The sequence below is a fragment of the Terrimonas ginsenosidimutans genome (assembly GCF_022012415.1).
GTDB classification, from domain to species: domain Bacteria; phylum Bacteroidota; class Bacteroidia; order Chitinophagales; family Chitinophagaceae; genus Terrimonas_A; species Terrimonas_A ginsenosidimutans.
Genome location: NZ_JAKLTR010000009.1, coordinates 1 through 57,671, shown reverse-complemented (window position 1 = coordinate 57,671; position 57,671 = coordinate 1). Strand labels below are relative to the sequence as shown.

The following is a 57,671-nucleotide window of genomic DNA, read 5'->3' as shown; positions in this document are numbered from 1 at the left end:
TTGGCGCTCCATCGTCGAGCGTACTGAGCAATGTTGTAGGAGCATTGCAGCTTAAAGCCGGAACAGTGAGTGTATTTGCAAAACAAACAGGTCCGATCACAAACCCGGTGGGGCCGTTGCAAACATTGACTTCTCCACGTCAGTCATCCGTTCTGAGCCTTCTGACAGGACAACCGTTAAACCTTTCCCTCATGTTCGGCGCCAGCATGGATAATATGAGAGATATCAATTGTGATACATATCCTGACATTATCGTCGGAGAGCCTCTTACAACCAATGTACCGCTTATAGGTGCGAATGTGACCGGTGGTGCCGCATATATATTGCTTGGCCGGCCCGACGGAACCTACCAGCAAACCCCGGTGCACTGGACTTTGACTACAACCGTGTCTCCGTTGTTAGGTATCAATGAAACAGCATTATTGGGCTTTAGCGTGGCAGGTGCGAAAACCTGGGGTACAGGGGTCGCGCCGGCACAGGCAACACGGGCTATAGTCGGCGGACCAGCCAACTCCCTTGACTTTGGTGTTGGATTGCTCAACCTCGGCAATACCGTTGGTACGCTGTTGGGTTTTGCGGCGGATGCAAACGGCCTCGGTAAAGCATACTCATTCAACGGCAATCTCTGCGGTATTGTGCTGCCTGCAACAATGGTCAGCTTCAACGGGAAAAAAGAGGGTGCGAGAGTATTGCTCGACTGGTTGACCGTCGATGAACAACGCCTCAGCCATTATGAAGTGGAACGCAGCTTTGATGGTGTTACATTCACAAAGATTGCGGAGGTAACGGCAAAAGATCAGCAACGCAACAATTACCTGTTCCCCGACGAGAAGCCGGTTTTTGGAAACAACTATTACCGGTTGAAAGTAATGGATGACGATGGTAAATATGTTTATTCCAACACAGTTGTGGTGAAGTTCGATCAGAAGAGTATGGGTCTTGTAACAATAGCTCCAAACCCTGCTCAGCAACAGGTAAGTATCAGGTTGACAGGTTTCGAAAAAGGAGAGTATACTTTACGTTTGTTCAATACAGCTGGTATTTTGTTTGAAACAAGAAAAATAAATCTCCGGGAGCATCAGCAAACGGAAGTGATGAACCGAAACCGGAACATTGTGCCTGGCGTGTATATGGTCACCCTGCACGATGAGAATAACAACAAACTCAGTACGGTTCGGTTGATCTTCAATGAGCAATGATGAGTGAGTTCCAGGGTTAAAACGGGGTCGCCTTAAGGCGACCCTTTTTTTTGCATACCTGTCAATGCGAAAATGCCAGACCTCAATACGCGTCAACTTAAAGATGCCTGGTGTATAAGTAACGCGGCGGAGCGATACGCGGCGGACGCAGCGAAAACAGCCATAGAGCATCTTGTATTTTCGCCGCGCTCTCCGCGTATCTCCGCGTATCTCCGCCGCGTTCCTTCGGGGCCGCTAACTAGACGACATTGAATTTCAATCGTGGGCTACAGTATGAGACAGTAAATTCCTCGACTCCTCCCAAAGTTTGGGTAACGATTAGGCGTCGTTGGGGAGTGTTGTAGTTTGGGACTTTTCATTCTTTACCTGACCGGCAGCTGAAGTGCATGAGCATAAAAAAAGGGCTGGATAGAAATCCTGCCCCGTTTAAAATCCAATATCCTATGAAAAACCAGTACAAGGATACGAAGCTGTTTTGGTTTGCACAACAGTTACTGAGCCGATGGGGTATAAAATTGAGTGAAAAGGTTAAAAAACGGGATGAACCGGTGTTTTTTAACTGTGTTTTGTTAGCCGGTTTGCCCCGTGGATAACCGGGTGTTTCCCGGTTATTTCTTTTTCTCAAGGATACTAAGCAGTTTAGGTCTGAGCAAACTTAACCCTCTCGCTTTTTGTGCTCTTACTGTATACGGCGAAATAAGGAGGGAGGAGGCCACCTCATCGATATTTTTATCTTCTATATACAGCAATTCAAATACCTGCCGGCATCTGTTTGGCAGGGTTTGTATCGCATTGTGAATGGTTGTCCGGATCTCCTCGTGGATCATTGGCAATAATTCCGTTGTTGCGGCGGTCAATTCCTGCAATGTTTCCAGTCTTGGCGCTTTTTGTTTTTGTTGTGTCCATTTAAATGCGTCTCTGCGTGCAATGGTGAAGAGATACGCTCTGATATCCTCAGATGAGTGAAACTGCAAACGGTATTTCCAGGTTTTTAAGAACGCTTCTGATGCGATCTCTTCGGCTGTAACAGGATCGTTGATCAGCGAGCAGATATACTGGCATAGTGGTACATACCACGCATTGAAGAGATAGGTCATGCCGGCAGGCATACCCTGACGGAAAGCTGACGCAGATCTTTCTATCTCCTGCTGAAGGGAAACAGGTTTCATGGGGATTATTTTATGAAATGATAAATGACAGGATGGAAAGGCGTAGACTCGTTGTTAGGTTCGTGGGGATTCCTGCCGGGGACTTTCTGTTTTGTCGGAGTAAGATGTTATGATGACCCTGTGTGAAGGTAATCATTTTTACATCTGGTATCTGATCGCATATCAGTTAATTTTAAAAATCCTTGTTCTTTTCCGGTTCAATGGAGATCAAGGAAAAACAATACATATTACTGAAGTGGGGATTGGCTTTAAAACTGATTGTTGAGAAGAATAAAACGCTGGTGTTGCATAAAAAAGAGCAGGGGATCAAGGATAAAAACATCATCAATAGTTTTGGGCGTCTTGAGGCTGCTTCCGGTATTCCCAAAGCGACACTGGTAAATATTTCTCTTGGAAGAAAGAATGCAGCGTCGAGTACCTGGACTGCTATTCTTGAAGCATTGGATTTGTCAATGGTCGACTTTGGTCATGTATTCGATTCCATTAACGATAAAGATATTCTACGGTATAAAGAAGGATTGGAGTCTGCCCGCAAAGAGCGCGCCCGCGCAAAAAATGCAAAAAAGAAGAGAACGTCGGGATAAACCTCAACAGATGCTGCATTTAGTCAGCAGGATCTCCATCAGCATCTTGTCTGGTGCTGATAAATGAAACGCTATTCAGTTTTAAGACTTCGTACAGGGTTAGCAATGGCTGCTTTGACAGTCTGATAGCTGACGGTTGCAATAGCGATGAGGATCACCAGCAATGCAGCCGTTGCAATTACCCACCAGTTGATAGATGTGCGATATGCATAATTGCTCAACCAGTGATCCATTCCCCACCAGGCCAGCGGTGATGCAATAAGAATAGCCAGCACGATCGGCTGAAAAAAGTCTTTCGATAGGAGTGCCGTAATTCTTGTTACGGATGCTCCGAGTACTTTGCGTACACCTATTTCTTTTATGCGACTTTCTGCCAGGCAGGCAGCCAGCGCAAACAGTCCAAGACAGGAAATGAACACCGTCAGCCCCGCAAAGAAAGCGGCAAGTGTGCCAATGACCTTTTCTGTTGCGAACTTGGCTTCGTATGCTTCATCCGCAAAAAAATGTTCGAATGGATAGTCCGGGTTATATTTCCTGAATATGCCTGCGATCGAAGCAAGGTTTTCATCTGTTCCCCGTTCTTCATTCAACCGGAAAGAGATCGCTCCGAAATTATCTGTATCTCCATGGATCACGGCCGGCATAAATGCCTGGTATGGCATATCAGGAATGAAATTTTGTACAACCCCAACCACTTCAAGTTCCTTCTTTCCCTGTCTGATCTTTTTCCCTACCGCATTTGCGCTGATGCCCATCATTTTGGCGGCAGCCTGGTTTATCAATACCGATGATGTATCTGCCGGGTGTTTTTCAGTGTCGAGATCGCGACCCTGTAATAACTGAAGTCCCATTGCTGAAACATAGTTGCGGTCGGCCGTGAACCGCATTACCACGTGCCGTTCTCCGGGCGGGTTCCCATCCCAATCGTAATCGTCACCATTGGACCATACATCGGTGATGGGACAATTCGATCTGGTAATATCGGTGATCGCATTGCTGGCAAGCAATTCTTCCCGGATAGCCGGATAGTTCTGTTTCATCCTGCCTTTCATGTACATATAAGCGAGGTTATTGCCACGATAACCCCTGTCTCTTTCCTGTGTATGTTTGATCTGCCTGTAAATAACGATCGTACAGATGATCATCACAATGGCGAAAGTGAACTGCAGTGTCACCAGCATTTTTCTTGGTGTGACAAATACGCGGATCCTTTTAAAATGTCCTTTTAATACTTTGACCGGTTGATAAGAGGAAAGATAAAAAGCCGGATAGATACCCGCGAGGATCCCTGTAACGATCATGAACAGGATAGCGGCGATCCAGAATTGATAGTTGCCAAAAGGGACAGAGAGCCGGTCATCTATCAGGTAATTGAACGCAAGCAGGGCGGGGTAGAGCAGGATCAGCGCGATAGCTCCTGCAAAGAAAGATACAAGTACAGACTCTCCAAGGAACTGTGTGATCAGCGATCCTCTGCCAGCGCCCACTACTTTCCGGATGCCCACTTCACGCGCCCGTTTCTGACTGCGCGCTGTCGACATATTGACGTAATTGATGCATGCGATCAATAGAATGAATCCGGCAATAATGCAGAACATGCGGACGAGAATGATCTCCCCTCCATCGTTGATGCCATTATGAAAACCGGAACGCAGGTGCCATTTTGTAAGCGGGTGAACGAATAATTCATTTTCAGAATCACTCACCTGTTTCTTTACGACGTTTGCAAATAGTTTGTTAGCAGTGGCTTCATCAATGCCGGGTTTCATCAGCACGACGGTACGGACATTGTTATTTTTCCAGTTGTTATCGTCCCACCCAACCCTTTTCATATAACTCCACGGTATCACATAGTTAAAGTCAAGTGATGAGTTGATCGGCGGATCTTTCATGACACCGGTAACGGTGAAGAAGTCGGTACTGTCAATTCTTACCGTATGGCCAAGCACATTTGTATTTCCGAAAAGTTTTTTTGCCATCGTTTCTGTGAGGACGATGGAGTATTCAGATTGCAGGGCGGTTTTGGGATCACCTTTCAAAAAGGGGAAATCGAAGACATTGAAAAATCCAGGGTCGGTCAGATAGCCGGGTTCCTGGTACTGCTGGCTTCCGGCATGTAACACGAACAAGGCCACCCAGTTCAATCTCACAGCCGTTTCCACCTGGGGGTAGTTTTGTTCCAGTACAGCGGCCAGTGGTTTGGGCGTCGCACCCCACACTACTACATTCTCTTCAAATTTAGCCCGGTTCATTATGTGATAGACCCGTTCTTTTTTAGAATGGAACTGGTCAAAGCTAAGCTCCTTGAAACTCCATAGCAATATTACCACAGCACTGACCATGCCCAGTGCGAGGCCGGCTATATTGATGGCGGAGAAACTTTTGCTGCGCACAAGGTTCCGCCAGGCTACCACCGCATAATTGCGGATAATGCTTTTATTGAAGCCTGGTGCCGGATGTTTATGCGGATGAACAGGTACTGATGGACGGGCAGGTGCTTTTGCTGAAGCGATCTCGTTCTGCTCTTCAGTGGCCTGCTCCAGGATCCGGTTGAACGCGTCATCATTCTTCAACTCTCTGACGGGAGAAGAGTTGTTCCAGAACTCCGTCATCAATTGTAGTTGCATATCCATTGATGGATCATTCGCAACCAGGTCATGCAATTCCTGCAATTCTGCTTCAGAAGCTTCACGCGCCATTTTACGGGCGTATAATTGCCATATCCTGTCCTGGTTATCCATCAATCAAAATCTGCGTCTGTTAAGTAGGGTAAAAATAAGTAAAACACCTTTCGGATTTCCAACCGTTTATGGATTATGCCAATCTGTGGAAAAAATGCAGGTTATGCTGGTTTTTCTTGAAAATTTTAAAAACCAATGGGTCAGGTGTCAGTCATGCGCGGATGGTGATTACCCGCACTGCCTGGCAATGAGCAGCTGCCTGCATCATGATCTTTCATAGAAACATCTCTTCTTATTTTCAATGAAGGTTTCACGGAGTGCGATGAGATGTTTATGCTGTGATCCTGCGGGAGTGTGGGTAAGCTCATTACATTGCGATGAATCTGATCAAGTTTAGTGTATGAGCATCTTGGTTTTTTCGTTTTCTCATGTGAAGCACCGGGGGAAGTTTCCACTTCCCCTTTTTATATGAAACGACGAATGGATCAGAAATGCGGAGAGTTGTTTTTGTTCGTGCCTTCAGAATACTATTTCACGTCGCCAATAGTACGGTTGCTGTTTAGTTGATTGAAATTACAATACCATTCTGTTATCTTGTTTTATCAATGCGCCCCGATTATCCAGGTAAATATTTTAATGATCAACGTAGCTGCTACGTATGCCTGCTGCTGGCACTGACCTGTAGTAACCTGCTTTTTGCATAATCCGGATCGCCTCCCTGTAATAGCCGCATACCTTATTACTTATCCTAAACTATTCATCATGCAACAAAGTTTTTTTATTCATTTAAAGAAGAAATATGTCCGTATAAGTATTGATGAGATACGATATGTGCTTTCGCTGGATCATCATGTGAAGATTGTAACAGATCATGGTATTTACATTCCTTTCCTTACCATCAAACAGTTGGAGAAAATATTACGCCCGGATCAGTTCTGCCGTGTTAACCGTTCAACACTCGTAGCGTTGAACAGGATCATTTCATTTGACAGGCAAACGGTTACTTTGCGTGATGGTGTATTCTCCTTCAGCGATAAATACAGGAAGCTGATGGAAGCCAGGATCCGGATGTTATGGAATGCCGATCATACGGTGACCAGTGATGCGGATGAGCCGGTTGCCGGTAATGCCGGCGGGTTTATCGATTTCAGTGGAACCAGTACAGTATGTAAAATAGCCTGACGATCGCGTCAGGCTATTTTACATACTGTCAGGAATGTCTTTTATCAGAAACGTATGCCAACGGTAAGTCCGGCACGCAGGCCTAACCATCCGCCGGTGACTTTTACATCCGCTCCCCTTGAGGTCACGGTGATCTGTTTATCCGCAATGGGTACTTCAACATCTTCCAACGCCTGGCGCAGGCTATTCTGCTCCTGCTGTGACAATACCCGGTCTGTTATGCCTGAAAAATTTCCATTCACCGTACCATAATGAGGGCCCAGTATCCACCAGTCCAGCGCTACACTTTTCCCGAGAAACCACTGAGCACCAAGTTGAATGCCCCCTGTATGAGATGACTGGTCTCCGCTTATAACAATGGACTCGGTGGTGTTGCCATGATCATATTCGAACACAAGGTCCTCCGATTTGAATTTTGCATAACGATAGAACGGCGCGATATAGAAGCCTTTTCCATAACCCTCGCCCAGGTAGAACCGGAACTCCGGCGTTATGGCAATATTGCTTAACCTGAGGTTGTCTATAACCTGGTTGGTATACGGATCATTATCGGTTACATCCCGGAAAAAACCTTTGAACGGGACACTGGAGGTTGGCATGGTTCGAAAGGACAAAGCCACGCTTGTCTTCCTGGTCAAAATGCGTTCATACTGCAGGGAATAGTTTTTTACAAAAAGACCTGTCAGGTTCACTTTCAGCAGGTTTTTCTTAATATTCCCGTTGTCAGCGGTGCTTGTGCTGCTCCCCTCACCGCCGGTTGTTTGCTGGGCATGCAGCTGGTGGGAAAGGCCGGTGATAACAGCAAGAGAAAGGACAATGAAAAAACGTTTCATACTTCTGTTTGGTTTCGGACAACAATATATTAATTAGTTGTTTCCCTTTATTGGTATAAATACGTGTTATACCTATAAAACGGGACAGAAATTGATAAAAATTTCAGAGATGATCCGCCACTCTTCTTAACCAAATAAATGCCAGTTTTATTGTGTAAGAGTACGGATAACACGATCGTCTCAAAAAAGCTGATTTTCTTTTCTCTTTTTTTTGCTTGAACTACCTTTGCGGGATGATAGATTTTTCTGGCATCCGGCTGATCGCAGCGGACATGGACGGGACCCTTCTGAACAGCAAACACGAGTATGATAAAGGATTTCCCGCCCTCTATGATCACTTAAAAACAAAAGGGGTATTCTTCGCCCCGGCGAGTGGGCGGCAATTGTATAATCTTCAGAATACGTTTGGTGAGCTTGGCTCCGATATGATTTTTATCGCAGAGAATGGCAGCCATGTGCAATACCAGGGACGCGATCTGTTTGTTCAGTCCTTGCCAATGGATCAAGTGCCGGAGCTGATCCGTATGGCACGGGGAATAACCGGCGTAAACATTATTCTTTGTGGCAAGAAACAGGCGTACCTGGAAAGCCGCGAGCCGGAGTTCCTCCGCCATGTTGAAATGTATTATGATCGCAGGGTGTTCGTTGATGATCTGCTGGCTGTTGAAGAAGATGATTTCCTTAAGATCGCTATTTGTGATCTGAGTGGAGCTGAAGCGAACAGTTATCCTGTGTTCAGGCACCTGGAAGGAGAATTGCAGGTAAAGGTTTCCGGTAAGATCTGGCTTGATCTGTCGCATCAGCTTGCCAATAAAGGCCGCGCGTTGCAGGCTGTTCAGCAGCAGCTGAATATTTCTGTGGAGGAATGCATGGCATTCGGTGATTATTTGAATGACGTGGAAATGATGAAGCAGGCTTATTTCAGTTACGCGATGACTAATGCGCATCCGGAAGTGAAAAAGGCTGCGCGTTTTGAAACAAGGTCCAATGAAGAGAATGGCGTTGGAGAGGTCATGCAGAAAGTGGCGGAAGCTATCGACCGGATCCGGTAAGTTGTGTGGAAGGGATGGTAACGGTAATTGTTGTACCGCGGCCGGGACTTGAATAAATATCCAGCTCGCCGCCGATCATGATCGCGCGCTCTTTCATCCCGAGCAGTCCGAGTGTTTTGCGTTGTCCATCCGGGTCGAAGCCCTCACCGTCGTCAGTGATGGTCAGTTTCAGGGAAGAATTACTGAGCTTAAGTGTCGCTTTTATCTGATGCGCGCCGGCATGCCTGGCGATATTGGTAAGGGATTCCTGGAAGATGCGGAATACTCCCGTTCCGATCAATGGAGCAATGGCGATCTCCTGCATTTCGCTTTGAAAAATGGTGCGTATGCTGTAGCGTCTTTCAAATTCCTGGCTATGCCATTCAAGAGCGGCGATCAGCCCAAGGTCATCGAGGAGGCTGGGGCGTAGTTCCGCAGAAAGCTTTCTTACAAATTTGATGGCTTCATCACTTGTAGCCTCCATTGTATCCAGTCTTGTCAGGATCTTTGGATCAACCGGCTGTCCCATCTTTCGCTTAACAGATATCACATCCATTTTGAATCCTGTCAGGAGCTGCCCGAGTTCATCATGCATTTCCCTTGCTATGTGGATACGTTCTTCTTCGCGTATGTTTTGCAGGTGGGCTGAGAGCTCCCGGAGCTGGTCGTTCATTAGTCCTGTTTCCTGTACCTGTTTTTCCAGATCGGCATGGGCTTCTCTGATCTTGCCGGACATGGCATTGAATGCGCGTGCGAGCTTGCCCATTTCGTCCCTTCGTTCTACCGGTACGATCGCAGTATAGTCACCATCTGCGAGTGCAGAGGAAGCTGCCGTCAGGTCTTTCAAAGGCCGGGTAAGATTGCGGCTCAGCAGCCATGCCAGGAAACTTCCGATAGCGGTAAACAGCATTCCGGCAACAATAAGCCAGTTCATGAACCGATTTGGGGCCGTTAATAAACTTGCCTGTGTAAATTCGATCATGATCATCCATGGGGTATGCTGGATGGTCCGGATGGCACCGATCGCAGGTCCCTTGCCATTCTCAAAATCGTGTACGCCGGTTGATCTGTCTGCGAGGCCTCTCGGGGCATCAACCGGGGAAACAAGATCTGACCATACGGAGCCGTCAAGGTTGGCAACATATAATATCGCGCCGGAACCGAGCAGCTGTGAAAGTTGTTGCACACCTTCCTGGGTGGTGGACAATTTTCGCCAGCGGAGCAGATAGCCCACCGTTTCCCGGCCTTCTTTCACCTTATGCAACACGGGGAAATAGATCCGGTTGTGCTGCTGGTGAAGTTTGCCGATCACACCTGCATCCGGAACAGCTGTTTCCAGCAGACCCGGATCACCGGGCATTTTTTCTCCGAGGCTGTCCCTGACTATATGTAATACCGGCCTCTTATGTGTGTCATACAGCGTTGCGCTGATATTCGCGCTATCCGTTCTGAGTGCTTCCAGTTTCCGGATAGCCGCTTCACGATACCCTGCTTTTCCGGTAATAAGATAGGCCCGCAGTTCTTCCTGGTTTGCTGCCTGCCGGGCTGTTTGTAAGAAGTTCTGGAATGTTTGCCCGAATAAAGAGCTTAATTGCATACTTAAAGATGACAACCGCTCACGGCCGGCTTGAAGATAAGATCTTCTGACAGTGATATACGAACTGATGCTGAACACAAGAATGATACAGAGCAGTAAAATACAGATCAGCAATGGCAGGCGCTGCTGAAGGGAAAGTCCGCGCACAGGGATCCGGCTGAACTTGTATTTTCTTTTTTTTGTGGTCATACACCCGTTGGTCAGAAGTGAACGGCTAAAGTAACTTTTATTTGATCAATAACGATGCCGCGAACAAGACTTACCGGTATGTTGTATGAGGGGAGCGTTTTGGGGTATGGGGGCGGAGGGAGGGGGGTGGAAGTTTAATAGTTTAAAAGTTTAAAAGTTTAATAGTTTGATAGTTTAGGTAACCGCTAAACATTGAAACCGTTAGACGTTGAAACTCTTAAACTCTTAAACTATTAAACTATTAAACCTTTAAACCTTTCCCCACCGCTCTCACACCCTCTTCAGCCAGTCGATCACATAATCTGCATTCTCTTTCCAGACAGGGAGGTTGACTACGTAGTGGTTGCGGCCGGGGAATTCTTTGTATTCGAGTATGGAACCGTTGTCTTTTTTGTATCTCTTGTAGTTACGATAATTAAGATGTGGGGGAATGATATGGTCGTTGCTTCCTGAAGTCATCAGGTATGGTGCATGTGGTTTGTTGTAATCGACCGCAGCAGCCCTGGTAAGACCTCCGCGCGCCACTGTTTTTGATTCAGGAATTGTGCTGATGTCGTAAGCATGTTGCTGTTCCGGTAAGGACATGCCGTTCACGAAAGCGTATTGCCAGGTCTTAAAGGACATCAGGTAGGTCTTTTTGACCGAAGTGAATAATCCAAGCGATCTCCAGCCCGCTTTCAGGAAAGAAAATTCATAAGGGAATACGCCAAGGGTTGGGACGGAATGAAGCGTAACGGCGGCGGCGGCCAAACCGCGGTTAAGCAATACCTGTGTGATCAGGCCGCCAAGGGAATGCCCGATGATGATCGGTTTTTCCGGGAAACTCCTGGCAATACTGGCGTAGTGGTCAATCAGTTGGGATAAGGTCAGTGTCGCAAGCGCGATATCATTCGGCTGACGGCTTCTCAGCTCTCCGGCATAACCGTCTTTGTGCGGCCATGGAGGATTAATGGCATTATAACCTTTGCTGTTGAAGTAAGCCACCCATTCATCCCAGCTGTGATGGGTCACAAACGCTCCGGTGATAAACAGCACGTTCCTGGTTGTAATTGTAGACATGATCATTTTAGTTTAAGGGGTAAATCAATGCTGACAAATTTATCCGTAGTATGAACGCGGGGCAATGCACAGAACGCGTTCGATGATGTCTATACCCTGTTTCGAAATGGTATAAACCGTGCTGGGATTTCTGCGATTGCTTTTGTATTTTATGTCCTGATCTGTTAATAAACCGCCTGTTATATGAAAAAGATCCTCCTTCTCCTGCAATTATTTTTTTGCTCCGTGATGGCTGCATTTGCTCAAACAGAGCCAATTCAGCAGGTCCGCGATAGTGTACTCACTGAAGGTAAGCGGTTGTTCCGCTCTGAAATGGCATCCTGGCACGGTACAGATCTGTTCCTTGAAAAGTTTAAAGACCGTGAAAAGATCGGCGGCTATTTCTCCTATGAGGATGCTGCCGGCGCCGCCTGTATTTTCTTTTCCACAGAAGAGTCTCCAAAGGTGATCGGCACTATGCGATTTGATACATCGTTTAACCTGTCAAAAGCAACCGCTGACCTGAAGGTGAGAGAATTTACCGTACTCGAGAAACAGTATTACCAGCTCAGGAATGCAGCCTACGCATCGATACAGGGTGATACGATGATCAGGCAATACAAGAACACGAACCTTAACCTGATACCGCTGATATACGGCGATCACCGGAAAGTTTATATACTGACAGCTACTACCAGGAATGATCTGCTGCTCTTTGGGAACGATTACCTGCTTGAGTTTGACGCAAACTTCAGGGCAACCGCGAAAAGACGTTTGCACGGCAGTCTGATAGAATCTCCTTACGGGCAAAAAGATAAAGATGGCAACCAGGTTGTTGGCGCGATGCACTCTCACCTTCCTTTGTATGGTGATGTGATCACGCCGACTGATCTCTGCACGCTCATGTTATACCAGCGCTTTACCGGCTGGGGGCAATATATGGTCGTGGGGCGGAAATATATGTCGATCTGGACTGCAGCCGATAATAATCTGGCAGTGATCCCCGTGCCGGAAAAATAGATTCTATGCACGGCATGACCGCCTGGTTACTTTGATGGTTTGTATAACCATTTGGATGTGCAGGGCAAGATCCCCGTTACACTTTTGCGGATGACCGAGTGTTATTTTTATAATGATAATCATTCGGGTTGGGCCGTCTTGCGGGAAATCCATTTAAATAAAGAATCGTAATTTGCTGGCTCAATTATCAACCATGTCTGACCTCAACCTCAATATACCTCACAATCTTTCTTCAGAAGAAGCACTGACCCGTATCAAGAAACTGCTGACCAACCTACGGGAGGAGCACAAAGACCTGATCGATGGTGCACAGGAGCAATGGGAAGGCAATAGCGGCAAGTTCGGTTTTTCTGTGAAGGGATTTGATCTTGGAGGCGTGATCGATGTAAATCCTTCTTCTGTTGACATCAATGCAAAGCTTCCATTTGCGGTTTCTTTTTTCAAGGGTAAGATCGCACAGGTAATTACTGATAAGGCGAAAGAGTTGCTGGCTTAGGACAATAGCATTTTTGTCTGCGATCTGATCTCCAAAAAATGGTTAATTTGATTGCTGTAAAAATGCTGTTATGAAAAAACTGATTGCGCCTTTATTGCTGCTGATGGTCATCGGCAGTTTCTCTTTTAAAAAGTCAGGGTTAGTTTCCGGGATGGATGATCCGATCGTACGAACGGCCAATGGCTCCCTTCAGGGGGTGGTCGAAAAGAGCGGTGTGATCTCATTCAAGGGGATCCCTTTTGGTGCACCGCCGGTTGGCGAACTGAGATGGCGTGAACCGCAGCCGGTAAAGAACTGGGAAGGCCTGCGCAAGGCTGATCATTTTGGTCCGAGGGCGATGCAGACCGCAGTCTTCGGTGATATGGGCTTTCGCTCAGATGGAATGAGCGAAGACTGCCTTTATCTTAATGTATGGACTCCTTCTGCTAAAAGCAAAAAGCTGTTACCCGTACTGGTCTATTTCTATGGAGGCGGATTTGTAGCCGGAGATGGTTCGGAAAGCCGCTACGATGGAGAAAGCATGGCAAAGCACGGGATCGTTGCGCTAACGGTCAATTACCGTCTCGGCGTTTTTGGCTTTATGGCCCATCCTGAACTGACTAAAGAATCTCCCTACAAAGCTTCCGGCAACTACGGGCTGCTTGACCAGGCAGCTGCCTTGAAATGGGTGAAGGAGAATATTGCCATGTTTGGTGGTGATCCGTCGCGCGTTACGATTGCCGGTGAATCTGCTGGTTCTATATCTGTGAGTGCGCTGATGGCATCGCCGCTCTCGAAGAAGCTGATCAGTGCGGCTATTGGAGAAAGTGGTTCAATCCTGGGCACGCTGTCTGCTGCTCCGCTGGCGAAAGCGGAAGCCGCCGGAGTGGAGTTTGGTAAAGCTGCCGGGGCAAGTACCCTTGCGGAATTACGCGCAATACCTGCAGACAGGCTGCTGGCTGCTGCTGCAAAATTCAATCCTTTCCGTTTTCCGATCGCGATAGACGGTCATTTTTTCCCCGAAGATCCATTTGCCATCTATGCTGCGAATCAGCAGGCTCAGGTACCCTTGCTTGCGGGATGGAACAATGAAGAATCAAACTTCAGAGGCTTATTGGGTGCGGCAAAACCAACGAAAGAGAACTTTGAAGCAGCCGTTAAAAAGATCTATGGGGAAAAGGCCGATGAGGTGCTGAAGGTGTATCATGTGTCCAATGACGCAGAGGCGGAACAGGTCGCAACTGATCTTGCAGGTGACAGGTTCATCAGTTTCTCCACCTGGAAATGGATCGATCAGCAGGTGAAGAGCAATAAGCCTGTTTACCGTTACCTGTATTCGCATCCCAGGCCACCGATGCGCGAAGCTGGCTCGGCACCCGGATTAGCGGGTGGTGTAGTAAAGAGCAGCGGGCCTGTGCCGCCACCAGACAAAGGAGCCGTTCACTCTGCGGAAATCGAATACGCAATGGGAAACCTGGACGGGAACAAGGTATTCGCGTGGACGGCGGATGACTATGCCGTGTCCAAAACAATGCAGGCCTATTTTGTCAATTTCATTAAATCACATTCTCCTAATGGTAAAGGATTACCCGACTGGCCGGCGGTGACCACCGAGAAAGTTGTATTCATGAATATCAATGTTACCACAAAACCCGAGCAGGAGAGAAACAGGGAACGGTATCTTTTCCTTGAGAGGGAGGTGGGGAAGTGAGGGGGGAGAAGGTTTAAAAGTTTAAGAGTTTAAGAGTTTAAGAGTTTAATAGTTTAAGAGGTTCGATATACTCTCTGGACCTTAACCAGGCTACGAGAGCATTTGCAACCTTTGAAAAACTTATCAAACCTCTTAAACCTCTTAACCTCTTAAACTTTTAAACTCTTAAACTATTAAACTTTTAAACTCTTAACCTCTTAACCTTTTAAACTCTTAAACCTCTGCCCTTCCCATAAAAAAAGCCCCAACATCCGTTCGGGCTTCAATTTTGTCCTATATGACAGGCTGTATTAGCTTACGTTCTTACCTACGATCTTAGCGAGATCGAACATAGAGATCTGTGCTTTACCAGCAAACAGAGCTTTCAGTTTAGCGTCTGCATTGATCATACGCTTGTTCTTCTGATCCTGTAATTTGTTCTTTTTGATATAGTCCCAGATCTTTTTGATGATCTCAGTACGCGGAACTTCTTTGTTACCGATCACGTCAGCAAGAACTGCGCTTGGAGTGAGGGGTTTCATGAAAGCTGCGTTAGGTTTACGAGCTGATTTTTTCTTAGGAGCTGCTTTTTTTGGAGCTGCTTTCTTAGGAGCTGCTTTTTTAGGAGCCGCTTTTTTTGCTGCTTTTTTAGGAGCTGCCTTTTTAGGAGCTGCTTTTTTTGCTGCTTTTTTAGGAGCTGCTTTCTTCTTTGTAGCCATTGTGCTGAATTTAATGGTTGTTTAAAAATTAGGTTCTAAACCATAGCTAATATAAGCAATTGCTACAGATACAAACATCACCATCTTTCCCCGCGGGAACGAATTGTTTATAAGTTCTCCCTATGAAAAACACTGTTTTCATAGGGAGAATGACTTCTTTTATATATAAATTTCATTGATAGATCTGTTGAAACCCTTTACTGTAGCGGGTTGTATGCGTTTTGTTCTGTAGTATACCCTTTATTGTGCCGAAGCGTTCCGGAGTATTTTCTCCTATGAAAAAGCCCGAAAAAAATCTTGTTAAATGGGGATAACTGGTGTGGGAAAAAGCTGTTTTCAGAGGAGAAAACGGTTGTTTTCATAGGGGAGAATCGCTGTTTTTTTACAAGCAGACCGCTTTTTCATAGGGGAAAACAGGTATAATTACTGGTGCCAGATAGATTTTAGCAGGGAAAACCACGAAGATTTTCTATTTTAGTTGTAGATACAACTAAAATAGAAAATCTATGGCGGACCGCAACCTGGACGACAATATTGTTTATCTCATCTCATCGTTCTCCCATCATTTTACCCGGGCATTGGCGGCGGCTTTTCAGCGGAGTGCCCTGCCGATCACACCGGAGCAGTTTGCCATTCTTATGTTGCTGGCGCAGGAGGATGGGATCAATCAGCAGGAGATCAGCCGGCGGCTGGAAAGGGATAAGACAACGGTTACCAGGATGCTGACGAATCTGATAGAGCAAGGGCTGGTGCGTACCAGGAAAGATGCCGTTGATGGACGGGCGAGGATCGTGCATCTTACTGTTACCGGACGGAAGCTGCAGGAGGATGCTGTGAGTATTTCGGCTTCATTATATATACAGGCGCTGGAAGGGGTTTCCGGAAGGGAGATAGACCAGGCTATCAGTTTTTTACAACGCCTTAATGCGACGCTCAGGCAGATCCGTTAGTCTTGGCGATCCGGCGTATGTTTTACCATTGGAGCGGCTTATCATTGCATGGAATAAGGCTTCCACGAAGTGTTAAAACCTGTATCCGATCGTCAGGTAATTGATCGATCCTTCCTTCGAGAAGCCTTTTGAGAATTGTATCAGCACCAACTCTACGGGATTAACATATAAGCCCGCTCCATATCCATTATGCCATTCCGTGGAATGCTCTCCCGGTTGCCATATCCTTCCGATATCATCAAATCCGATCACGCCCACGGAGCCGGGGAGAAGGTAGGAGTTGAAGTTGAATAGCTTCAGCCTTAGTTCGAAGTTATTATAGAGCATTGTCTTACCTGAAAATCTCCAGGTATGAAAGCCGCGCAGTGTTTGCGGGCCACCAAGTTTCAATAACTGGAAATAGGCGGGATCCCCGACCGTTGTGCCGGCGCCGGTTCTATTGGCAAATATCAGCGTAGCGTGTTTGTCGGGATTGAGATAGAAACTGAATTCAGAACTGATCTGTCCGTAACTGTCTTTCTGCTTTCCCCATTGTTGCATTGCTGTTAACCTGGTATACCAGTGAATGCCTTGTGAAGGGAATGTTTTGTTCTGCCTTGTATCCAGTTCCGCCGCACCTGTTGCGCCAAGATAGAATCCTGAAGAGAACACATTTGCATCCGGATGCTGCTGGTCGAATTCCTTCAGGTATTTAAACTCATTGTTGACCGCCTTGCTGGTGTAATACTGCCCCGCAAGACCGCCGTTGATGGTGAAGTGACGGAGCGTCCTGCTGATCCGGATATCTGCCTCCACATAGTCGTAGCGGTTGCGGTAATACAGGATCTTTTTATCTCCTTTATTTTCAAACAGGCTTTCGTTGCCAATGCCAAAGAAGTTGCTGACATTATTCGGACCGTGTGAAACGATATTGATATTCAGATCATTTTTGCCGAATGCTTTTTTGTAGTCGGCCATGTAGGTAAACAGGAAGGATCTTCTGGCGAATGAATAATCCATCAGCAGCTGATGTTTGTACGCGTACGGTGTTCGGCGGAATCCGTGTCTGGTAAGTGCTGCGCCGAGGATCAGGCTGATGCCGATATCGGTATTATAATGTGCCAGTGTGACGGGCTCAAACCGGTCATACTGGAAACTGTTCGGCTCAAAGCTGTTGATGCTGCTGTCTGTGCCGGTGATGATCTTTGCGAGTTTGCGGGAGGGGAACCCGTTCAGCTTATCTGACCGGTCATAGATGTAAAGTTTTTTCCGGTGATTGGTGTTGCTGTCTATAATGAAGCGGTCTTCGCCTCCGCCTCCGATCATACGGATACGGATGGGGGAAGTGATCGGTGCATGTACATAGAACTCATCTTCTCCGTCAAAACCATAGAGCCTGATCTCTTTTGTAATTGCCGGATCAAAATTGCGATGGAAGATCCGGTCATTCCGGGTGCTGTCTTTTTTTTGTTTGTAGATGCTGACGCTGATCTGCTCACCGTCCTGTTTTATGTCAAAGTGTTCGCGTTTGCCGGAAGCTGTAATATCCACATAAACAGAGAGGAAACGATAATATTCCAATGCGGATCTGAGGAGGTTGTTTCTGCGGGCGATCATGATCCTGATCGTTTCTTCACCGGCGATCTGGTAAATGGAGGGAGGCATACGCCGGATCGCCTTTGTGATCAAGCTGTCTGATAATGTCTGTTGTACCAGTTTGATCTCGTTCTTCCAGTCTGACTCATCCAGTGATGTCAGGAAGTAACGGTCAAAATAGCGTGCATTGAAGTTCCAGCCTTTGATGTCCCTGATCTGTTCGCGATAGGGTTGAAATTTTGATTTCAGCCACTGATGGGAGACGATCCAGGGGAATACGCCGGAGGTCTGATAGTATACCTGGTCACGATCACGCGGCACCGGGGCATACACTGTATTCTTACCTTCCTTTATCTTTTCCCATCTCCATTGATCTTCATGTCGGTCCCAGTCGCCCAGCAACATATCGAGCAGTCGCGCCCGCAGTACAAGACGCTGATCTACGCTTACATCATTGTCTTCCAGGAGTTTTTTCTGTAGTTGGGCTGTATTGTCTGTTTTACCGGATCCGGCGGGCTGCCTTTCTTCGAGCAGGAATATTTTTCCGGCAAATGTCTCATTATAGTTTCCGAGAGCAGTGTCTGTAGCTACGTAAACGATCTCGGGGTTGGAGTGGGGGATTCCGAGTGCTTCCGCAAGCGGCGGAACGGTGATCGCAGCGAATGGGTTGGCGGTGGCTACCTGGTCACGGAGAATATCACGTGCGATGGTCTCTTTCAATCTTGGGGGAAGTTGCCGTTCAGGATATTTCTGAACGCTTCGCAAAACCCATTCTTTTCCCGAATGATCGCGTAACCGGAGTGACCGGGTTTGTTGTCCGCCACCTTCCTGTTCGATCTGCAGTCCGCCTTTTTCGCGGTTGAGGTGTATGATCCTTACGGTGACGGGTGTAGCCCAGAGCTTACGATAATTTTCGCCGAGGAAGAACCGGTGCAGTCCGGATACGTTGTCATAATCCGGGGCTATGGTCACGGTTATACTGTCAGCGGATTGCTGCGCGCACAGTGGTTGCGCAAACAATATTGTGGCAAAGCAAAAGAGGTATGGCAGGAAGCAGCAACTGCTTCGCACTGTGCGCATCATTGTCAGGAGTGATTTTGTCTGTACAATATAGCATAAGTAATCTGTTTAATGCAAAGGCGCAATGTCTGGAACGGGGCATTAGTTGTATGGAACGCGAATGGCGGCAATGGTGGCTGGCCGATGCGATGCCGGTTGTAAATGTTCGTGACCGGCCCACGGCTGGTATGGCAGGTGGAGCGGCCTTCTATTGGCCGCTTATGACTTAGTCTGTAACAAACGGAAGTTTGACACTGGCATACTTCGGTTTATTCAATTGCTCTTTCAGTTTCTTGAAAGTTTCGTAAGGCCCTTTTGTAACAAACATGTTTACCAGCCATGCGGGGATGGAGCCGCCCGGGTCTGTTTCCAGCATGTATTCAAGGTGAACAAGGTCTTTCGCTTTTGGTGTGATGATCCACCGTCCGTATGATTTGCTTACGCGCACAATTCCTTTTTTCTCGGGCACAAGATCAGGTGCAACGGGGCCGGTGATCGTAACGACTTTGGTGGCAGGATCCTGTTTTGCTACGAGATGTGCTACGAAATCACGGTTACTGAATGGCCAGGGCAGACTTACTTCCGAATAATAATACAGTTCAGAAGGGGATACCTGCCTGACGAGTGAACAGAGTTTGGTACTGTATACCCATTCGGTTCCTGCATTCACATCGAACACGACGGCTGTTAATTTGGTGAGGGTAGTATTCAGTTCGCAACTCACTTTGATCGCTTTCAGGTTGGAGCCTTCCTGGGTTTTAGTGTATACTTTAACGTTCTGTTTGTCGAGTTTCAATTCCCAGTCTTTCTGCGCTATAGCCTGTACGGACAGGAACAGCAGCAATGTAAATCCTGTAATAGAATGTTTCATGCCTGTCTGATTCATATTATATACTTTTTATTCTGTGGGTTCTCTTCGCGGGATGGTGCAAAAACTCCTCCAATATCACTCTCCCCATGCCGTGATGACCAGTTTCCTTCTTCCGCCGCGGTTCCGGTGTTCACAGAGATAGATGCCCTGCCAGGTGCCGAGGTTCAGGCGCCCGTTGGTGACGGGGATCAGGACGGAGCTCCCCAGTAATGCTGCTTTGAGGTGTGCGGGCATGTCATCGGAGCCTTCGTCTGTGTGAATATAGCCGGGATCATTTTCAGGTACTGTCTTACTGAAGAACATTTCGAAGTCCTCTCTGACGGTTGGATCGGCGTTTTCATTAATGGTCAGGGAGGCCGATGTATGCAGTATAAAAACCTGGAGCATTCCTTTCCGCAATTGCCGCAATTCCGGGATGGCGTCTGTTACGGCACGTGTGATCAGGTGAAAACCGCGCGGATATTCGGGAAGGAGGAGCTGTTGCTGGATGAAGTGCAAGGGGAGAAAGTTTAAAGGTTTAAGAGTTTAAGTGTTTAATGTTGGTGAAGGATCGTTTGGACTTTAACAGATGTTTGAACAAAAAGTTTTCTGGTGGAAGAGCAATATAGTATCGCAAAGGACGCAAAGTAACCGCAAAGGACGCAAGGAAATACTTAGCGCCCTTTGCGGCTACTTTGCGTCCTCTGCGATATTGTTACGCCAGTAGGATATTCAGGAACTTCAAAACAGGGATAAAACAGTATCGCAAAGAACGCAAAGTAACCCCAAAGGACGCAAGGAAATGCTTAGCGCCCTTTGCGGCTACTTTGCGTCCTCTGCGATACTGTCCATCGTCCCTCGGAATACTTCCGCAATTCTCTCCCGCCGCTTCGCCGTTTTCTCTTTATTATTGCGCACAATTTCAACCTGATGGTCAATGGACAGAAAGTAGTGGTGGTGTTGCCGGCCTATAATGCGGCGAAAACGCTTGAGCAAACATATGTGGAAATAGATCGTTCGATCGTGGATGAGGTGATCCTGGTAGATGATGCGAGCCGCGATAATACGATCGAGGTGGCAAAACTGATCGGGATCACGCATATCGTCCGTCATGAAAAGAACAAGGGATATGGTGGCAATCAGAAGTCGTGTTATGCCAAAGCTCTTGAAGTGGGCGCAGACATAGTGATCATGCTGCATCCTGATTACCAGTACACGCCGGCATTGATCCAGCCGATGGCTGCTATTATAGCCAATAAGGTTTATCCGGTGGTCTTTGGTTCGAGGATCCTTGGGCGGGGAGCCCTGAAGGGCGGCATGCCATTATATAAGTATTTCTTCAACCGGTTCCTGACCGGTTCGCAAAATCTGCTGATGCGTCAGAAATTGTCGGAATACCATACGGGCTACAGGGCTTTCAGCCGTACCGTGCTGGAGTCGATCCCTTTCACGAATAATTCAGATGATTTCGTTTTTGACAATGAGATGATCGCCCAGATCTTTTATAAAGGATTTGAAGTGGCCGAGGTGACATGCCCTACCCGTTATTTTGACGAGGCTTCTTCGATCAACTTCAGCAGGAGCGTTAAGTATGGAATGGGCGTTTTGCGTGTGAGTTTCCAGTATGCCCTGCAGAAAGCGGGTCTTGGGAAGTTCAGGATCTTCAGGGGCATGTAGGGGAATGGGCGATGGTCGATCGTCGATCGTGGATCCGGTGTAGGAAAAGGCGGATCGGCAAGGTTGACTGTCGCAGCTGGAATACAGTGTAGCATTATAGCGGGTGTACAGAGAGGATGGAGATACATTGGATAGGTGTCCCGTAAACATCTCGTAAACATCAGGAGAACGTCAGGAAAACATCAGGTGAACATCAGCGAAACATCAGCGAAATTTCAGCGAAATATCAGGCAAACATCAGGGGAAAAACTTTACGTTCATCCTGATTGACTTTGCTGAAAGTTGAGCACCCGTGAATGATGATCCGCTGAACTGAACAGGGTTTACATACACAAAAATCATGCTAATGGAAGGCAGGCTCCGGGCCCCGGGAGGCTTGTCTTGAAGTGATATACTATTTTGCCTTCCGGCTGCCAGATCCCGGCAAATTAACTGCTGTGACCCAGGGGAAGGTTTCCCCGGACGCCAGATGATTGGCGGTAGTTAATGCTACGAGTGTATCTAAGGACTTATCCGGCGCGGACTGTCAGTTCGCTGCGCTGTTCCCAGTTTGTTATTTTTAAAGAAAGGCAGCGCAGAACGGTGCTCGTTCCCATGTACATGATCATCAGCGGAAAGATCCTGAACAGGCCGCGTTTTGTGGAATGGTCTATATCAAGCAAGGGAAGAAGGTAACCGAGGACCGGCATGCCGAAATAGACCAGCAGAACGGCGAAAAGCCAGTTGCGCGAATCCCTGTTCATCCGGAATGAAACTGCCAGATCCGCGATCAGCACCAATGCGAAAAAATAGAAGATATAGGCATAGAACCCTTCTTTGCTTAAGATCAGATGGGTATGCATGGCTTTGAATCTTTCCCATAAAGGGCGGAGATTGGCCAGATCTGTATTTAATAATCCCTGTACATCATAATTCACCGGAAGATACAGGTTGAAGTATAGTGTGATGGTGACCAGGTACAATATTACTGAAGGCGCTATCATCCAGCATCCGCTGATCATGATCCTTGAAAAGCTGTCTTTTTGCCGGAGGTGATATACCAGCAACAGGGGGCATGCAAGACCCGCGAGGATCAGTGTTTCGGAACGGATATAGGTCGCTATTCCCATCAGCACCCCCGCCAGCGCCATATAGCCGGGTTTTCTTTTTTTGAAGTATCCGATCAGGAAGTAGAATGAAAGGAAAAAGAATACAGCATTGCTGTAGTCGAACAATGCCATAAACGTATAGGCATACATTTCAGGTACTGCCACAAAGATGATCAGCAGGATGCCTGCAATGGAACGGTGCAGGTACCGTGTCAGGCCATGATACATGAACACCAGCAGGCAAATGAAAATGCTGCTCAGCCAGATCTGTCCGAACGGGAAACCTGCGTATTTGTAAATGATCTGCAAGGAGGTGATGAACGGCGGTTTGTACTGGTTGTTGGTTGATTCAAGGTTCACCGTAAACACTGAATTGATCATTGTTTTTTCACGCGTTGCATATTCTGCAATGACTTCCGCTCCGGAGGTGAGATCGCGTGGGGTGGGAGGCAGGTAGAAGCATCTCCATACGCTGATCGCCACGATAAAAAGGAGACAAAGCAGCACCGGCCATTCATACATGCGCAGTTTGGTATTGCCGCTGCGGATCCCCTGCATGAATTGCTGCCAGTTCTTTTTGATGTTCACATTCAGCCAAACGCAGGTGGCGAGCAATGAAAGGAAAATATTCAGCGAAGTAAGCGGAAGCTTTACCAGTTGCAGTAAGAACGGTATAAAAGAAAATATGGCAATCCCCATCAGAATGGATAAAGAAATATACAAGCCGGGTTTGATCTTCAAACGGAAGAATCCGAGTACGCCAAAGCCGGTAAAAAACTGCACAACGGTGAGAAGGATAACTGAAAGCAGGCTCATCATAATGTATAACCGAGTTTTTTGAATACGGTGATGCTATCCTGTAAGGCAGCTTTATTATTCCCCCTGGCGATCAGCAGTTGTCCGTCTCTCACGTGTATATACAGCTCCGCGTTGATGGCTTCTTTACTGACAGCCCAAACAGTTTTAATACCTGTAAAATAGTAGAAGACGGCCGGTTCCGGTACATGGTATTTCATGCCGGCATTGGTGAAGTAACTGCTGGGAGGCATCAGGAGCAATGCATGCTGCTGGCCATTCTTGCGCATGTTCTCCGCAATGCTTTTGCTGTAGGTGTAATCGTTTCCGAAGCGTTTACTTAGCCGGGACTCTTTGCTCATGGCTTTGATTTGCCCGGGAAGATCCCTTCCATAACCAAGAAGTTTTTCTGCCCATGTGCGATTGTGCGGCAGCAGGAAAAAGGCGGTGAGGAAAAGCAGTGTCGCTAAGGTCAGTATGAGGTGTTTTTTTAGCATTGGAATGCAAAGATAGAGAATGGACCGCGGACGACGGACGGCGGGTCGCAGATGGAAGACCTCAGGTGGCCGCTTATAGTTGGGAAATCAATGGTGAATGGAAACAGGTTTGAGCCAGCATGGGAAGAGTTTCCGGACACATTGTATCCTATAAGGTAAAAAAGCTGTGATGGTGTACGACGGTAAGGGCGGTCTATTGTCTACTGTCTATCCTAGAATGCTTCAGAAATATTCACCATGATCGCCCTGAAACCTTTGCTGAATCCATAGTCGATCGCGATGTTGGTTCCTGATACTTTGCTGGATTTGATGCGGAGGCCGGCACCTACTGCTGGGTGCCAGTCGCGGAGGAACGAGTTATTGCCGCTGACAGTGTTTGTATTTGCGAACACGGCAAACCCGAACAGGCCGTTTCTGGTAATATCCCTTCTGTATTCACCTTCGAAATATAAAAGCGTTTTTCCCCTGTATCTGTTCTGGTCGATTCCCCTTGCGGAACGGTTATAGGGATCCCAGCCGGTGCTGGGCAGGTCCAGGTAGGGTGCTCCATCATTGAGCACTTTCCAGAAGTAAGACCAGAAGGCGAGCGTATTTTGCTGTGATGGGCGACGCCGGTTAAGGGAGATGTATTTTCTTACGTCAACATAAACAGAATGCCAGGGCTCTTTATTACCGAGCATTTTAGGGTTTACGCGGTAAATGAAATTTGCATAGAAACCGGGCAGGGGATTGATCAGGTTGTGCCGGGTGTCATAGAAAGCCTGGAAGGTGAAGCCGGAAGATAATGAACTGCTGTTGGTGCCGAAATCATACCCGGTAAAGCTTTTAAGGTTGTAAACGGAATCACTGGTCCTGATATTGAACCGGTGATCCAGGTTGTAGCCAAATCCGGCATAGAAGTGTGGACGGATCTGCTTTAAAGCAGCCTGGTACATGCGGATATAGGTATAATCGACCATGATCTTACGGTCGTTATTGGTTGAACTGCCGGTTCCCCATGTATTTTGCGGGTAAACGAGGAAGCGGATATCCCCCTGTATATTCCAGGTATTATTGGGCAGCCAGATGCTGGACCGCAATGGGAGGCCGAAGCGGCCTTTGAAATTCCAGTAGGGGGCAAATGTTGCGTTTGACTTATTGGTGGTTCTCCTGGGGCCCAGATAGACGCCAGCGGTTGTGCTGGTGATCAGTGCGCGGCCCGTACCGCCGGGAGCATTACCAAATGGCAAAAGCGAGAAATCTATTTTGCGATCCCTTTTCTGCTGGATCTTTTTCGGGTTGATATTAAAAACATTCTTTGCTACGTCCACCAGGTCTGTCTGAACAGAAGTGTCTGTTATAGGTTTTGTCTGAGGAATCGTGTTCGAGGCCTTTTGAGCGCGCGTGAGTGCTGGTAGCAGGCATAGGAAAATGATCAGTCTCTTCATCCTCAGGTCTAGATTTTTAGGTGGCTGTATATTGATTTAAGGCAAAAAAAGAGCCACCATACATATGTTCTGTGTAAACATACGTTTCTTTGGCAAATAGCCAAATTGATGGTGTTTCAGTGCAGCGGAGGGGAGGTGATGGGGAAAAAAATGGACGTTCAGTATTATGGGGGAACGGCTGGCGTTGACCGGAAGACATTAATCCGTTATCTGTAAAGGGTTTTTCAGTACGATCGGCAATGTTAACTTAATAGGTGTTCTTTGGCGATCCGCCATTGGTCGTGACACGGTACTTGCTGAAGTAAAAGATATTGGATTAAACGGGTAAACATGATGAAGAGTTGATATAGGTATGTGGTTTTTTCGCAATGGAGATACCGGAAGCAGGGTATTCTGTATGAATTATCAAAGAATCGGATTATCTCCCGCGCCAGATATCAGGTGTACATAGTATATTTAATAGCTAACCAATATGGATCTACAAGTCTTTTCTTGAGACGATAACTTGTCAATGGATGAGGAATAACAAACTGCTACTGGGGATTGCGGGGGCATTGCTGATGCTTGTCTGTAGTTTTTTTCTGGCCTTTTATACTGTCAGGGATTTTTACATTTCACAAAGCGGCAAGCGTGTGCAGGGCATCGTTTTAAGTAATGAGGATGTTTGCAATAAATGGAATAAGTCTGTTCTTGTCAGATATGCTCAGAAACAGTTCAGCATCCGCCTTTATGGTCCTGATTGCCGCGAGACCGAATTTACTCCCAATCGTTCTGTTAATCTTCGTAGTAATGACGGATTTGTGGTCCTTGAGTCAAACAGGTATATTTTCCGCGTATGCTTTATGATCCTGATCTTCCTTCTTTCTTCCCTGGTAAATGTTCTGATGTTTAACCAGTATCGTTTCTGGAAACGTTCACAGCAGCAGGTGGTCGCCTGAGCTTGCTGAATGGTATGAATTTCGCAACTTCGGGTTGTGAATACAACTTCTTCTGCAGATATCATCATCGTGGGCGCCGGTGCAGCGGGCCTTATGGCCGCGATGGACTTATCCCGTCAATACAAAGTGCTGATCCTTGAAGCGCGTCCTGTTCCCGGAGGAAGGATCCGGACGTTTTACAATGCTGACATGCCCGGGCATATTGAGCAGGGAGCTGAGTTCGTACATGGCAATCTTCCGCTAACCTTATCGCTGCTCCGGCAGGCCGGGCTTCAGTATACCGCTGTTGAAGGTGGGATCTTCCATGTAAAAGACGGACAGTGGCAACAATCGGAAGAGATGATAGAAGGATGGGATGAGCTGATCGATAAGATGAAAAAGGAGGAAGCTGGTAGTACGATGCTGACATTCCTCCAAAAGCATTATGCCGCACCAGCGCATGCGGCATTACGCGGTTATATCACCCGCTTTGCGGAAGGATTTGATCTGGCGGATATCAATCGCGTCAGTGTCAGGTCCCTGCTGGATGAATGGCAGCATGAAATGGATGCTAATTTCAGGGTTGACCGTGGTTATATGTCGCTGATCCGTTTCATAGAAGCTGAATGCCTGAAACTTGGCTGTACCATACTTTATGATACACCGGTTAAACTTATTGAGTGGGCATCCGGCGGGGTAAAGGCGTATAAAGATCCCGGGACAATTTATGGCGCAAAGAAGATCCTGGTGACCATTCCGCTTGGCTTGCTGCAAAGCCGTGAAGCGGTTGATGCGATCAGGTTTGTGCCGGCCATTGATGCTTATCTTGATGCCGCACAGCGAATGGGATTTGGAAGTGTGATCAAGTTCGTATTCCGTTTCACCCGCGCATTCTGGCGCGATCATCATTCTTCGGCCGGTTTTATGATCAGCGAAGAAAAGGTTCCCACCTGGTGGACGCAGAACGGTGATGACAGTTTGCTGACTGGTTGGCTCGGCGGCCCGTCCGCGGATGAATGGATCAATGCTTCGGAAGAACAGTTGCTGTCGATGGCATTGCATTCCCTGTGCGGGATATTTCAGCTGACGTATGCGGAAATTCATTCCATGCTTACTGAATGGCATGTGTACAATTGGGCGCGTGATGAATGGGCGGATGGCGGTTACAGTTATACCACGCCGGATAGTGAGGAGGCTTTGAAGTTGTTCAGGCAGCCGCCGGGAGGTGTTGTATTTTTTGCGGGAGAGGCGTTCTATGAAGGAGATTCGCCGGGGACAGTAGAAGCCGCACTGGTGAGTGGAAGAGACATTGCCCGGGCGTTAAATGGATCGGCGTAGAAGCAACGCAAAGACGCCAGGCAACTGCAAAGAATGTAGAGATCGTCTTTGCGTTTACCTGGCGTTTTTATGTGTCCCTTTGTCAATCGGAAGGACAATCGCTCCGATCATTCTGATTCAAAAACTGCCACCGGAAATATATCCAGCAAGTCCACCACCTCATGTCTGGTTCCGCTGACCAGCTCGCCTGTAAAAATATTCTTCCAGCGTTGCGGAGCGCCCTCCGGCAGTTGGATCACCGCCGTAATCTCCGGCTCTGCGGCAATGGCAAGTGGCAGAACGATCAATGCCCACTTTGATTCATGATGTCTTAAGAACGCGATCATGTTCCGCTCATTTTGTTCGGGGTAAACGGGTATATACTCTCCTTGCGTAAAAAGGACCGGATGTTTTTTTCGTAACTCGAGGATCTCTTTTGTTACAAACATTTTTTGTGTACCTATCAGGTAGTGCTCATTTGCCCAGTCGAGCAATTCCTGTGGATCTTCCTGTTCTTTCTGATTCAGTTCGTTCAGTAGTCTTCTGCGCAATTCATAATCGACGGGGCGGCGGTTATCGGGATCAACGTAACTCAGGTCCCATAACTCACAACCCTGATAGATATCGGGTATGCCCGGCGCGGTTGTTTTCACGATCACCTGTACCATTGTATAAAGGTTTGCGTAGCGGATGATCGTTGCTACGAACGGCATCAGTGAAGGCAGGAAGGAATGCTCAGGATTTAACAGGTGATCTATGAAGCGGGAGCAGGCTTCTTCGTAGGCGATATTCGGATTGATATGATCGCTCATGAGTTTTCCTTCACGCAACGCTTTAGTAAAATATCTTTTTGTTCTTTCCCGGAATGTATCGGTGACCTCCAGATCTTCAGGAAAGCCGCCGACGATGGCCTGGTAGATAAAGTACTCATCATTGAGGATGGGAGCTTTGGTGCCGCTCACTTCTTCTTTGAATGCTTCGTTGATCTTCCGCCATTCTGTAACGAGTTTTTTCCACTCTTCCGGTACTTCGCTCAGGATATTGATCCGGATCCGGTTGTCCTCCCCGCGCTTTGTATCGTGCGTGGAAGTGCAATTGAATGATAGCGGGTTTTTTATCTGGCGCTGGATCATCTTGTCATGAAACGTTTTGATGTCTATTCCTAATACGCAGGGTTCATCGCCCACTTCATTGTGAGATATCAATGCATTATAGCGATAGAACGTGGTGTCTTCCACGCCTTTTGCCGCAAGCGGACCGGTGAATTGCATCAGGCGCTGTACAAAGAGCAACCTGTTGGCTGTTTTTAACGTGTCTTCATCCGGTTGGAACAGGTCGCGCAATACGCGGAGTTCATATTCAAGCGCGGGGTGTCTTTCGTGGGCAGTGGCAAATGCCGTGGTGATCAGTTCATGATCACGGTCAGAGACAGGAAGTGAGTCGATATAAGATCTGTAAACGGGGAATGCGGCCATAAATACTCCCAGTGCCATCTTAAGCCGCGTGATCTTGATCTCTTCATCTTCCACAAGGTTGAGCGAAAGCAGCATACGCAAGAGATTATCCCATTCTCCGTTAAGATAGCTTTCCAGGTTTGAAAGTTTATTTTCAAATACCATAGCGTCATAGTCGCTATACCCGGGAACCATTTCCTGGTAAAACTTCAGCAGGAGATCCGAGCCGCGGTTATCGGTGATCAGTTGATTGGTGTAGGATAGGAATTCATAGCCGCTTGTTCCCTGTATGTCGAATGAAGGGGGCAATTCTTCTTTTACATCCAGGATCTTTTCAACGATGATATAGCAGTCTTTTCCGAAAACGGAGCGCAGCTTATCGATATATGCGCGGGGATCTTTTAACCCGTCAATATGATCGATCCGCAATCCCTGGATATATCCTTTTTCGTAAAGACTTAGTATGAATCGATGATAGTCTTCAAATACCTGGTCGTCTTCGATGCGAAGGCAGATCAGGCCATTCACATTGAAGAACCGTCGGTAGTTGACCTGCGTATGCGATTCTATATGATGGCAAAAAACATAGTGCTGCGTTGAGATCACCTGTTGGAGTACAGCAAGATCTGCGTTGATGGAATCGATCTTATGGCGGATCTTTTCAAGTAATGCCGGTTCTTCGAGCTCCGCCAGGAGCGCAGCTTTCATCCTGGTCCAGTGTTCAACAGGCAGCCGGTTGTTGTTGATCAGGCCATTGATGGATGCATTGATATGGTTGCCGTCTTCATCAACACAGCCTGAAAGAATAAGGGGATAGGTTTCTATATTAACAGGATAATGGTTCTCATAATAGGAAATGAAAAAGCCTTCATCCCGGAATGTAAGTCTGATCTTTCCCTGCTGCAGGCATTCAGCTAGCGGTGCTTCGAGAAAGGGAACCATTAATTTATTCTGGTAGAATGGGTGCTCCCAGTCGATGTCAAAGTAGCTGGCATAAGAGGAATTGATCCCTCTTTCCAGTACATCTTTCAGCCAGACGTTATTTGTGTCAAACGCAAGGTGATTGGGAACGATGTCCTGGATCCAGCTCATGCCTTTGCTGCGGATCAGCGCGGAAAGCTGCTCCAGATCTTCCATCGATCCGAGTTCCGGGTTAATCACGGCGGGATTGATGCCATCATACCCATGTGAACTTCCTTTTGCAGGTTGCAGAATGGGTGAAGCGTAAATGCCTGTGATGCCAAGATCTTCGAGATAATCGAGAATGCCGGCGAGATGATTGAACGTAAATTGGGGATTGAATTGTATGCGATACGTGCTCGATGGTAGGATCATGCCAGTCTTTTTCCCGTATTTAGCCAATTAGCCTGCCATAATCAGCGGAGGCGCGATGAATGGAATGATTTTTCGTGATAAAGTGAAAAATATGCGTTTTCAATGTGACCAGTCCTTGCAATGGAGGAAGATGTTTGCTCATACTGGGAAAAGGATACACATAGAAAACTGCCCGCTGAACGATGCCGGGTGCCGGCTTTGCGAACCATATTTATAGTAACGAAAATGATCTGGATAAAAATTCTTATCGTGCTGCTAGGTTGTTCGTTTCCTGCTGTTTCGCAGCCGGGAGCGATAGAGCCCGTGGAAACAACGGGCTGGTGCCAGGTGGGTGATACGAAGATCGCCGTTAAGACCTATCGGTACGGATCTTCAGGAAAGCGGGTGATCGTCAACCTGCATCATAATGAAATCACCGCCATTGAGGCGGCGCACAAAGTGTTGTCACTCTCTGGCGGAATGCTTGTGCATATAGAGAATGGGAATGAACGGCTTATTTCATTCCGGCAGGAGGGCAGGCTGTTCAGGTTTGATCCGAACAGGATCTTTACAGAGGCAGGGATACGCAAAACTCTCGCTAAACTGAGTGGCCGGGTGACACCTGCAGCCATTCGGTCTGTGAGAAAGTTTGCGGCATTTATGAAATCGAAGTTAACATCATCGGCTTCGGTTGTGATCGCCGTTCATAATAACGAAGACGGTGATCTTTCAGTAGATAGTTATGATAAAAGCGGTGATCTCCGGCGGGAAGCATCACAGGTGTATGCAACGTCACAGCATGATGCGGATAATTTTTTTCTTACGACAGATGCTTCATTGTTCAGGAAGTTAAAAGCTGCGGGCTACAATGTGGTGTTGCAGCATTCAAAACGTGCGACAGACGATGGTTCGCTGAGTGTCTACTATGGATTGAAAAAGAAAAAGTATGTGAATGTTGAGGCGGAAACGGGCCAGTTTGAAATTCAGGAGGAGATGATCGGAGCGCTGGTAGAGATGATCGATGGCCGATGATCGATGGCCGATGGCCGAAATACAAAGGCTGAATACTAATAAATAAAAAGAAATCTTCCTGTATGGAGGGTCTCTTTTAGCAAGTACAGATTCTATAAGATACTATCAAAGCGCGAAGCTCGGCCATCGGCCATCGGTCATCGGCCATCGATAACCGCTAAGATGCTATCGAAGCGCGAAGCTCGGCCATCGGCCATCGGCCATCGGTCATCGGCCATCGTGCAACTGAACGAAGATCTCTTAACTAAACAACGTAATTCAGTTAACGAAATATCGTTAACCTGTTTTGCTTTTAGCGATATTTCGCTAAAGAAGTTTGATAATTCTGTCGTATCTGTCTGATTGTTATTTGGTTGTAAACGTGGCATAGCGGTTGCCTTCATCGGTTAACTCAAAACCGTTTTATGACATCTGCAACCATTACCTTCAACGGCATCTTTGGCGGCGCAACGTTAGGTGCGCCATCGGGAAGCACTTCATTCGAGATACACACGCTCGAATGGTTTTTTCAACACAATCGTAACCGGATGATCCGGTTGAAGACCTACGAGATCATTTGGATCAAGTCGGGACGCGGCCAGCTTACCGCAGACCATATGGATATCGAACTGACTGCCGGTAAGGTTTACCTGCTGAGACCTGGTCAGTTCCGTCATCTCCAGTCTACCCAATGGATAGAAGGATATTACCTGTCAATGGTTCCTGATTTCTTTCATCTTTCGGGTCCTGATTCCGTGATGCCCTTACATGCGGGCTGTCATGTTGTGGAAGGTGCAATGGTTCTGGATACGGATGATGAGATCCGGATGGAAGCCGAGGATATGCTTGTCAAGATGAGAAGGGAATTTACGCTTCATGGAAATTCGAGGTCGGGCATTCTGAAATGTTTGTTCAGGATCTTCATGCTGTATCTGTCACAAAAGATGGAACAGAAGCATTCGGCTGGTTCTACGGGGTCGGAGAAGGATCTGGTGAACAGATTCATGGATTCTCTGAAGAAGCATTTTGCTTCCCGGAAAATGGTGTCGGATTATGCACATGAATTTTGTGTAACGCCGGGTCATCTCAATCGCATTGTGAAAAAGATCTCCGGTTTTCCAGTAAGCCATCATATCCAACAGCAGATAGTGCTGGAGGCAAAGCGACTTGCGCGTTTTTCCGACAGGAGTATGAAAGAGATCGCCTATGCGCTGGGGTTTGAGGATCTTGCTCACTTCAGTAAGTTTTTTAAGAATAACTCAGGAATGAATTTTTCCAACTTTAAGAAGTTGTCGGCGGATGTTTAAGTTGAGGTATTCATGATAGCTCAACGTCATTGAAAGTGAGTTCCAGGAATGAGTGCCGGGCGTTTGTGATATCCTGCATCGTTTGCGGCGATATTGCCAGAACATGAAATCCCGGCTGACGGTGAACGGTCATTGTACAACATTAATTGTAATTTCTGATCTAATCCAATCGCGGAACCGGGATGACGATTATCTTTAAGCATTAAGTTGTTTCCGTTTTAATCGCATTATCCCAAAAACAAGCGCGCAGAGCAGCCGGTTAATCATCATTCCGAGGTATGAAAGAGAAGATCCTTATTGTGGAAGATCAGTTCATCGAGGCAAACAATGTGGAGATGATCCTTGTCCGGGCAGGGTATCAATCCTGCGGGATTGCGCGTTCGGTAGAGGCCGCACTACAACTGATAGAAGAAGACCGTCCGGAGATCGTGTTGCTGGACATATTTTTACAGGGGCCTTCCACGGGAATTGATCTTGCCCGCATTTTGCGGAAGATGAATATTGCATTTATTTATTTATCGGCTAACTCTGATAAGGATACGCTTGATGCGGCGAAAGCAACCCATCCATACGGATTTCTCGTAAAGCCGTTCAAAGAGAAAGACGTACTGGTCACTTTAGAGGTCGCGCGCTATTTGCACAATCACAGTCTTGAGTCAATTATCCGTAAGGAAGCGGGGGGCGTGCAGCCAGCCCCGCAAAAGCTTGCGGCGACTGTTTCTTCCGGTCAGAACTTTTTTGGTATTGTAGGAAACAGTCAGCGTTTACAAACCGTGCTGCATCACCTGAAACTTGTTGCGCCTTCTGACACATCTGTATTGATACTCGGTGAGAGCGGGACCGGGAAGGAAAAGATCGCTGAGCTGATCCATCGTTTTTCAGGGAGGGTTTCACAACCAATGGTAAAGATCAACTGTGCGGCCCTGCCGGCGACGCTTATCGAATCGGTGCTCTTTGGTCACGAGCGTGGTGCGTTTACCGGGGCAACAGAACGGCGCATCGGGAAGTTTGAACAGGCGGATAAGGGAACGATCTTCCTTGATGAGATCGGTGATATGCCTCCCGATCTGCAGGTGAAATTGTTAAGAGTATTACAGGAGCGGGAAATAGAACGCATCGGGGCCAGCAATACGGTTCGTATAGATGTCCGGATCATTGCAGCGACGAACAGGAATCTTGAAAAAGAAGTAGCCGAAGGCCGTTTCAGAATGGATCTATATTACCGGTTGCGGGTGTTCCCCCTAACGCTGCCGGCGTTGCGGGACCGCAAGGAAGATATTCATATCCTGGCGTATCATTTCATGGAAGTATACAGTAATAAAGCCGGAAGACCGGTCCGGTCAATCAGCCCAAAAGTCATGGACTCCTTTATGCGTTATGAGTGGCCCGGCAATATCCGGGAGCTTGAGCACACGATGGAAACGGCTGTATTACTTTGTGAGGGACAAACGATCAATCATGTGATCCTGCCCGGGTCGGCGGAGGATCAACAGGCTACCTATAAAGTAAAGACGATCGAAGAGAATGAACGTGAGCATATCAAAGCGGTGCTGGATCTTTGTAATGGCAAGATCTTCGGCAAAGGTGGTGCAGCGGAAATGCTTGGAATGAATGTGTCTACCCTTAACTCAAGGATCAAAAAACTTGGGATAGATAAATCAAAATACTGATCATTGTCCTGATCCTTTATCAACCGGCGCGTGCCGGTTTTTTTATACTTTCTGTTAGCCGGAAATATACAATACAGCAGTTGATCCTGACCTTGCCTGCAGTTTTCCTTTGGAATAGCTTTGTAAAGCATGTTCAGCATTGTTGTTGAACAGGTGAAATGGAATCAGTCAATGAGAACGATCGGGTCTGGGACAGTGGTGTTTATTACCGGTGCATTTATCAGTCATAGCTGCTGGGACAACTGGCTTTGTTATTTTGAAGAGAAGGGCTATACGGCTATCGCACCGCCATGGCCTGGCAAGAATGCAGATGCGGAAACATTGCGGGGGCACCAGCCGGATCCTGCGCTTGCGGCTGTTACGTTCAATGATGTGATCGGCCACTTCACCGCTGTTGTAAGCCAGTTGCCGGAGAAGCCGATCGTGATAGGACATTCTTTTGGTGGGTTGATCGCACAAATATTACTGAACAGGGGGCTTACTGCTGCTGCTATCGCTATTCATCCTGTTCCGCCGGCAGATACGATCATCCGGAAATTAAGATTCCTCTGTATGCATTTTAGTACGCTTGGTTACTGCCCGGCAACAGACAGAACATATCTGCTTTCGTTCCGGAAGTGGCAGAAGATATTTACAAATGGGATGACACTGGATGAACAGAAGGATGCTTATTATGAGCTGGTCATTCCTGAAACGAAACGGGTGATGCGCGGAGTGTTGACATCGGCGGTTGTGTTGGATTTTTCGATAGCGCATCGCCCATTATTATTGCTTGCGGGAAGACGGGATCAATATGTTTCTGCCTCACAGGTAAAAAAGAATTTCAAACGGTATAAAAATCTTTATTCGACAGTTGATCTTGTGTTGACGGACAGGAATCACTTTGCGCCCATGGCCTCCACCTGGATCGAGGATGCGGACCAGATACTGGCCTGGCTGGAACAACATTAGGAACGCGATTTCAAATAAGCATGTATTAACCATAGCCATTAACCGGGCCCGTTGAAAAACGGGCTTTCCTTTTTTGAGAATCCGTATGTGAGGCAGTGAGCCGCAGTCTATCTTCCCTAAAACACAATTGATACATTTTGGCCAATTTGTTTACAAAGGGTATTGTATTTTGTTTTATATACTACCGCTTATGCCACGCATTTTCCTGTTGCTCCTGCTGTTCCTGACTTCTTTGCAGGATGTTTTCTCTCAATCCGGTTTTTTTATGAGCGTTGAAACGGGATGGTCTGATGATCATTATAAAATGGATGATCCGGGAAAAACATTCCGTTCGCCGGAAGATGCAGGTTCCGGATACTTTGGTTTAACGGTTGGAAAAATGCTTCGCAGGCATTTGTATATTGAGTCCGGAATTTATACGCGCCAATACAGCGAACGCATTCAGCGTATTGACGCGGAAGGTTCATCCGGTGGCGCGGGAAGAAGGTTTGCACAAGTCCCGTTCCGTGTTGGTGGCAGATTTGAATTTCTGAAAAACAGAATAGCTATAAGGCCGTATGGAGGCTTGGTTATAAATGTTACGGGTAAATATGACCGGGGTGTTTCCTGGTCTGAATCTACGGATGAAAATGGAAACGTGACGATCCATTACGCTTATGAATATCGCTATCCTACCAACGTATTTTCATTAGCACAGGCCGGGATGACGGTCGAATGCCGTGTTGGGAAAAGAGTATACCTGGGCCTGTCTTCTTCCTATAACTGGGGTTTTGAAAAGATGATGATACAGGAGATCCTTTACCCGTTAAACGGAGGCGAACAAAAAGCATTATCCTGGAGTAAGGGAGATTTTAATTCTATTACGGGGAGTGTTTCTTTCAGGTTGGGGAGGTGACGGAGGTGAGGAATCTTTCAAACCTTCCTCACCTTCCAAACCGCCCTCAGGTCGTAAACGCCCCGCTCAAAGTCACTACCACACCGCGTCCATTTTCTGTGGCGGTCGTATGTTTGCATTGTCAAACAACAATAACCATTTAACTGAGAATTTATGTCAACCGCAACAAAGAACTTCATTACTGTAGAAACCGTTGTTAACGCTCCTGTAGCAAAAGTATGGGAGTCATGGAATGAACCGGAGCACATCAAGCAATGGTGTGCGGCATCTCCCGACTGGCATGCACCGGCAGCGGAGAATGATCTTCGCGAGGGCGGTAGTTTTTCCACAACGATGGCGGCGAAGGACGGAAGCTTCAGCTTCGATTTTGGAGGCGTCTATGATGTGGTAAAGCATCATTCACTGATCGAATATACAATGGGTGATGGACGTAAAACCGAGATCGTATTTACTCCGGATGGTGATACGACAAGAGTTGTTGAAACTTTCCAGGCAGAGACGGAGAATTCACTTGATATGCAACGCCAGGGCTGGCAGGCCATCCTTGATAATTTCAAAAAATACACTGAGTCGCTTGCTTAAGTGATACCTGCTTTTTTGAATGCTTTCAGCCGGACCGATCGGTCCTACTGAAAGCATTTTGTTTACAAGCATCCTCAAAACTGGTTTGGTATTTGTGCCGTACCTTCGCTATGAAATAAAGACGGGTGTTCTGATGGTTAGATTTTTTTTGATGAAGCTGTTGCTCGTATGTATGATCTTCTGCAATGTGGCGGAAACATCTGCTCAGTTCAATGACAGCACTCATTATCATCTCAAGTATGCGGCTACAGGGATCTTCAATAAGACCAATGACGGAAGATCTTATGTGTTCAATAATGGAGTTTCCTTTACGATCAACAGAAAGGCGGTTACGCTGAACAGTACCAATACCTGGATCTATGGGCGCCAGGGCGTAAATCTTACCAATAATGATTTTTCTTCGGGATTGAATTTCGATGTGCTGAAGAACACACAGAAGTTATATTATTGGGGACTTGCGACTTTTACTTCCAGTTACTCTCTGAAGATCAACTACCAGGCGCAGGCAGGTGTGGGACTTGGCTATAATATCTTCAATAAAAAAGATCTTGAACTGGTTGTTAGTGACGGGGTCCTGTATGAAACGAATGATCTCGAATTGCCGAACCAGGGGAAAGACGTCTACCAGACATTCCGTAATTCATTTCGTGTTAAATATCATATTGTAGTGAAGGACCTGATCGTGCTCGATGGAGGACATTTCTGGCAGCCTTCGCTTTCCAGGTTTGATGACTATATCATTCGTTCAACGAACAGCCTGACATTGAAATTGAGGAAGTGGCTGGGTATTACGACAGCGGTAAACTACAACAGGTTTTCACGGACGGGCCGGGATAACCTGCTGATCAATTTTGGGTTGACTGCTGAAACTTATTTTTAGCGGATCTCTGTTAACGCTTTTTTCAATGCCTGAGCTGCATTCTTCACAGCTTCCTGCCAGTGCTCAGCAGCTTTTCCATCGGCTCCGTCGGAAATATACTTCAGGCAAAGCAAGGGAATGTTTTCCCGGTGTGCAATCCAGGCTATGGTAAATGCTTCCATGTCGATCACATCATATTCCGTTACGCGATGATCAATTTCGAAACTGTCGCCACTGCCGCAGATGCCTGCAGGGAGATGGGGGAGCTGGTAACCATGTTCAAGGATCACGGGATCATCAGAGAAAGGTGTCTGGTATTTTTCAAACCCGAGTGCTGTTACATCCATATCCCGCTGAATGAAGCGGGTGCAACAGATCACGTCTCCACGCTGAAAGGTATTACTGCCTGCAGATCCGAGATTGATGATGAGCGAAGGTCTTTTCTTTTCAATCCGTTTAATGAGATTATAGGAAGTATGAAGTTTTCCCACGCCGGTAAACAATGTATCTGCATGAGAGAACTCTGTTGAAGCCTCCATTTCCAGGGCGAAAACGTAGAGAGGATCCTGCTCTAACAGGGCTGCGGGAAATTGTCGGTCGTTATTCAAAGTTTAGTTTTTGCAAATATACTTCATGTTAAAACAACAAAGCGGCCCGGGATCTTGTCCCGGGCCGCTTCAAATTAGATTTAGAGATGGTCAATTACGCATTGGAAATCCTATGCCCAGTCTGATACCAACGGAATTCATATTATCGATATCGCCTTTGTTGTAACGTACGTAGTTGTAATAGGCGCCAACATTAATTCCTGTTTCAGATTCTTTACCGAAAGGAATAAACACCCCAAGCTCCGGTCTTGCTGATAATGCAAACCGGCTGGTGTTGTCATTTGTGTATTCTCCCAGAAATTGCCTGTTGAGCACAAGATTACCGCCGATACCTGCTAATGCATATGGACGGATAGCTCCTTCGGTCATGAAATTATAACGCGCTGTAGCCAGTAACGGGATCTGTTGTACGGAATTCGAGATCACTGCGGATACATCGCTTCCATCAGAAAGCTTATAGACCTGTCTGGGATATTTTTCATAAAAGTCCTGGTAGCCTGTTGTGAAGCCAACGGATACTTTATCGCTTATTCCATACAGTAAATTGATGTCGACTCCACGGAATGATGTTTTCGAAACAACGTTTTCCTTGAAACTACCAAGTGGCATGGCAGCGGAATAGCTGGCAGTTCCCCTGAACTCACCTTTTTGAGCATAGCTTCCGGCGACGGTGAGCAGGAGTGCGGACAGCATGATTATTTTATATGATCGCATGATTGATAAAATTAAATTAGTTGCGTGTTAAATAAGGAGACTGATCGAACAGTGCCTGTACGCTGGAATTGATATTTCCCTGTACAAATGTTCCTGAGCCGCGGATCAGACCATTCCAGACAAAGCGGAGATTATTATTGGCTGCGGCGTTTTTCACATCAAACATATCGATCGATACAGCTCCGTCTGTGACGGTATAGGTGCCAATGATGCCGGGAAAATAATACCCATACCCAGGATATCCCCAGTAAAATGGATCCCAGTAGCCGCCAAATCCGCCCCAGTAATCAGGGTAGCTGATCACGCCGGAGTAATCGTTGTACACGCGGTTGATGGTGATACCGATGTCAGGTGTAGTGCCGGCCTGCACGCGGGTATATCCCTTCTGGGTAAGCTGGTTTGCGACAGCTTCGATCAATTGAGCGTCATATGCGGTGCGGGCATATTCCTGAAGTTGGTTATTACTTATAACGGCCACAGAATCAGTGATCCTGAAAGTGCCGTAGGAAGAAAATGAAACGCTGTCATTCCGGTTAGTGATATACAGACGGGCTTCATCGGAGGATAGATTGTCGAGAGGCTCTTTCGCACAACCGGTCATGATCAGTAGCATCACTGCGATGCCGGGCAATAGTCTTTTCATTGCTTGATTGTTTTATACATAAAACAATCCAAACACAATGCCCGTTTATGTAAGGGAAATACTAAATCGGAATAATGAATTGTAAATGGGGGTGATGTGTTTTTGTTTATTCCGGGGATTAGAATACGATTAAAATCCAATGACGTTTAGGTAAGCATTTCCGGGGAAATTCATCCGATGGACGAGGGGCGATGAAGCGTCGGGATTGAATCTATTGCTGCCAGCCGATACAGGTTATTGTGCGGCCGTTGTCCGAAAATACATTTACCTACTTGTGTGAATAGCCTATACCAACTAGCAGCAATCGCTTCCATCCAAATGCGGCCATCGGCCATCGGTCATCGGTCATCGGCCATCGAGCTATTGCAGGATGATCTCTTGACTAACCGACATTGAATTTAAATGATCCTTCCCTTCACCCGTTCCATCAGGATCGCCTTATAATTCTCACCGATCAGGATCTCTGCGCTTACATTTTTTAATAAGATCCTGTTCCCTTCAATGCCTGAGATCCTGTCTACAGCGATGATAAATGATTTGTGCACGCGCATGAACTGCCGTTCAGGCAGGCGTTCTTCCATTTCTTTCATGCTTGTATTAACGAGGGTTTTTTTTCCGGCGCAGGAGATGCCTACATAGTTTTTCATTCCTTCTATATAGTCGATATCGGCAAGGTTGATCTTCAGCAGCTTTCCTTTGAGTTCCGTTTTGACAAAAATATAATCTTCTTCCTCTTCTTCTTTTGGCTTGTCGGCTATGGTTTCATTCAGGCTTTTAGCGGCTTTTTGTACGGCGGCTAAGAAGCGGGGGAGTCTTACGGGTTTGAGGAGATAATCCACGACATCGAGTTCGTATCCTTCAAGGGCGAATTCGCTGTATGCTGTTGTGAGTATTACACGTGTTTTGCCTCCAAGAGCCTTAATAAAATCGATCCCGGAGATCTCCGGCATTTGTATATCGAGAAACACCAGATCCACAGGCTGGGTGGCAATGACCTGTAATGCTTCAATAGGATTGGTGGTCGCCGCCACCAGGTTCAGCATCGGTACCTGTTGTGTATAATGTTGCAGGATGTCTATGGCATGCTGCTCGTCATCTACAATAATACAATTGATCATAATTGATAAATGCTTAGCCGTGTTGTGTAAAAATCCTGTTCATCCTGGATGTCCAGCACATAATTATTGTTGTAGGCAAGTTCCAGCCTTTTCTTGATATTGTCCAGTCCGATGCCGGTGGAGATCTCTTTCGGTCCTGTCTTCTTTTTGTTGCGCGCGTAAAAGTGAAGGCTTCCGTTATTTAATTCCAGGGCGAACCGTACGGGGTGTTCATTGCTTTTTATATCTCCGTGTTTGAATGCGTTCTCAACAATGGTGATCAATACAAACGGAATGATACGGGCTCCGTTGATCACGCCTTTGACTTCGAGGTCTACTTTCAGATTATTGCTGAACCGAAGCTGGTTAATGCGGATCACATTGCGTACGTGTTCGATCTCGTCCTTTAACAAAGCCTTTCCATCTTTCGGAAGGTTATCTGTCAATGCATACCGCATGATCTCACTGAGCGTTAAGATCCCTTCTGATAATTCAGCTGAGTAAGGGATGGATTTTGCATACAGGTAGTTCAGCGTATTGTGCAGAAAGTGAGGATTGATCTGTGCCTTCAGGAAGTTCAGGTTGGCGTGTGCTTTTTCTATTTCCAGTTCTGTTTTTTGTTTTTCCAGTATAGCCCTTTGCTTCTTTTCATCCAGCAAATAAACTATATAAGTGATAAAGAATGTAACGGCGGAGAACAGTACGAAACTGATCACATACGACAGAATGATCACCCGCGGTGTCAGTTTTTGTTTCATGGCTTCTTCAAAACCGTTGGAGAGCAGATCACTTAGGGTCAGGTAAGCCGTATATGATAGTGCCATTATGCTGAGGGTGCCTGCAAAGTGCAGGAAGCGTTTCCGCAGAACGAGCAGCACGTAAAGCCTGTTCATCGAGTAATAAAGGTAGAAGGTGTGGAAGGCAATGCCCAACACTGTTATGATCACGTAATTCTTGCGAAGGTAGAATGGCTTGATGTCTGTTTTACCGATCTTACTGGATACAAAAATAGTAATGATGAAAAAAACTAAATATATTCCGAGGTTTATCAGGAGCAGCTTATATAGTTTGAAACGGGATGTTTGCATAACGCTGATAAAATTAGGGAAATACAGCCACGATAATTGTATTTGTTAGATGAGGATTGACCGTTGTCCGCTGACCGCTGACCGCTGATCGATCGGTCAACGGACAACGGTCAACGAACTAGAATCCTGATCCCGCAGATCCACCTGACTGTGACGCTCTTTTGTTTTCATCGTCTGCGCCTGTATTCCGCTGGCGGGCTGCTTTTACGGAACTGCTGCCAAAACGGTAGGTGAAGTTCAGTTTGAACATACGGCTTTCGAACCGGACATTGTTGCGTGTTTGCTGGCCGCTGAAGTCTGTAGAGATCCTGTATTGCAGTGTACGGAACACATCACTTACCGATGCTTTGATGTTTGCTTTTCCATTCCAGAGTTTCTTCTGTATGCCGAGGTCAGCGCTGCCAAAACCTTTGATCTTTACCATGCCCATTACGAGCGTAGGAGCGACATAATAGCCTGTAAGTTCTGCTGTCCAGGTTTTTGAAAAGCTCAGGCTGTTCTGCATAAAGGCGCTGAAGCCAAATGCGTCCTGGCTTACCCTGCGTCCATCAATATCCGCTTTATAGTCGGAATAATTTCCTGCGGCATTCAGCATTGCCGAGTAGTTTCCTTTGCGGATCATATAACTGAGGTTCAGGTTCAGTACTTTTTGTGAGGCGAGGTTGCGCTGTGTGATGAAAGATTTGGAAATATCTGCAGTGTCGGTTACCTGCGTGAACATGTCTTTCACAATACTGTAGTTCAGAGATGTTGTTAGTTTGTATTTATATGTATGAGTGATGCCGAAGCTATTGGTGTATTGTGGACGCAGGTCGATATTGCCTCTCATTGAATAGTATTCACTCAGCCTGATCTCGAACAGGTTCATTTGCTGATAAGATGGGCGGTCGATCCTTCTGCTATAGGTAATGCTCAGCTGATTCATCGGGTTTTTGTTGAACGTGACAGCGGCGCTTGGGAACAGATCGGTATAGTTTCTTTTGAATGAGGAATCATACGCTTTGTAGCCACTTCCTTCATTCCTGAATGCATTGGACCTTCCTTCGATGTTCGTATTCTCCGCGCGCAATCCTGCCTGGATCATGAAACCTTTGAAGGGGCGGCTGTAGTTGACATAAGCGGCATTGATATTCTCTTTATAAATAAAATGGTTGCTGCGATCGAGGTCTTTGATCAGGTTCTCATTGTACTGCTGAAAATCATTATCGGTGTTTACATATCCAACCTTACCACCTGCTTCGATCTTCGCTTTGCCAATCGACTGCTCATAATCTGCTTTTACAGAATAGATATCGATCTTTGCGGGAGTGATCATTGTGACGGCATTCCTGCTGATGATGGTCTGCCCCGTTGGGTCAAAGTAGGTGTTTGGCTGGAACTGGTTGCCCTTCAGTTCATGGAATCCATAATCTGCATTTATTGTCAGCGTCTTTCCTTTAGAGCCATTGCGGGTAAAGTTCAGATTGGCGTTTAAGTTGTCGTTGTTACGGATATTGTCTCCACCCGCTACAAGCAGGCGGCTGGTATTGCCGGTTTGTTTGCCTGCGATAATAGTGGTGTTGTTTGCGTTCATTTCCATATCGGCGAAATTGCCGGTGATGATCGCCCCGATAGTTGTTTGCTTATCGATAAAATAATCAGCCCCGACTTTCAGGTTATAGCTTGTTACGCGATTAAGCTGTGTTCCCCGCTGATCAAAGATGGAGTCGGGAATCGTACGGTAGCTGTTAAGCGTTGAGATCATTTTTATACGGTTAACGCCGGCATTGCCGAAAATATTCACTTTTGCATTGCGGTGATTAAGGGAAACACTGCCGTTGTATTTAGGAAAGGTGCCGATATTCCAACCGGCGGCAACAGATCCGTTTGTGCCGAAAGCTTTATTCTTTTTCAGAACGATATTGATAATGCCTGCATTGCCTGCCGCTTCATATTTAGCAGATGGGTTGGTGATCAATTGTATTGATTCAACCTGTGAAGATTGCAGGCTTTTCAGGAAGTTGGCAAGATCAGTGCCGGACAAAGGGCTTGGGCGGCCATCGATATAGATCTGTACACCGTTCTTTCCGGCCATGCTGATGTTATCGTCCTTATCTACCAATACTCCCGGTGACTTGCGAAGAAGTTCCAGCATGTCCGAGCCTGTGGCGTTGATCGTACCTTCTACGTTTACGATCGTCTTGTCAGCCTTTACTTCCACCAGCGGTTTGGTTGCGGTAACTGTAACAGCTTTCATTTCTGTGACCGATTTTTTGATCACCAGTAGAGGAAGTGTAACGGAACCAGTGCTGTCAAGGGTAAATTTTTCAGAAAAAGCGGGCGTATGACCGGCAAGGGTGGCTTTTACCAGGTATTGGCCGGTAGCGATGCCTCCGAATTGGTATCCGCCTTCTTCTTTTGTTATTTCCATCTTGATCACCGCAGAGTCTTTTGCGCGCAGGAGGCTGATGGTGGCAGCGCCGGCGGGGGCGTTCTGCTGATCCTGTACACGGCCATTGATCTGCTGGCTGAAGGCGGCTGATCCGCTCAATAGCAGGAGGGAAAGAATAAAGTGTCTCATAATATCTTGCTTTTATGTTTGAGAGTTGGTTTCTGATAACAGGACAAACCTATAAAAGCAAGGATCGGTTATGAAAAACGTTACACGAAACAGGGTTTGGGGAGTACGAATAGGGGGCGAGAGCTTCCGCGGGTCGGGCTATTGTGTACCCATAAGTATTTGAATGGCGTAGGGGAACGCGGCGGACACGGCGATACGCGACATACGCAGCGAAAACAGCCATAGCAGACTTTGTATTCGCCGCGCGCGTCGCGTATCGCCGTGTCCGCAGCGTTCCCCTACGCCATCAACCTATCAAGAGATTATTCGGTCATATAAAAGGAAAAATGTGAGTACACGGTAGCCCAAAGGGGGAGATTTAGAGGGGGCCTTACGCAGGGCGGCAGACAAGACAGTTAGCTACCCTGTTCTACCTTAACCAATGTCTTAAAATCTGCGGGAAACCGGGCAGGCAAGGAAGTATTAGCAATAAAGACGAATCATCGTCCCCAGTTGACCGTGATCTTGTGTTTGGTAGCGAAGTTCTTTCCGGAATTGATCAGGTTATTATACTTCTCTTCGAAATCAGCGCTGTATTTATCATGAATAGCGGCTGCCGCGGTGCGGATCGAATCATTGTGGGCGCCGTCATCATACATACTGGCAAGAGATTGATACTCGTTCCGGTAAACAGGAAGGATAAATTCGTGTAATTGGATGGAGGCATGTAAAATATCTTTCGTGTCTGTTGTTTCTTTCAGATCTTTTAATTTGGTCAGGTTGCCTTCTACAAACCGGATCTTATCATCCACGACATCTTTTCTTTTCATGGGTCTGGAAGAGTCGCGTGAGCCTTCCACCAGCATTACGGATGGCTGATCCAGCTCGCGCTGAAATCCATCATTGGCAAATCCGACGATCAGGTTGCTGTTCAGCACGGCCAGGTCAAAATATCTCTCCGGGGTGGCATCCTCGCATCCTGAAAACAGGATGACTGCGGATAAAGCAAATGCGAAGAAGATGAACTTTTTCATATGCGGTTGGTTGGTCTTCGCAAAGTTGTGTAAGAGATTCTTATCATCCGTTTTTATCAGGTTGAAGCGGGGTGTTTTTGAAATGAAGCGATGTCCTTTGGTCCGTTGTCCGTTGATCGTTGTCCGTTGACCGGCGTTGTAACGAAAAGGCGGTAGCTCAAACCTTCTGTTTAATTGTGTATTATCGGGTTGTCCTTGCTTCCGCACCAAGCCTGAGGCAGACTGCGACCAAAGGCTTTATACGACGTTAATGCTGCCACAAACGGGCAACGGTCAACGGATAACGGGCAACGCTATTGCTACGTTTGGCGCAGACTGTCAACGATCATTTCGTACCTTCGCCCCTTGTCAACCTCCCCACATATACGCCTTTCGGAACTCACCAGTTCTATCGCCCGCACGATCAATGACGGGTTTGGGAATCAGCATTACTGGATCGTTGCGGAGGTGACGAACTACAGCTTTCAATCTTCAAAGGGACACCACTATTTTGACCTGGTGGAAAAGGCCAGCAGCGGCACCCAGATCATTGCCAAAATGCAGGCTGCGGCATGGTCGCAGGGGCATGACAGGATCCAGGAATTTCAGCGGGTAACAGGGCAGCAGTTCAGGAATGATATTGAAGTGATGCTGAAAGTGTCTGTTTCTTATCATTCATCCTTTGGGCTGAAACTGACCCTGCTTGATGTCGACAGTAATTTCACCATTGGCGCGCTGGAATTGCAGAAGCAGCAGACCTTGCAAAGACTGGTAGCGGAGAATCCCGGCGTTATACGCAAGGCCGGTGATCAGTATATTACGCCAAATAAAGAAAAGCCCCTGCCGCGGGTGCTTCAGCGGATCGCTGTGATCACTTCGAGTTCTTCTGCGGGCTTGCAGGATTTTTTACATACACTTGAGTCAAACAGCTTTGGATATAAGATCACTATTGATCCGTTTTATACGATAGTGCAGGGGGAAGCCAGGGCCGACCTGATCTATAATAAACTGCTGGATGTTTATAATTCGGGCATTCCTTACGATGTAGTGGTGATGATCAGGGGAGGAGGTGCTCAAACGGATTTTCTGATCTTTGATCAGTATCCGTTAGCAAAGATCGTGGCGAGGTTTCCCATACCGATCATAACGGGAATTGGTCACCAGATCAATCAGACCGTTGCGGACATGATGGCGCATACTTCAGTGAAAACGCCGACCAAAGCAGCCGAATTCATCATTGCGCACAACAGGGCGTTCGAAGATGGTATTGTCGCATTGCAGAAAACAATATTGATACGGTCGCAGCAGATGTTCCTGAAACAAAATAAGTTGCTGGCGGATCTCAAATCCACTGTTACCAATAAAACCCAGTTGTTATTGAACGAACATCGTTCGTTCCTTTTGAAAGCTCACCAGACAGTGGTCAATCAGTCCGGTGAGATCTTACTGGAGAAGAATCGTGAGCTGCTGAAGCTGTGCTCTGTGGTATTGACAAGACCCAGGATCATTGTTTCTACCCAGCAGCACTCGCTTGCAAATATGGTGGGTACGATCAAACTGTTCAGTGCAAACCTCCTAAAGAATCAGCAATCGTACCTGGCGCATCACAAAACGATCGCCAGAATGATGGCACCTGACAATATTCTGAAGAAAGGATTCGCTATTGTGAAAGTTGATGGAGAAGTAACAAGTGATCCGGGTAAGGCCGAGAACGGGAAAAATATATCTGTAATTTTAAAAGACATAGAAATCGTTGCTACAGTAAATCAAAAGAAGGAATATGACGGAAAAGATTTTATCGTATGAAGAAGCTTATCGAGAACTGGCAGAGATCGCCGAGGAAATACAAAACGAATCAGTATCTGTGGACGTGCTTGCACAAAAAGTGAAACGCGCTTCCGAGCTGATCACTTATTGCCAGGGGAAACTCCGTTCCACAGAAACGGAAGTGAACAAGATCATTGCACAGATGGAACAGAAAACAAAAGAATAAGAAATGCCAACTGTGAGAAGTTTTTGTGTCTTGATTGACTTTCAATCAGTAACACACTTTTCTGTTAGTGTTTTAACATTACTGTAATGATACTGGCCTGATTTTTTTATGATGTTGTCTTAACTTACTGTATCTATGAAAACATCATTTTTTTCAGGCCTAGTGGCGATATGCCTGGCATCTTCTTTTGTTGGCCGTGCTCAGGCTGACGTGGATAGCACTGTACTGGCCAGATACAGTTATCCCATCTTCGCGTTGTATGGGCAGCAACAGTTCACGGGTACCGCATTTTTCTATAGATCCGGTGATACAACATTTCTTGTAAGCAATTATCACGCGATCAAGGGAATGAGTCCGCTGAAACAATCCATCACATTTAATGCTGATACGCTTTACCTGAAGTATCCTGTTAAGAATTCAGAAGAGACAAAATTATTGTCTATCGATGTGAGTGATGATGTGACGGGCGAAACAGAGATCTTCAGTATGGTTGACCGGATTGATCTTTTGAAAATCCCACTCCTGCTGCCTGAAGATGCGGAGGTTCATTTTATTAATGACCTGATCGATCCGGCTTATTTCGATGCGGTGCCGGAAGAGGTGATCGTGTTCGGGTTTCCAACGCAGGAGGGTGCGGTGCCGGCATTTTATTCAAGACAGCAAAGGCTTGCGGGAAATGTGAATCTTCGTGGTTTTGCAGATTATGATGCGTCTTTGCGTGTAAATTTTCCCAATTCCTCAGATAGCGCACGGGCTATCCTGGGAGGAACATCAAGGTATTATTATTTTATCAAGCCGTATGCAGCGCAGGGGTATTCGGGCGCGCCCGTACTGGGTAGATTCCGTACGGCTGAGCATCAGACAGTGTACAGGTTTGTGGGGGTCATCTTTGCGGGACAGCCACTGACGCGTCAAACCTGGGCGATCAAGGGAGAGGTCGCATGGCAATACCTGAAGGGAATGTTGTAAGGCCGCATATTTCGTCTTATTGGTATTCTGCTACGCTTCGTTCGCTAAATCCAGTGTTCCGCCTGCTATTGTTTCGTGTGATCGGTATGCCGGGTAATTTTACACCGTAAACCTTATCAGTATTATGAGACTTCTTTTTTACAGTTGCTTACTTTTCTGTATGATCAGCGGAACAAATGCCGGGGCGCAATCTGCCAAACCAGTGAATTATTTGAATACGGGTTCGGATATTTCTTTTAACGGATCGAAGTTTATACTCGCCTGGAGTTCACATCCGACGGCACTTTATTATAAACAAGAGTATTTGCCTGCAGGCCAGTCGCCGGAAAAATTTACCGATATGCTGATGCTGGAAGTAGTTTCCTCATCGCTTACGCATAAGGATGCCTATGATGCGAAAGTGGCTGAACTGACAAGTCTTAAACGGACAAATCCATATGTGAATTTTGAAACATTCTACCACAAGGAAAGTGATGAGTACCTGCTCGATTTTGTGATCACAGCAAATGCAGCTGATGGGAAAACGATACAGATCGCTGAGCGGAATATCTACCGGTATAAAAAGTACAGCGGCTCAAAGGGTGAAACGGGTGTAATACTCTTTGCGGTGAGCAAAAGAAGTTACGGTGCTGCCGCGCCCGGGTTCGTAAAGAGTATCTCAGGTGAAACGAGAAAAGACCTTGCTGATAAAGTGAAACGCTTTGCCTTTCCATCGATCACCCTGAAGTAATATAAAGATAACTGGACTATAATAGTTGGTCACCCGTCCGTCTCCCCCCCCCATAAAGAAACAATCATGAATGGGATAGATGGCACGGGTGATCAAAAGCGAAAGAATTATCGGTTTGTTGCTGAACAAACTTTGTGTGTATCATAATTGGTCGATCCGTACCCATTTCATTCCTGCAGCTTCAGCGGCCTGCGTTCCGGCATTGCCGTCTTCAAATACCAGGCAGTCTGCGGGCTCCACTTGCAATAGCTCCGCTGCTTTCAGAAAAGGATCCGCAAATGGTTTTCCTCTTTCAGTTTCTCCTGCGCAAACAATTGCCTCTACCAGGTAAGTCAGTCCAAGGATCTCCAGCGTTTTGGTAACCGACTGCCGGCTGCTTCCTGAAACTACGGCGATCTTTACTTTGCCGGCATGTGCTTTCAGGTGATCAACCACGTGGGGGATCGGTTTGGTTTGAGGTATATGTGTATCGAAGAACAGGTCGTATTTCAGTTTAGCAAATTCGACAGGGTCGAGCGAGCTGTTATAGCGCTTGTTGATCTCTTCGATCACGTTTTTGATCGGCCATCCTGCCAGTTCGTCGATGATCGCTCCATCCATCGTAACGCCTTTAGAAGCGGCTACATCGATATAGGTTTGTTTGTGGGCTTCCATATTATCTGCGAGTGTGCCGTCGCAATCGTACAGATATGCTTTAAATCCAGTGCTTAAGTTGGTGAGCTTTTCAAGTTTCAGGTCGATGTTGTTCATGTCTTTTTAATGATCGAATAAAAAAGTTAAGGTTTGCTATCGCGAAGCTATGAGCTTTTTTGATTCTTTGCTTAGGAAAGGAAAAGGTCAATTACGGTTTTGCTCTTTAAGGAATATTATTTGGCAGTAATCCGGTTGAGCAAGGGATAGTCTGGCAAAATACTTGAAGCGCTGTGTTTATTCTTTTAAACCTTAAACCAGATTGTCTTATGAATCATGTTTACATGAGGGGACGGTGGAGTATCTCTATCCCGGTCCGGGTATCTTCACTGATCTTCATTCAATGTTTGTTATTCGTAAATACAGGATTGTTAAATGCGCAGCCAACTGTATTGTTAAAGGGAGGTATTGCTGTTGTCGGTTATAATGGAGGCAATGGTCCGGCTACGTCCACCTCAGATGAATTCACTATCATGGCGCTGCAGGATATCAATGCGGGCACTGAGATAAAGATCACTGACAGAGGGTGGGACGGAGTGGCATTCTTTTCAGCCACTTTCACTGGTGATGGAGCATTTATATGGACGGTGGGTTCATTTATTACACGGGGGACGGTTTTCAAGTTCAGTGTCACTCCGTCGAACGTTGCCAGTTCAACTGTCGGCAGAGCTGTAAACATGGTTCCGGTAAATGGAACACTCTCGTTTCTGGATGCTACAAGCTGGGCAGGGGTGGCTACCTTAGGGGCATTCACAACTGTGGGAGACCAGGTGATCATTTACCAGGGACCGGAGTCTACGCCATCATTTATATTTGGGATCAATACCAGCAACAATCCAACCTTTACACCAGCAAATGGGCAATGGCAGAATGTTACATCAGCGAACATAACTGCTCTCACAAGTGCTCTGCCAACCGGACTGGTAAATAATGCGGCGTTGGATGGTACAGTCGCTGCCACTGCACTGGGTTTTACACTGGGTTTTACGAGTGCAAACCTTGCCTATAAAGGTCCAAAGAGCGGTACACCTGATTTTCTGTTAAAGCAGATCGCTACACGTGCTAACTGGGACCAGGTGGGAGGGCCTTTTGATATTACTCCCGGCAGTGTAGCCGCCGGCGCTTACTTCACGGGTGGTCAGCCGATATTCCTCCTGTCGTTTGCTTTGCCTGTTACGCTGGTTTCTTTCACGGCGGAGTCTCGCGGCGATATAAATCAATTGATATGGAAGACAGCGGATGAATTCGCCTTCCGTCATTTTGAAGTGGAACGTTCAACTGATGGACGAATTTTTTCTTTACTATCTATTGTGTCTTCAGGTACGTTGAACGGTCATTACCGGTATGACGATCCTTCAGATAGGACCAGCAATGCATCTTACTACCGGTTGAAGATGGTAGATAATGATGGCCGGTATAAATACAGCCAGGTGGTGATGGTTAGAAATGCATTGATTGCTGCATTGAAACTTTTCCCAAATCCTGTAAGCTCGGTTATGCAGATCACCGTTCCGGAAGCTGGCGAGGGTACTTTAGCATTGCAGGTGTTTGATGCGCAGGGGCGACTGCTTATTACAAGAACATATGAGCGTACAGGAGGAGTAATGGCTGTCACCCTTGATGTTTCTGCCCTTCCGCGTGGAAAGTATTTTCTTAAAGCCGAGCAGGGTAGTTATAAAGACAAAACTGTTTTCCTGAAAGAGTAGCGGCTGTGGGCTGGCTATATTGCAAACCTTCGAATGGAATTATCGTAAGAGTATCGCAAAGTGCGCAAAGGGATCGCAAAGTGCGCAAAGGGATCGCAGAGGGCGCAAAGGGATCGCAGAGGGCGCAAAGGGATCGCAGAGTGCGCAAAGGGATCGCAGAGTGCGCAAAGGGATCGGAAAACACGCAAAGGTTCTTTGCGTACTCTGCGATCTCTTTGCGCACTCTGCGATACTCCCGCAACAGCTATAAAAAAGCCTCCCGGGGATAAACCGGGAGGCTCTATCTGATAAACAATGTGTCTTTTACTTGCCTGCCTGTTTTCTTGCAAATTCAGCGCGGATCACATTTAACGCTCCACCTGCTTTGAACCATTCGATCTGCTGTTCATTGTAAGTGTGGTTGACTTCGATCACATCTTTTGTTCCGTCTGCGTGGTTGAGTTCAACACGTAGTGGCTGACCGGGAGCAAAAGAAGACAGGTTTTCGATATCGATGTTATCGTCTTCCTGTACTTTATCGTAATCCTCTTTATTCGCAAAGGTCAGTGCCAGCATTCCCTGTTTCTTCAGGTTTGTTTCGTGGATACGGGCGAAGCTGCGAACCAGGATCGCTCTTACACCAAGGTGCCGTGGTTCCATTGCTGCGTGTTCGCGGCTGCTGCCTTCTCCATAGTTCTCGTCGCCGACTACGACGCTGCCGATGTGAGCAGCTTTGTAAGCTCGTGCGGTGGCGGGTACTGGTCCGTATTCACCGGTCAGCTGATTTTTAACCGTGTCAGTTTTATCGTTGAAATAGTTGATCGCGCCGATCAGCATGTTGTTGCTGATATTATCCAGGTGGCCGCGGAATTTCAACCATGGACCAGCCATCGAGATATGGTCAGTAGTACATTTTCCTTTTGCTTTGATCAGCAGTTTGAGGGCCTGGAGATCATGTCCTTCCCAGGGAGCGAAGGCTTGCAATAATTGCAGACGCTGACTGTCCGGCTGCACTACTACTTTCACCTGGCTGCCATCTGCAGCGGGAGCCTGGTAACCTGCATCTTCCACAGCGAATCCTTTCGGAGGAAGTTCGTATCCGGAAGGTTCATCCAGCAGTACTTCTTCACCATTTGCATTTTTCAGTTTATCGGTCAGCGGGTTGAACGCGATACTTCCTGCGATGGCCATTGCTGTGACGATCTCGGGGCTTGCCACGAATGCGTGTGTGCTGGCAAGGCCATCATTACGTTTTGCAAAGTTGCGGTTGAATGAAGTGATGATCGTGTTCTTACGGTTGGGATCGTCGATATGACGCGCCCATTGCCCGATACAAGGTCCGCATGCATTTGCCAGAACAATGCCGCCCACACTTTCAAACGTATTGATGAACCCGTCGCGCTCGATCGTGAAGCGAACGAGTTCGCTGCCGGGCGTGATGGTGAATTCTGAATTTGCCTTCAGGCCTTTGCTGACCGCATTTTTGACGATGCTGGCAGAGCGGCTGATGTCTTCATAAGAAGAGTTGGTGCAGCTGCCTATCAGTGCCACTTCGAGTTTCTCCGGCCAGCCATTTTCTCTGACAGCTTCCGCCATCTTAGAGATGGGTGTAGCGAGGTCAGGAGTAAAAGGTCCATTCACATATGGTTCCAGTGTGCTAAGGTCAAGCTCGAGCAACTGGTCATAGTATTCTGCCGGGTTTGCGTATACTTCAGGGTCGGGGCGGAGGTGTTCTTTGATACCGTCTGCAAGTGACGCTACTTCTGCACGACCGGTTGATTGCAGGTATGCGCTCATCTTTTCATCGTATGCGAACAGCGAACAAGTTGCGCCGATCTCAGCTCCCATATTACAAACGGTGCCTTTACCGGTAGCGCTCATGTTGTCTGCGCCTTCGCCGAAGTACTCCACGATAGCACCGGTTCCGCCTTTCACTGTTAATTGTCCGGCAACCCAAAGGATGACGTCCTTGCATGATGTCCAGCCATTCAGTTTGCCGGTAAGTTTTACACCGATCACTTTTGGCATTTTCAATTCCCAGGGGAGGCCGGCCATAACGTCAACTGCATCGGCGCCGCCAACACCGATGGCTACCATTCCGAGGCCGCCGGCATTGGGGGTATGCGAGTCTGTGCCGATCATCATACCACCGGGGAACGCATAATTTTCAAGCACCACCTGGTGGATGATGCCAGCACCCGGCTTCCAGAACCCGATGCCATACTTATTAGAGATAGAAGCAAGGAAGTCGTATACTTCTTTATTTACTTCATTAGCAGTTGCAAGGTCGGCCACGGCACCTGTCTTTGCCTGGATCAGGTGATCACAGTGTACAGTGGAAGGAACAGCCACCTGGTCACGGCCGCAGGTCATGAATTGCAGCAATGCCATCTGGGCGGTAGCATCCTGCATGGCAACGCGGTCTGGTGCAAAATCGACATAGTGCTTTCCGCGTGTATAAGAAGTTGGAGGCAATGCGCCGTGTAAGTGAGCGTATAGGATTTTTTCGGTGAGTGTAAGAGGCTTGCCGATGGTGTGACGGGCTGCAGCGATCTTACCCGGCATTTCAGCATAAACTTTTTTAATGAGATCAAGATCAAATACCATGTGGATATAATTTGAAGTTAGGCATTGGTCGTCGGCCAGTGTCAGGTCATTGATAGACCAGAGGCGGGGCGAAAAAATGACGCGACGGTGACGACGACTTGAAAAGTGCTACGAATTTACGGATAAATCGGGGGTTTCTGAGCTGAAACTGAAGAAAGGGTGGATGAGAGAGAGGTGATGGACGAGCGAGACGACGTATGCTGGACAGTTGCGTTAGTGCGCGGTTTTTTGGGCCTAAGGTTCCCGCAGATTATAAGACATTGGTCAAAGTAGAACAAGGTACCTAACTGTCTTGTCTGCCGCCCTGCGTAAGGCCCCTCTAAATCTCCCCTTGGTGGCTACCGTGTACCCATAAGTCTTTGAATGGCGTAGAGGAACGCGGCGGACACGGCGATACGCGACGTACGCAGCGAAAACAGCCATAGCAGACTTTGTATTCGCCGCGCGCGTCGCGTATCGCCGCCGCGTTCCTTTAGGCCATCAAGCTATCAAGAAATTATTCGGTGATATAGAAGGAAAAATGTGGGTACACGGCAGCCCGAAGGGGGAGACTTCGCACATTTATTATGAAAGTGGCATCTAAATATGTTGAATGGATTGTTCGACATATTTGGACACTTTTGATTAGCAGACTGCTCCAGGTCTCCCCTTCGGGGAAGATTTAGAGGGGGCCTTACGCAAGGCAGATAAGTTTTTGTGAGATGGAATCTACGCTGATTTAAGGCGCAGATATATTTCTTTCACTAGAAATTCATATGCGCATCTGGTACGACTGCGTTAAATCCTCGTGGTCCGTGATCTGTTTCGGCTAATCAGCCCGTAAGTTCTTCACCGGACTTGATAGTGCGGCCCTGACCGTTCTGTATCCGACGGTGATGGATGCAATGATCGCAAGACTGCCCAGGGCGAGCAGGAAGATCCATGCTGAAAAATTGATCCGGTATTCAAAATCTTTCAGCCAGCTGTTCATCATCCACCACGCCACCGGCGCAGATACAATGAATGCCAGCAGGATCAATCGGGAAAATTCTCTTCCGAAAAGCCATACCAATTGTACCGGAGAGCTTCCGAGTACTTTGCGGATCCCGATCTCTCTCGTTTTTCGCAACACCATAAATGATACAAGTCCGTACAGACCCAGGCAACCAATAAAGATCGCGATCAGGCAGAAAATGCTGATCCCCTGTAGCATGAATGCTTCGTTCCTATAAAATCCCGCGATCTTATCATCCAGGAATTTATATTCATATACCTGGTCGGGATAGGTCTCGCTCCATGTTTTTTCTATCGCACTCAGCGTTTGCGCAACATTGGCTTTGTTGATCTTGAGGGCATAATTAACATAGAAACCTGTATCAGTCCATAAGGCAACTGCACTGATGTCTTCATGAAAAGAATGATCGTTAAAATCTTTCATCACCCCCACCACCGGAAGCGGTGTTCTCAGTGAGATGGAAATATTTTTACCAATAGCTTCTTCCGGGGATTTCAATCCAAGCTTTTTTACCATTGTTTCATTGATCAGCAATTCGCGTGCGGTATCCGAGGGGAAAATGTTTCTGCCTGCTACCAGTTGCAAGCTGAACGTGGATAGATACTGGTTATCTGCAGACTTAATATTTGCTGCAAAAGGTTCGTCTTCCGCACGGCTGCCAAATCGCACAGGGGCATTCCAGGCTGCATCGGAAGATGGCGGCTCATAGCATTGAGATATTTTTTCAACGCCCGGCAGCTGGGATAGTTTTGTTTTTAGCGTTTGCGCAGTGCTTGTTGGTCCTTCTCCAGCCGGCACTACAACAATAGCGTCCTTGTCAAAGCCCATGGATGACTGTTTGGCGAATTGAACCTGTTTCGCGATAACGATCATGCCAATGATCAGAATAAAGGAGATCGCGAACTGCCCAACGATCAGCGTTCTTCTTGTATTTAATCCGCCCAGTTGATGACGCGATATTCTTCCTTTGATCGCTGCAATCGGCTTGAATCCTGACAGTATCAGACCGGGATATGCGCCGGCCAGAAAGGTAACAACAACGATCTGTGCAATCAGGAAAGCACTTAGCTGCCACGACCGGAAAAGATTGACAGATACATCTGTGCCCAGCCACCTGTTCAGGTACGGCAAAGTGATATTGGCCAGCAATAAGCCCGTTAATGTTGCAAGGATCGTAATGATGGCCGTTTCGCCGATGAACTGCCAGAATAGCTGCGTACGGCTACCTCCGATCACTTTACGTATGCCCACTTCCTTTGATCGGTTTACGGCCTGCGCTGTGGCAAGATTGACAAAGTTCACGCAGGCGGTGATCACCAGGAATAAGCCGATGAATGACAGGATCCAGAGATTTCGTTTTTCGATGATCCCTCCGTAACGACCATCGAAGTGAAGCGCCGAGAGCGGCTGAAGTTTATAATGATGAATGTTCTTATTGCCTGCCCTGAATTTTGTGACATAGGCAGGTAGAACGGCTTCAACCTGCTCCGGAGTAATGTCTTCTTTAAGTTTGATATAGCAGCGCATGGCGGATGTCATTCCTCCCCAGGCATCGTCACTTGCCATCCAGGCGTTGTAGTCTTTCAGGCTTGCATAGGAGATGATGATCTCGGCCGGAAGGTCTGTATTCGCCGGCAGATCTTTTAAAACACCGGTCACCTTTGCTTCGACCCTGTTTGCCACCGTAATTGTTTGATTGATCGGGTCTTTTTCGCCAAAATATTTTCGCGCCATTCTTTCGGATATAATGGCTTCGTGTGGCGAAGAGAGCAGGTTGCTTTTGCTGCCTTTTACCAATGGGAAATTAAAGATGTCGAAATATTCGGGCTCTGCGAATGCAATACCGGCAGGTTCTTTGAATTTCCTGTTTTCTCCATCGATGGAAATATTTACCAGTTCATTGCTCAGCTGCGCAACCCTGGCCGTTTTTTCTGCAAATGAATAATCGTTCCTGAAAGCTTTCCCAAAGGGTGAAGGCACGCTCGAAGAGTAGGAGATATTATCGCGATGCTGTTCTGTTACCACGCGGTACACACGATTTGCGTCAGCATGAAAATCATCAAAGCTGAGATGAAACCGGACCAGTACGAAGATCACGATCCCGCAACTGATGCTGAGTGCGAGCCCAAGTGTATTGATCAATGTATAATTACGGTGTTTGACCAGATTTCTCCAGGCGACGCGAAAATTTGTCCGGAACATAACTAAAGCGTTTGAGTTTAGAGGTGTATACCCAAGTCGGTGCCAGTTTGTTAAGATACTGACAGTCATTTTGTTATTCTCTCCCTTGCGACCTGATTTGTTCGGAAGCGATACACACACTGTTCTTTTTTAAAGCATTACACAGATGTGCGCAACCTGTTCTTGCTTAAAACCGCCCTTTTTTTTACATTAGCAGTATGAACCGTTTTAAGGAATTTGTAGAATGGAATGCGTTTGGCGTTTGCGCCGCGATCGGAAACCGGATGGGCATTGCGACCACCCGTATCCGCCAGTATTTCATTTACACATCGTTGCTGACGATGGGTTCTCCGATCATCATATATATGTTTCTTGCCTTTTGGCGCAATCTGCGCAAGTATACGAGTGCGGCGAAGAGAAATCCATGGTATTATTTGTGATCTGCGATCGGCGGTGAAGGTGGGGATGCAGTTTCCTGCGGTTTTTGCCGGGCGGGCAAGGGCGCTTTTTTTCGACGC

The 57,671-nt window shown here is 47.0% G+C and carries 48 protein-coding genes (1 of these 48 running past the window's edge); 25 read left to right on the top strand and 23 right to left on the bottom strand.

All coding sequences use genetic code 11. The features are described from left to right. Positions 1–1,199, top strand: partial view of an FG-GAP-like repeat-containing protein gene (locus LZZ85_RS14625; protein ID WP_237873400.1) — the 3' end only. The gene continues 1,918 nt to the left of window position 1, outside the view; 1,199 of the gene's 3,117 nt are visible here — the last part of the coding sequence; the start codon falls outside the window, past its left edge; it ends in the stop codon at positions 1,197–1,199. A 608-nt stretch (positions 1,200–1,807) separates the two neighbouring features. On the opposite strand, the gene LZZ85_RS14620 is transcribed toward LZZ85_RS14625, so the two are convergent. Continuing rightward, positions 1,808–2,368: an RNA polymerase sigma factor gene (locus LZZ85_RS14620; protein WP_237873398.1), complete on the bottom strand. Its 561-nt coding sequence runs from the start codon at positions 2,366–2,368 to the stop codon at positions 1,808–1,810. Between the two features lie 200 nt (positions 2,369–2,568). Between LZZ85_RS14620 and LZZ85_RS14615 the strand changes: the two genes are divergently transcribed. Then, positions 2,569–2,952, top strand: coding sequence for a hypothetical protein (locus tag LZZ85_RS14615; protein ID WP_237873397.1), 384 nt, complete (start codon positions 2,569–2,571; stop codon positions 2,950–2,952). A gap of 71 nt (positions 2,953–3,023) precedes the next feature. Here the strand turns inward: LZZ85_RS14615 and LZZ85_RS14610 are convergent, their stop codons facing one another. Further along, the gene (locus LZZ85_RS14610) at positions 3,024–5,693 is read right to left on the bottom strand and encodes an ABC transporter permease (protein ID WP_237873395.1); all 2,670 of its coding nucleotides are present in this window, start codon (positions 5,691–5,693) and stop codon (positions 3,024–3,026) included. A 702-nt stretch (positions 5,694–6,395) separates the two neighbouring features. On the opposite strand from LZZ85_RS14610, the gene LZZ85_RS14605 reads away from it, so the two are divergent. After that, on the top strand, positions 6,396–6,815 hold the full coding sequence (locus tag LZZ85_RS14605; RefSeq protein WP_237873393.1) for a LytR/AlgR family response regulator transcription factor: 420 nt from the start codon (positions 6,396–6,398) through the stop codon (positions 6,813–6,815). A gap of 44 nt (positions 6,816–6,859) precedes the next feature. On the opposite strand, the gene LZZ85_RS14600 is transcribed toward LZZ85_RS14605, so the two are convergent. Beyond that, positions 6,860–7,648, bottom strand: a complete 789-nt coding sequence (locus tag LZZ85_RS14600) for a DUF3575 domain-containing protein (protein ID WP_237873391.1) — start codon at positions 7,646–7,648, stop codon at positions 6,860–6,862. Between the two features lie 233 nt (positions 7,649–7,881). Here LZZ85_RS14600 and LZZ85_RS14595 point away from each other — a divergent pair, with 233 nt between their 5' ends. Beyond that, positions 7,882–8,700 carry an HAD family hydrolase gene (locus LZZ85_RS14595; RefSeq protein ID WP_237873389.1) on the top strand — a complete coding sequence of 273 codons (819 nt, stop codon included), beginning with the start codon at positions 7,882–7,884 and terminating at the stop codon, positions 8,698–8,700. Here the strand turns inward: LZZ85_RS14595 and LZZ85_RS14590 are convergent. After that, the gene (locus tag LZZ85_RS14590) at positions 8,681–10,465 is read right to left on the bottom strand and encodes a HAMP domain-containing sensor histidine kinase (RefSeq protein WP_237873387.1); all 1,785 of its coding nucleotides are present in this window, start codon (positions 10,463–10,465) and stop codon (positions 8,681–8,683) included. The two genes, LZZ85_RS14595 and LZZ85_RS14590, sit on opposite strands and share 20 nt — an antisense overlap. A gap of 270 nt (positions 10,466–10,735) precedes the next feature. Next, complete coding sequence (locus tag LZZ85_RS14585; protein WP_237873383.1) at positions 10,736–11,524, bottom strand: alpha/beta hydrolase; 789 nt, start codon at positions 11,522–11,524, stop codon at positions 10,736–10,738. Positions 11,525–11,707: 183 nt separating this feature from the next. On the opposite strand from LZZ85_RS14585, the gene LZZ85_RS14580 reads away from it, so the two are divergent. From LZZ85_RS14580 to LZZ85_RS14570, 3 genes are all read left to right on the top strand, one after another. After that, positions 11,708–12,523 (top strand): hypothetical protein, encoded by an 816-nt coding sequence (locus tag LZZ85_RS14580; protein WP_237873381.1) that lies wholly within the window; start codon positions 11,708–11,710, stop codon positions 12,521–12,523. Between the two features lie 193 nt (positions 12,524–12,716). Continuing rightward, positions 12,717–13,019: a polyhydroxyalkanoic acid system family protein gene (locus tag LZZ85_RS14575; RefSeq protein ID WP_237873379.1), complete on the top strand. Its 303-nt coding sequence runs from the start codon at positions 12,717–12,719 to the stop codon at positions 13,017–13,019. Between the two features lie 70 nt (positions 13,020–13,089). Beyond that, complete coding sequence (locus tag LZZ85_RS14570; RefSeq protein WP_237873378.1) at positions 13,090–14,709, top strand: carboxylesterase/lipase family protein; 1,620 nt, start codon at positions 13,090–13,092, stop codon at positions 14,707–14,709. Positions 14,710–14,999: 290 nt separating this feature from the next. Here the strand turns inward: LZZ85_RS14570 and LZZ85_RS14565 are convergent, their stop codons facing one another. Continuing rightward, the gene (locus LZZ85_RS14565) at positions 15,000–15,230 is read right to left on the bottom strand and encodes an SWIB/MDM2 domain-containing protein (protein ID WP_237873376.1); all 231 of its coding nucleotides are present in this window, start codon (positions 15,228–15,230) and stop codon (positions 15,000–15,002) included. Between LZZ85_RS14565 and LZZ85_RS14560 the strand changes: the two genes are divergently transcribed. Both LZZ85_RS14560 and LZZ85_RS14555 read left to right on the top strand, forming a co-directional pair. After that, entirely contained in the window at positions 15,229–15,432 is a 204-nt protein-coding gene (locus LZZ85_RS14560; protein ID WP_237873375.1) for a hypothetical protein, read from the top strand. The genes LZZ85_RS14565 and LZZ85_RS14560 overlap by 2 nt on opposite strands. A gap of 481 nt (positions 15,433–15,913) precedes the next feature. Continuing rightward, positions 15,914–16,357: a MarR family winged helix-turn-helix transcriptional regulator gene (locus LZZ85_RS14555; RefSeq protein WP_237873373.1), complete on the top strand. Its 444-nt coding sequence runs from the start codon at positions 15,914–15,916 to the stop codon at positions 16,355–16,357. Between the two features lie 72 nt (positions 16,358–16,429). Here LZZ85_RS14555 and LZZ85_RS14550 read toward each other — a convergent pair whose 3' ends face one another. The 3 genes from LZZ85_RS14550 to LZZ85_RS14540 form a co-directional block, all read right to left on the bottom strand. Continuing rightward, a complete protein-coding gene (locus LZZ85_RS14550; RefSeq protein WP_237873371.1) occupies positions 16,430–19,015 on the bottom strand; it encodes a BamA/TamA family outer membrane protein in 2,586 nt (861 codons plus the stop codon). Between the two features lie 202 nt (positions 19,016–19,217). Beyond that, entirely contained in the window at positions 19,218–19,862 is a 645-nt protein-coding gene (locus tag LZZ85_RS14545) for an START domain-containing protein (RefSeq protein ID WP_237873367.1), read from the bottom strand. 75 nt (positions 19,863–19,937) lie between these two features. Beyond that, a complete protein-coding gene (locus tag LZZ85_RS14540) occupies positions 19,938–20,360 on the bottom strand; it encodes a secondary thiamine-phosphate synthase enzyme YjbQ (protein WP_237873364.1) in 423 nt (140 codons plus the stop codon). A 411-nt stretch (positions 20,361–20,771) separates the two neighbouring features. On the opposite strand from LZZ85_RS14540, the gene LZZ85_RS14535 reads away from it, so the two are divergent. Beyond that, the gene (locus tag LZZ85_RS14535; RefSeq protein ID WP_237873362.1) at positions 20,772–21,518 is read left to right on the top strand and encodes a glycosyltransferase family 2 protein; all 747 of its coding nucleotides are present in this window, start codon (positions 20,772–20,774) and stop codon (positions 21,516–21,518) included. A gap of 509 nt (positions 21,519–22,027) precedes the next feature. Here LZZ85_RS14535 and LZZ85_RS14530 read toward each other — a convergent pair. From LZZ85_RS14530 to LZZ85_RS14520, 3 genes are all read right to left on the bottom strand, one after another. Next, positions 22,028–23,425 (bottom strand): ArnT family glycosyltransferase, encoded by a 1,398-nt coding sequence (locus LZZ85_RS14530; RefSeq protein WP_237873361.1) that lies wholly within the window; start codon positions 23,423–23,425, stop codon positions 22,028–22,030. Continuing rightward, positions 23,422–23,898, bottom strand: coding sequence for a hypothetical protein (locus tag LZZ85_RS14525; RefSeq protein WP_237873360.1), 477 nt, complete (start codon positions 23,896–23,898; stop codon positions 23,422–23,424). Before LZZ85_RS14525 ends, LZZ85_RS14530 begins: the two co-directional genes overlap by 4 nt. Positions 23,899–24,110: 212 nt before the next feature. After that, positions 24,111–25,325, bottom strand: a complete 1,215-nt coding sequence (locus tag LZZ85_RS14520) for a BamA/TamA family outer membrane protein (RefSeq protein WP_237873358.1) — start codon at positions 25,323–25,325, stop codon at positions 24,111–24,113. 515 nt (positions 25,326–25,840) lie between these two features. Here LZZ85_RS14520 and LZZ85_RS14515 point away from each other — a divergent pair. Next, entirely contained in the window at positions 25,841–26,263 is a 423-nt protein-coding gene (locus tag LZZ85_RS14515; RefSeq protein ID WP_237873356.1) for a hypothetical protein, read from the top strand. A 36-nt stretch (positions 26,264–26,299) separates the two neighbouring features. Next, complete coding sequence (locus tag LZZ85_RS14510) at positions 26,300–27,580, top strand: flavin monoamine oxidase family protein (protein ID WP_237873350.1); 1,281 nt, start codon at positions 26,300–26,302, stop codon at positions 27,578–27,580. Positions 27,581–27,687: 107 nt separating this feature from the next. Here the strand turns inward: LZZ85_RS14510 and treY are convergent, their stop codons facing one another. Further along, on the bottom strand, positions 27,688–30,348 hold the full coding sequence (gene treY, locus LZZ85_RS14505) for a malto-oligosyltrehalose synthase (RefSeq protein WP_237873348.1): 2,661 nt from the start codon (positions 30,346–30,348) through the stop codon (positions 27,688–27,690). A 225-nt stretch (positions 30,349–30,573) separates the two neighbouring features. On the opposite strand from treY, the gene LZZ85_RS14500 reads away from it, so the two are divergent. The 7 genes from LZZ85_RS14500 to LZZ85_RS14470 all read left to right on the top strand — a co-directional run bounded on the left by LZZ85_RS14500 (position 30,574) and on the right by LZZ85_RS14470 (position 37,623). Then, entirely contained in the window at positions 30,574–31,359 is a 786-nt protein-coding gene (locus tag LZZ85_RS14500) for a hypothetical protein (RefSeq protein WP_237873343.1), read from the top strand. Between the two features lie 404 nt (positions 31,360–31,763). Then, positions 31,764–32,645, top strand: a complete 882-nt coding sequence (locus LZZ85_RS14495; RefSeq protein ID WP_237873341.1) for an AraC family transcriptional regulator — start codon at positions 31,764–31,766, stop codon at positions 32,643–32,645. A gap of 278 nt (positions 32,646–32,923) precedes the next feature. Further along, positions 32,924–34,315 (top strand): sigma-54-dependent transcriptional regulator, encoded by a 1,392-nt coding sequence (locus LZZ85_RS14490; RefSeq protein WP_237873340.1) that lies wholly within the window; start codon positions 32,924–32,926, stop codon positions 34,313–34,315. A gap of 129 nt (positions 34,316–34,444) precedes the next feature. After that, a complete protein-coding gene (locus LZZ85_RS14485; protein WP_237873338.1) occupies positions 34,445–35,266 on the top strand; it encodes an alpha/beta hydrolase in 822 nt (273 codons plus the stop codon). 190 nt (positions 35,267–35,456) lie between these two features. Continuing rightward, entirely contained in the window at positions 35,457–36,161 is a 705-nt protein-coding gene (locus tag LZZ85_RS14480; RefSeq protein ID WP_237873336.1) for a hypothetical protein, read from the top strand. Between the two features lie 153 nt (positions 36,162–36,314). Continuing rightward, positions 36,315–36,743, top strand: a complete 429-nt coding sequence (locus LZZ85_RS14475) for an SRPBCC family protein (protein WP_237873335.1) — start codon at positions 36,315–36,317, stop codon at positions 36,741–36,743. Between the two features lie 151 nt (positions 36,744–36,894). Then, positions 36,895–37,623 (top strand): DUF481 domain-containing protein, encoded by a 729-nt coding sequence (locus tag LZZ85_RS14470; RefSeq protein ID WP_237873333.1) that lies wholly within the window; start codon positions 36,895–36,897, stop codon positions 37,621–37,623. On the opposite strand, the gene LZZ85_RS14465 is transcribed toward LZZ85_RS14470, so the two are convergent. The 7 genes from LZZ85_RS14465 to LZZ85_RS14435 all read right to left on the bottom strand — a co-directional run bounded on the left by LZZ85_RS14465 (position 37,620) and on the right by LZZ85_RS14435 (position 45,325). After that, positions 37,620–38,210: a 5'-methylthioadenosine/S-adenosylhomocysteine nucleosidase family protein gene (locus tag LZZ85_RS14465; RefSeq protein ID WP_237873331.1), complete on the bottom strand. Its 591-nt coding sequence runs from the start codon at positions 38,208–38,210 to the stop codon at positions 37,620–37,622. The genes LZZ85_RS14470 and LZZ85_RS14465 overlap by 4 nt on opposite strands. Positions 38,211–38,300: 90 nt before the next feature. After that, the gene (locus tag LZZ85_RS14460; protein ID WP_237873328.1) at positions 38,301–38,924 is read right to left on the bottom strand and encodes an outer membrane beta-barrel protein; all 624 of its coding nucleotides are present in this window, start codon (positions 38,922–38,924) and stop codon (positions 38,301–38,303) included. A gap of 16 nt (positions 38,925–38,940) precedes the next feature. After that, complete coding sequence (locus LZZ85_RS14455) at positions 38,941–39,567, bottom strand: DUF4136 domain-containing protein (protein ID WP_237873326.1); 627 nt, start codon at positions 39,565–39,567, stop codon at positions 38,941–38,943. A 398-nt stretch (positions 39,568–39,965) separates the two neighbouring features. Further along, complete coding sequence (locus LZZ85_RS14450) at positions 39,966–40,685, bottom strand: LytR/AlgR family response regulator transcription factor (RefSeq protein WP_237873324.1); 720 nt, start codon at positions 40,683–40,685, stop codon at positions 39,966–39,968. Continuing rightward, a complete protein-coding gene (locus LZZ85_RS14445) occupies positions 40,682–41,752 on the bottom strand; it encodes a sensor histidine kinase (RefSeq protein ID WP_237873318.1) in 1,071 nt (356 codons plus the stop codon). The genes LZZ85_RS14450 and LZZ85_RS14445 overlap by 4 nt, the downstream gene beginning before the upstream one ends. A 118-nt stretch (positions 41,753–41,870) precedes the next feature. Next, entirely contained in the window at positions 41,871–44,312 is a 2,442-nt protein-coding gene (locus tag LZZ85_RS14440) for an outer membrane beta-barrel family protein (protein ID WP_237873315.1), read from the bottom strand. Positions 44,313–44,791: 479 nt separating this feature from the next. Then, positions 44,792–45,325, bottom strand: a complete 534-nt coding sequence (locus LZZ85_RS14435; protein WP_237873313.1) for a hypothetical protein — start codon at positions 45,323–45,325, stop codon at positions 44,792–44,794. Positions 45,326–45,670: 345 nt separating this feature from the next. Here LZZ85_RS14435 and xseA point away from each other — a divergent pair, with 345 nt between their 5' ends. From xseA to LZZ85_RS14415, 4 genes are all read left to right on the top strand, one after another. Next, entirely contained in the window at positions 45,671–47,110 is a 1,440-nt protein-coding gene (gene xseA, locus LZZ85_RS14430; protein ID WP_237873311.1) for an exodeoxyribonuclease VII large subunit, read from the top strand. Beyond that, positions 47,085–47,297: an exodeoxyribonuclease VII small subunit gene (xseB, locus tag LZZ85_RS14425; RefSeq protein WP_237873308.1), complete on the top strand. Its 213-nt coding sequence runs from the start codon at positions 47,085–47,087 to the stop codon at positions 47,295–47,297. Before xseA ends, xseB begins: the two co-directional genes overlap by 26 nt. Positions 47,298–47,432: 135 nt before the next feature. Beyond that, positions 47,433–48,266 carry a hypothetical protein gene (locus LZZ85_RS14420; protein WP_237873306.1) on the top strand — a complete coding sequence of 278 codons (834 nt, stop codon included), beginning with the start codon at positions 47,433–47,435 and terminating at the stop codon, positions 48,264–48,266. A gap of 124 nt (positions 48,267–48,390) precedes the next feature. Continuing rightward, a complete protein-coding gene (locus tag LZZ85_RS14415; RefSeq protein ID WP_237873304.1) occupies positions 48,391–48,996 on the top strand; it encodes a hypothetical protein in 606 nt (201 codons plus the stop codon). Between the two features lie 141 nt (positions 48,997–49,137). Here LZZ85_RS14415 and LZZ85_RS14410 read toward each other — a convergent pair whose 3' ends face one another. Continuing rightward, positions 49,138–49,746 (bottom strand): HAD family hydrolase, encoded by a 609-nt coding sequence (locus tag LZZ85_RS14410; RefSeq protein ID WP_237873302.1) that lies wholly within the window; start codon positions 49,744–49,746, stop codon positions 49,138–49,140. A gap of 209 nt (positions 49,747–49,955) precedes the next feature. Between LZZ85_RS14410 and LZZ85_RS14405 the strand changes: the two genes are divergently transcribed. Further along, a complete protein-coding gene (locus LZZ85_RS14405; RefSeq protein ID WP_237873300.1) occupies positions 49,956–51,392 on the top strand; it encodes a T9SS type A sorting domain-containing protein in 1,437 nt (478 codons plus the stop codon). A 303-nt stretch (positions 51,393–51,695) separates the two neighbouring features. Here LZZ85_RS14405 and LZZ85_RS14400 read toward each other — a convergent pair whose 3' ends face one another. Both LZZ85_RS14400 and LZZ85_RS14395 read right to left on the bottom strand, forming a co-directional pair. After that, positions 51,696–53,978 (bottom strand): aconitate hydratase, encoded by a 2,283-nt coding sequence (locus LZZ85_RS14400; RefSeq protein WP_237873298.1) that lies wholly within the window; start codon positions 53,976–53,978, stop codon positions 51,696–51,698. An 808-nt stretch (positions 53,979–54,786) separates the two neighbouring features. After that, positions 54,787–57,174, bottom strand: a complete 2,388-nt coding sequence (locus LZZ85_RS14395) for an ABC transporter permease (protein ID WP_237873296.1) — start codon at positions 57,172–57,174, stop codon at positions 54,787–54,789. A 197-nt stretch (positions 57,175–57,371) separates the two neighbouring features. Between LZZ85_RS14395 and LZZ85_RS14390 the strand changes: the two genes are divergently transcribed. Then, on the top strand, positions 57,372–57,593 hold the full coding sequence (locus tag LZZ85_RS14390; RefSeq protein WP_237873294.1) for a PspC domain-containing protein: 222 nt from the start codon (positions 57,372–57,374) through the stop codon (positions 57,591–57,593). Positions 57,594–57,671: the final 78 nt, after the last annotated feature.

Coding starts and splice junctions, on each gene's coding strand:
- LZZ85_RS14515 (WP_237873356.1), top strand. CDS start 25,841: ATGAGGAATAACAAACTGCTACTGGGGATTGCGGGGGCATTGCTGATG.
- LZZ85_RS14595 (WP_237873389.1), top strand. CDS start 7,882: ATGATAGATTTTTCTGGCATCCGGCTGATCGCAGCGGACATGGACGGG.
- LZZ85_RS14530 (WP_237873361.1), bottom strand. CDS start 23,425: ATGATGAGCCTGCTTTCAGTTATCCTTCTCACCGTTGTGCAGTTTTTT.
- LZZ85_RS14395 (WP_237873296.1), bottom strand. CDS start 57,174: ATGTTCCGGACAAATTTTCGCGTCGCCTGGAGAAATCTGGTCAAACAC.
- LZZ85_RS14460 (WP_237873328.1), bottom strand. CDS start 38,924: ATGCGATCATATAAAATAATCATGCTGTCCGCACTCCTGCTCACCGTC.
- LZZ85_RS14585 (WP_237873383.1), bottom strand. CDS start 11,524: ATGTCTACAATTACAACCAGGAACGTGCTGTTTATCACCGGAGCGTTT.
- LZZ85_RS14615 (WP_237873397.1), top strand. CDS start 2,569: ATGGAGATCAAGGAAAAACAATACATATTACTGAAGTGGGGATTGGCT.
- LZZ85_RS14415 (WP_237873304.1), top strand. CDS start 48,391: ATGAGACTTCTTTTTTACAGTTGCTTACTTTTCTGTATGATCAGCGGA.
- xseB (WP_237873308.1), top strand. CDS start 47,085: ATGACGGAAAAGATTTTATCGTATGAAGAAGCTTATCGAGAACTGGCA.
- LZZ85_RS14620 (WP_237873398.1), bottom strand. CDS start 2,368: ATGAAACCTGTTTCCCTTCAGCAGGAGATAGAAAGATCTGCGTCAGCT.
- LZZ85_RS14600 (WP_237873391.1), bottom strand. CDS start 7,648: ATGAAACGTTTTTTCATTGTCCTTTCTCTTGCTGTTATCACCGGCCTT.
- LZZ85_RS14570 (WP_237873378.1), top strand. CDS start 13,090: ATGAAAAAACTGATTGCGCCTTTATTGCTGCTGATGGTCATCGGCAGT.
- LZZ85_RS14445 (WP_237873318.1), bottom strand. CDS start 41,752: ATGCAAACATCCCGTTTCAAACTATATAAGCTGCTCCTGATAAACCTC.
- LZZ85_RS14605 (WP_237873393.1), top strand. CDS start 6,396: ATGCAACAAAGTTTTTTTATTCATTTAAAGAAGAAATATGTCCGTATA.
- treY (WP_237873348.1), bottom strand. CDS start 30,348: ATGATCCTACCATCGAGCACGTATCGCATACAATTCAATCCCCAATTT.
- LZZ85_RS14590 (WP_237873387.1), bottom strand. CDS start 10,465: ATGACCACAAAAAAAAGAAAATACAAGTTCAGCCGGATCCCTGTGCGC.
- LZZ85_RS14475 (WP_237873335.1), top strand. CDS start 36,315: ATGTCAACCGCAACAAAGAACTTCATTACTGTAGAAACCGTTGTTAAC.
- LZZ85_RS14535 (WP_237873362.1), top strand. CDS start 20,772: ATGGTCAATGGACAGAAAGTAGTGGTGGTGTTGCCGGCCTATAATGCG.
- LZZ85_RS14400 (WP_237873298.1), bottom strand. CDS start 53,978: ATGGTATTTGATCTTGATCTCATTAAAAAAGTTTATGCTGAAATGCCG.
- LZZ85_RS14390 (WP_237873294.1), top strand. CDS start 57,372: ATGAACCGTTTTAAGGAATTTGTAGAATGGAATGCGTTTGGCGTTTGC.
- LZZ85_RS14435 (WP_237873313.1), bottom strand. CDS start 45,325: ATGAAAAAGTTCATCTTCTTCGCATTTGCTTTATCCGCAGTCATCCTG.
- LZZ85_RS14500 (WP_237873343.1), top strand. CDS start 30,574: ATGATCTGGATAAAAATTCTTATCGTGCTGCTAGGTTGTTCGTTTCCT.
- LZZ85_RS14545 (WP_237873367.1), bottom strand. CDS start 19,862: ATGAAACATTCTATTACAGGATTTACATTGCTGCTGTTCCTGTCCGTA.
- LZZ85_RS14555 (WP_237873373.1), top strand. CDS start 15,914: ATGGCGGACCGCAACCTGGACGACAATATTGTTTATCTCATCTCATCG.
- LZZ85_RS14565 (WP_237873376.1), bottom strand. CDS start 15,230: ATGAAACCCCTCACTCCAAGCGCAGTTCTTGCTGACGTGATCGGTAAC.
- LZZ85_RS14525 (WP_237873360.1), bottom strand. CDS start 23,898: ATGCTAAAAAAACACCTCATACTGACCTTAGCGACACTGCTTTTCCTC.
- LZZ85_RS14485 (WP_237873338.1), top strand. CDS start 34,445: ATGTTCAGCATTGTTGTTGAACAGGTGAAATGGAATCAGTCAATGAGA.
- LZZ85_RS14470 (WP_237873333.1), top strand. CDS start 36,895: ATGAAGCTGTTGCTCGTATGTATGATCTTCTGCAATGTGGCGGAAACA.
- LZZ85_RS14520 (WP_237873358.1), bottom strand. CDS start 25,325: ATGAAGAGACTGATCATTTTCCTATGCCTGCTACCAGCACTCACGCGC.
- LZZ85_RS14480 (WP_237873336.1), top strand. CDS start 35,457: ATGCCACGCATTTTCCTGTTGCTCCTGCTGTTCCTGACTTCTTTGCAG.
- LZZ85_RS14455 (WP_237873326.1), bottom strand. CDS start 39,567: ATGAAAAGACTATTGCCCGGCATCGCAGTGATGCTACTGATCATGACC.
- LZZ85_RS14490 (WP_237873340.1), top strand. CDS start 32,924: ATGAAAGAGAAGATCCTTATTGTGGAAGATCAGTTCATCGAGGCAAAC.
- LZZ85_RS14580 (WP_237873381.1), top strand. CDS start 11,708: ATGAAAAAGATCCTCCTTCTCCTGCAATTATTTTTTTGCTCCGTGATG.
- LZZ85_RS14610 (WP_237873395.1), bottom strand. CDS start 5,693: ATGGATAACCAGGACAGGATATGGCAATTATACGCCCGTAAAATGGCG.
- LZZ85_RS14420 (WP_237873306.1), top strand. CDS start 47,433: ATGAAAACATCATTTTTTTCAGGCCTAGTGGCGATATGCCTGGCATCT.
- LZZ85_RS14410 (WP_237873302.1), bottom strand. CDS start 49,746: ATGAACAACATCGACCTGAAACTTGAAAAGCTCACCAACTTAAGCACT.
- LZZ85_RS14450 (WP_237873324.1), bottom strand. CDS start 40,685: ATGATCAATTGTATTATTGTAGATGACGAGCAGCATGCCATAGACATC.
- LZZ85_RS14440 (WP_237873315.1), bottom strand. CDS start 44,312: ATGAGACACTTTATTCTTTCCCTCCTGCTATTGAGCGGATCAGCCGCC.
- LZZ85_RS14405 (WP_237873300.1), top strand. CDS start 49,956: ATGAATCATGTTTACATGAGGGGACGGTGGAGTATCTCTATCCCGGTC.
- LZZ85_RS14560 (WP_237873375.1), top strand. CDS start 15,229: ATGAAAGCTGCGTTAGGTTTACGAGCTGATTTTTTCTTAGGAGCTGCT.
- LZZ85_RS14575 (WP_237873379.1), top strand. CDS start 12,717: ATGTCTGACCTCAACCTCAATATACCTCACAATCTTTCTTCAGAAGAA.
- LZZ85_RS14495 (WP_237873341.1), top strand. CDS start 31,764: ATGACATCTGCAACCATTACCTTCAACGGCATCTTTGGCGGCGCAACG.
- LZZ85_RS14550 (WP_237873371.1), bottom strand. CDS start 19,015: ATGATGCGCACAGTGCGAAGCAGTTGCTGCTTCCTGCCATACCTCTTT.